The 52,116-nt window shown below is 70.9% G+C and carries 74 protein-coding genes and 1 pseudogene (1 of these 75 only partly in view); 20 read left to right on the top strand and 55 right to left on the bottom strand.

Annotated features, from left to right (window positions below; all coding sequences use genetic code 11):
- Window positions 1-340, top strand: partial view of a DUF2784 domain-containing protein gene (locus tag ACYVIP_RS09095; protein WP_460394094.1) — the 3' portion only. It extends 47 nt beyond the left edge of the window; 340 of the gene's 387 nt are visible here — the last part of the coding sequence; its start codon lies off the left edge, out of view; the stop codon is at window positions 338-340.
- Window positions 341-350: 10 nt separating this feature from the next.
- Complete coding sequence (locus tag ACYVIP_RS09090) at window positions 351-1,001, top strand: TrmH family RNA methyltransferase (RefSeq protein ID WP_460394092.1); 651 nt, start codon at window positions 351-353, stop codon at window positions 999-1,001.
- Between the two features lie 21 nt (window positions 1,002-1,022).
- On the opposite strand, the gene ACYVIP_RS09085 is transcribed toward ACYVIP_RS09090, so the two are convergent.
- Window positions 1,023-3,221: a molybdopterin-dependent oxidoreductase gene (locus ACYVIP_RS09085; protein WP_460394090.1), complete on the bottom strand. Its 2,199-nt coding sequence runs from the start codon at window positions 3,219-3,221 to the stop codon at window positions 1,023-1,025.
- Window positions 3,222-3,300: 79 nt separating this feature from the next.
- On the opposite strand from ACYVIP_RS09085, the gene ACYVIP_RS09080 reads away from it, so the two are divergent.
- The gene (locus tag ACYVIP_RS09080) at window positions 3,301-4,467 is read left to right on the top strand and encodes a glycoside hydrolase family 76 protein (protein ID WP_460394088.1); all 1,167 of its coding nucleotides are present in this window, start codon (window positions 3,301-3,303) and stop codon (window positions 4,465-4,467) included.
- Here the strand turns inward: ACYVIP_RS09080 and ACYVIP_RS09075 are convergent.
- From ACYVIP_RS09075 to ACYVIP_RS09060, 4 genes are all read right to left on the bottom strand, one after another.
- Window positions 4,444-5,199 (bottom strand): SDR family oxidoreductase, encoded by a 756-nt coding sequence (locus ACYVIP_RS09075; protein WP_460394086.1) that lies wholly within the window; start codon window positions 5,197-5,199, stop codon window positions 4,444-4,446. The two genes, ACYVIP_RS09080 and ACYVIP_RS09075, sit on opposite strands and share 24 nt — an antisense overlap.
- Before the next feature lie 40 nt (window positions 5,200-5,239).
- A complete protein-coding gene (locus tag ACYVIP_RS09070; RefSeq protein ID WP_460394084.1) occupies window positions 5,240-5,647 on the bottom strand; it encodes a VOC family protein in 408 nt (135 codons plus the stop codon).
- A 108-nt stretch (window positions 5,648-5,755) separates the two neighbouring features.
- Window positions 5,756-6,433 (bottom strand): DedA family protein, encoded by a 678-nt coding sequence (locus ACYVIP_RS09065; protein ID WP_460394082.1) that lies wholly within the window; start codon window positions 6,431-6,433, stop codon window positions 5,756-5,758.
- Between the two features lie 97 nt (window positions 6,434-6,530).
- Complete coding sequence (locus ACYVIP_RS09060) at window positions 6,531-7,511, bottom strand: alpha/beta hydrolase (RefSeq protein ID WP_460394080.1); 981 nt, start codon at window positions 7,509-7,511, stop codon at window positions 6,531-6,533.
- A 119-nt stretch (window positions 7,512-7,630) separates the two neighbouring features.
- Here ACYVIP_RS09060 and ACYVIP_RS09055 point away from each other — a divergent pair, with 119 nt between their 5' ends.
- Window positions 7,631-9,025, top strand: a complete 1,395-nt coding sequence (locus ACYVIP_RS09055; protein WP_460394078.1) for an FAD-binding oxidoreductase — start codon at window positions 7,631-7,633, stop codon at window positions 9,023-9,025.
- A gap of 16 nt (window positions 9,026-9,041) precedes the next feature.
- Here ACYVIP_RS09055 and ACYVIP_RS09050 read toward each other — a convergent pair whose 3' ends face one another.
- The 3 genes from ACYVIP_RS09050 to nagA form a co-directional block, all read right to left on the bottom strand.
- The gene (locus ACYVIP_RS09050; protein ID WP_460394536.1) at window positions 9,042-9,728 is read right to left on the bottom strand and encodes a DedA family protein; all 687 of its coding nucleotides are present in this window, start codon (window positions 9,726-9,728) and stop codon (window positions 9,042-9,044) included.
- 62 nt (window positions 9,729-9,790) lie between these two features.
- Complete coding sequence (locus ACYVIP_RS09045; protein ID WP_460394076.1) at window positions 9,791-10,117, bottom strand: hypothetical protein; 327 nt, start codon at window positions 10,115-10,117, stop codon at window positions 9,791-9,793.
- Between the two features lie 10 nt (window positions 10,118-10,127).
- Window positions 10,128-11,264, bottom strand: coding sequence for an N-acetylglucosamine-6-phosphate deacetylase (gene nagA, locus ACYVIP_RS09040; RefSeq protein WP_460394074.1), 1,137 nt, complete (start codon window positions 11,262-11,264; stop codon window positions 10,128-10,130).
- Window positions 11,265-11,461: 197 nt separating this feature from the next.
- On the opposite strand from nagA, the gene ACYVIP_RS09035 reads away from it, so the two are divergent.
- Window positions 11,462-11,671, top strand: a complete 210-nt coding sequence (locus ACYVIP_RS09035) for a hypothetical protein (RefSeq protein ID WP_460394072.1) — start codon at window positions 11,462-11,464, stop codon at window positions 11,669-11,671.
- Window positions 11,672-11,675: 4 nt separating this feature from the next.
- On the opposite strand, the gene ACYVIP_RS09030 is transcribed toward ACYVIP_RS09035, so the two are convergent.
- On the bottom strand, window positions 11,676-12,290 hold the full coding sequence (locus ACYVIP_RS09030) for a SigE family RNA polymerase sigma factor (RefSeq protein ID WP_460394070.1): 615 nt from the start codon (window positions 12,288-12,290) through the stop codon (window positions 11,676-11,678).
- A 54-nt stretch (window positions 12,291-12,344) separates the two neighbouring features.
- Here ACYVIP_RS09030 and ACYVIP_RS09025 point away from each other — a divergent pair, with 54 nt between their 5' ends.
- Complete coding sequence (locus ACYVIP_RS09025; protein WP_460394068.1) at window positions 12,345-12,629, top strand: YciI family protein; 285 nt, start codon at window positions 12,345-12,347, stop codon at window positions 12,627-12,629.
- Here the strand turns inward: ACYVIP_RS09025 and ACYVIP_RS09020 are convergent.
- On the bottom strand, window positions 12,612-13,076 hold the full coding sequence (locus ACYVIP_RS09020) for a pyridoxamine 5'-phosphate oxidase family protein (protein WP_460394066.1): 465 nt from the start codon (window positions 13,074-13,076) through the stop codon (window positions 12,612-12,614). The two genes, ACYVIP_RS09025 and ACYVIP_RS09020, sit on opposite strands and share 18 nt — an antisense overlap.
- A gap of 10 nt (window positions 13,077-13,086) precedes the next feature.
- On the bottom strand, window positions 13,087-13,992 hold the full coding sequence (locus ACYVIP_RS09015; protein ID WP_460394064.1) for a short-chain dehydrogenase/reductase: 906 nt from the start codon (window positions 13,990-13,992) through the stop codon (window positions 13,087-13,089).
- 115 nt (window positions 13,993-14,107) lie between these two features.
- Between ACYVIP_RS09015 and ACYVIP_RS09010 the strand changes: the two genes are divergently transcribed.
- The 3 genes from ACYVIP_RS09010 (at window position 14,108) to ACYVIP_RS09000 (ending at window position 17,303) form a co-directional block, all read left to right on the top strand.
- Window positions 14,108-15,745, top strand: a complete 1,638-nt coding sequence (locus ACYVIP_RS09010) for an alkaline phosphatase D family protein (RefSeq protein WP_460394062.1) — start codon at window positions 14,108-14,110, stop codon at window positions 15,743-15,745.
- 66 nt (window positions 15,746-15,811) lie between these two features.
- On the top strand, window positions 15,812-16,846 hold the full coding sequence (fbaA, locus tag ACYVIP_RS09005; protein WP_460394060.1) for a class II fructose-bisphosphate aldolase: 1,035 nt from the start codon (window positions 15,812-15,814) through the stop codon (window positions 16,844-16,846).
- A 49-nt stretch (window positions 16,847-16,895) separates the two neighbouring features.
- Entirely contained in the window at window positions 16,896-17,303 is a 408-nt protein-coding gene (locus ACYVIP_RS09000; RefSeq protein WP_460394058.1) for a DUF3151 domain-containing protein, read from the top strand.
- A 49-nt stretch (window positions 17,304-17,352) separates the two neighbouring features.
- On the opposite strand, the gene ACYVIP_RS08995 is transcribed toward ACYVIP_RS09000, so the two are convergent.
- Entirely contained in the window at window positions 17,353-17,997 is a 645-nt protein-coding gene (locus ACYVIP_RS08995) for a GmrSD restriction endonuclease domain-containing protein (protein ID WP_460394056.1), read from the bottom strand.
- A 118-nt stretch (window positions 17,998-18,115) separates the two neighbouring features.
- Entirely contained in the window at window positions 18,116-18,790 is a 675-nt protein-coding gene (locus ACYVIP_RS08990; protein ID WP_460394054.1) for a hypothetical protein, read from the bottom strand.
- A gap of 78 nt (window positions 18,791-18,868) precedes the next feature.
- Here ACYVIP_RS08990 and ACYVIP_RS08985 point away from each other — a divergent pair, with 78 nt between their 5' ends.
- Entirely contained in the window at window positions 18,869-20,158 is a 1,290-nt protein-coding gene (locus ACYVIP_RS08985) for an adenylosuccinate synthase (protein WP_460394052.1), read from the top strand.
- Entirely contained in the window at window positions 20,158-20,820 is a 663-nt protein-coding gene (locus tag ACYVIP_RS08980; protein ID WP_460394050.1) for a class I SAM-dependent methyltransferase, read from the top strand. The genes ACYVIP_RS08985 and ACYVIP_RS08980 overlap by 1 nt, the downstream gene beginning before the upstream one ends.
- 48 nt (window positions 20,821-20,868) lie before the next feature.
- Here ACYVIP_RS08980 and ACYVIP_RS08975 read toward each other — a convergent pair.
- Window positions 20,869-21,447 (bottom strand): annotated as a pseudogene (locus tag ACYVIP_RS08975) (glycerophosphodiester phosphodiesterase family protein); the annotation flags it as partial.
- Window positions 21,448-21,677: 230 nt separating this feature from the next.
- Here ACYVIP_RS08975 and ACYVIP_RS08970 point away from each other — a divergent pair.
- Window positions 21,678-22,652, top strand: coding sequence for an exo-alpha-sialidase (locus ACYVIP_RS08970; RefSeq protein ID WP_460394048.1), 975 nt, complete (start codon window positions 21,678-21,680; stop codon window positions 22,650-22,652).
- Here ACYVIP_RS08970 and ACYVIP_RS08965 read toward each other — a convergent pair.
- From ACYVIP_RS08965 to ACYVIP_RS08955, 3 genes are read right to left on the bottom strand one after another with little or no spacing between them, the layout of a single operon-like run.
- Window positions 22,643-23,497 (bottom strand): helix-turn-helix domain-containing protein, encoded by an 855-nt coding sequence (locus ACYVIP_RS08965; protein ID WP_460394046.1) that lies wholly within the window; start codon window positions 23,495-23,497, stop codon window positions 22,643-22,645. The two genes, ACYVIP_RS08970 and ACYVIP_RS08965, sit on opposite strands and share 10 nt — an antisense overlap.
- A complete protein-coding gene (locus ACYVIP_RS08960) occupies window positions 23,494-24,036 on the bottom strand; it encodes a DUF6879 family protein (RefSeq protein WP_460394044.1) in 543 nt (180 codons plus the stop codon). Before ACYVIP_RS08960 ends, ACYVIP_RS08965 begins: the two co-directional genes overlap by 4 nt.
- Complete coding sequence (locus tag ACYVIP_RS08955; RefSeq protein ID WP_460394042.1) at window positions 24,036-24,233, bottom strand: ubiquitin family protein; 198 nt, start codon at window positions 24,231-24,233, stop codon at window positions 24,036-24,038. Before ACYVIP_RS08955 ends, ACYVIP_RS08960 begins: the two co-directional genes overlap by 1 nt.
- A gap of 270 nt (window positions 24,234-24,503) precedes the next feature.
- On the opposite strand from ACYVIP_RS08955, the gene ACYVIP_RS08950 reads away from it, so the two are divergent.
- The 3 genes from ACYVIP_RS08950 (at window position 24,504) to ACYVIP_RS08940 (ending at window position 26,040) form a co-directional block, all read left to right on the top strand.
- Entirely contained in the window at window positions 24,504-24,656 is a 153-nt protein-coding gene (locus ACYVIP_RS08950; protein ID WP_460394040.1) for a hypothetical protein, read from the top strand.
- Window positions 24,657-24,892: 236 nt separating this feature from the next.
- Window positions 24,893-25,192 carry a hypothetical protein gene (locus ACYVIP_RS08945; protein ID WP_460394038.1) on the top strand — a complete coding sequence of 100 codons (300 nt, stop codon included), beginning with the start codon at window positions 24,893-24,895 and terminating at the stop codon, window positions 25,190-25,192.
- Between the two features lie 206 nt (window positions 25,193-25,398).
- Window positions 25,399-26,040 (top strand): hypothetical protein, encoded by a 642-nt coding sequence (locus tag ACYVIP_RS08940; protein WP_460394036.1) that lies wholly within the window; start codon window positions 25,399-25,401, stop codon window positions 26,038-26,040.
- Between the two features lie 293 nt (window positions 26,041-26,333).
- Here ACYVIP_RS08940 and ACYVIP_RS08935 read toward each other — a convergent pair whose 3' ends face one another.
- The 19 genes from ACYVIP_RS08935 to ACYVIP_RS08845 all read right to left on the bottom strand — a co-directional run bounded on the left by ACYVIP_RS08935 (window position 26,334) and on the right by ACYVIP_RS08845 (window position 39,390).
- A complete protein-coding gene (locus ACYVIP_RS08935) occupies window positions 26,334-26,645 on the bottom strand; it encodes a hypothetical protein (protein WP_460394034.1) in 312 nt (103 codons plus the stop codon).
- A gap of 8 nt (window positions 26,646-26,653) precedes the next feature.
- Window positions 26,654-27,616, bottom strand: a complete 963-nt coding sequence (locus ACYVIP_RS08930; protein ID WP_460394032.1) for a glycoside hydrolase family 25 protein — start codon at window positions 27,614-27,616, stop codon at window positions 26,654-26,656.
- A gap of 2 nt (window positions 27,617-27,618) precedes the next feature.
- Window positions 27,619-27,972, bottom strand: coding sequence for a hypothetical protein (locus ACYVIP_RS08925; RefSeq protein ID WP_460394030.1), 354 nt, complete (start codon window positions 27,970-27,972; stop codon window positions 27,619-27,621).
- Window positions 27,973-27,989: 17 nt separating this feature from the next.
- Window positions 27,990-28,727 (bottom strand): hypothetical protein, encoded by a 738-nt coding sequence (locus ACYVIP_RS08920; RefSeq protein WP_460394028.1) that lies wholly within the window; start codon window positions 28,725-28,727, stop codon window positions 27,990-27,992.
- 17 nt (window positions 28,728-28,744) lie between these two features.
- Window positions 28,745-29,875 (bottom strand): hypothetical protein, encoded by a 1,131-nt coding sequence (locus ACYVIP_RS08915; RefSeq protein ID WP_460394026.1) that lies wholly within the window; start codon window positions 29,873-29,875, stop codon window positions 28,745-28,747.
- Window positions 29,872-31,152, bottom strand: coding sequence for a hypothetical protein (locus ACYVIP_RS08910; protein ID WP_460394024.1), 1,281 nt, complete (start codon window positions 31,150-31,152; stop codon window positions 29,872-29,874). Before ACYVIP_RS08910 ends, ACYVIP_RS08915 begins: the two co-directional genes overlap by 4 nt.
- 12 nt (window positions 31,153-31,164) lie before the next feature.
- Complete coding sequence (locus ACYVIP_RS08905; RefSeq protein WP_460394022.1) at window positions 31,165-32,034, bottom strand: hypothetical protein; 870 nt, start codon at window positions 32,032-32,034, stop codon at window positions 31,165-31,167.
- Window positions 32,034-34,112, bottom strand: coding sequence for a phage tail protein (locus tag ACYVIP_RS08900; protein ID WP_460394020.1), 2,079 nt, complete (start codon window positions 34,110-34,112; stop codon window positions 32,034-32,036). Before ACYVIP_RS08900 ends, ACYVIP_RS08905 begins: the two co-directional genes overlap by 1 nt.
- A gap of 149 nt (window positions 34,113-34,261) precedes the next feature.
- Entirely contained in the window at window positions 34,262-34,765 is a 504-nt protein-coding gene (locus tag ACYVIP_RS08895; protein WP_460394018.1) for a hypothetical protein, read from the bottom strand.
- The gene (locus tag ACYVIP_RS08890; protein WP_460394016.1) at window positions 34,765-35,217 is read right to left on the bottom strand and encodes a phage tail tube protein; all 453 of its coding nucleotides are present in this window, start codon (window positions 35,215-35,217) and stop codon (window positions 34,765-34,767) included. The genes ACYVIP_RS08895 and ACYVIP_RS08890 overlap by 1 nt, the downstream gene beginning before the upstream one ends.
- A gap of 29 nt (window positions 35,218-35,246) precedes the next feature.
- Window positions 35,247-35,672, bottom strand: a complete 426-nt coding sequence (locus tag ACYVIP_RS08885; RefSeq protein ID WP_460394014.1) for a minor capsid protein — start codon at window positions 35,670-35,672, stop codon at window positions 35,247-35,249.
- The gene (locus ACYVIP_RS08880; RefSeq protein WP_460394012.1) at window positions 35,672-36,019 is read right to left on the bottom strand and encodes a hypothetical protein; all 348 of its coding nucleotides are present in this window, start codon (window positions 36,017-36,019) and stop codon (window positions 35,672-35,674) included. Before ACYVIP_RS08880 ends, ACYVIP_RS08885 begins: the two co-directional genes overlap by 1 nt.
- Window positions 36,020-36,036: 17 nt before the next feature.
- The gene (locus ACYVIP_RS08875) at window positions 36,037-36,348 is read right to left on the bottom strand and encodes a hypothetical protein (protein WP_460394010.1); all 312 of its coding nucleotides are present in this window, start codon (window positions 36,346-36,348) and stop codon (window positions 36,037-36,039) included.
- A 14-nt stretch (window positions 36,349-36,362) separates the two neighbouring features.
- Window positions 36,363-36,782, bottom strand: a complete 420-nt coding sequence (locus tag ACYVIP_RS08870) for a hypothetical protein (protein WP_460394008.1) — start codon at window positions 36,780-36,782, stop codon at window positions 36,363-36,365.
- A gap of 2 nt (window positions 36,783-36,784) precedes the next feature.
- The gene (locus tag ACYVIP_RS08865) at window positions 36,785-37,138 is read right to left on the bottom strand and encodes a hypothetical protein (protein WP_460394006.1); all 354 of its coding nucleotides are present in this window, start codon (window positions 37,136-37,138) and stop codon (window positions 36,785-36,787) included.
- 4 nt (window positions 37,139-37,142) lie between these two features.
- On the bottom strand, window positions 37,143-37,382 hold the full coding sequence (locus tag ACYVIP_RS08860; protein ID WP_460394004.1) for a hypothetical protein: 240 nt from the start codon (window positions 37,380-37,382) through the stop codon (window positions 37,143-37,145).
- Window positions 37,383-37,451: 69 nt separating this feature from the next.
- Window positions 37,452-37,742: a hypothetical protein gene (locus tag ACYVIP_RS08855; RefSeq protein WP_460394002.1), complete on the bottom strand. Its 291-nt coding sequence runs from the start codon at window positions 37,740-37,742 to the stop codon at window positions 37,452-37,454.
- A 43-nt stretch (window positions 37,743-37,785) separates the two neighbouring features.
- A complete protein-coding gene (locus ACYVIP_RS08850; protein ID WP_460394000.1) occupies window positions 37,786-38,700 on the bottom strand; it encodes a P22 phage major capsid protein family protein in 915 nt (304 codons plus the stop codon).
- Between the two features lie 12 nt (window positions 38,701-38,712).
- On the bottom strand, window positions 38,713-39,390 hold the full coding sequence (locus ACYVIP_RS08845) for a hypothetical protein (protein WP_460393998.1): 678 nt from the start codon (window positions 39,388-39,390) through the stop codon (window positions 38,713-38,715).
- A gap of 110 nt (window positions 39,391-39,500) precedes the next feature.
- Here ACYVIP_RS08845 and ACYVIP_RS08840 point away from each other — a divergent pair, with 110 nt between their 5' ends.
- Window positions 39,501-39,932 (top strand): hypothetical protein, encoded by a 432-nt coding sequence (locus ACYVIP_RS08840; protein WP_460393996.1) that lies wholly within the window; start codon window positions 39,501-39,503, stop codon window positions 39,930-39,932.
- A gap of 2 nt (window positions 39,933-39,934) precedes the next feature.
- Window positions 39,935-40,282, top strand: coding sequence for a hypothetical protein (locus ACYVIP_RS08835; RefSeq protein WP_460393994.1), 348 nt, complete (start codon window positions 39,935-39,937; stop codon window positions 40,280-40,282).
- Here the strand turns inward: ACYVIP_RS08835 and ACYVIP_RS08830 are convergent.
- The 6 genes from ACYVIP_RS08830 to ACYVIP_RS08805 are packed head-to-tail and all read right to left on the bottom strand — an operon-like array spanning window position 40,268 to window position 46,173.
- The gene (locus tag ACYVIP_RS08830) at window positions 40,268-40,525 is read right to left on the bottom strand and encodes a hypothetical protein (protein ID WP_460393992.1); all 258 of its coding nucleotides are present in this window, start codon (window positions 40,523-40,525) and stop codon (window positions 40,268-40,270) included. The two genes, ACYVIP_RS08835 and ACYVIP_RS08830, sit on opposite strands and share 15 nt — an antisense overlap.
- Window positions 40,513-42,456: a phage minor capsid protein gene (locus ACYVIP_RS08825; RefSeq protein ID WP_460393990.1), complete on the bottom strand. Its 1,944-nt coding sequence runs from the start codon at window positions 42,454-42,456 to the stop codon at window positions 40,513-40,515. Before ACYVIP_RS08825 ends, ACYVIP_RS08830 begins: the two co-directional genes overlap by 13 nt.
- Window positions 42,457-42,462: 6 nt before the next feature.
- Window positions 42,463-44,040, bottom strand: a complete 1,578-nt coding sequence (locus tag ACYVIP_RS08820; RefSeq protein WP_460393989.1) for a phage portal protein — start codon at window positions 44,038-44,040, stop codon at window positions 42,463-42,465.
- Between the two features lie 57 nt (window positions 44,041-44,097).
- Complete coding sequence (locus ACYVIP_RS08815) at window positions 44,098-44,385, bottom strand: hypothetical protein (protein ID WP_460393987.1); 288 nt, start codon at window positions 44,383-44,385, stop codon at window positions 44,098-44,100.
- Window positions 44,382-45,671: a PBSX family phage terminase large subunit gene (locus tag ACYVIP_RS08810; protein ID WP_460393985.1), complete on the bottom strand. Its 1,290-nt coding sequence runs from the start codon at window positions 45,669-45,671 to the stop codon at window positions 44,382-44,384. The genes ACYVIP_RS08815 and ACYVIP_RS08810 overlap by 4 nt, the downstream gene beginning before the upstream one ends.
- The gene (locus tag ACYVIP_RS08805; RefSeq protein ID WP_460393983.1) at window positions 45,652-46,173 is read right to left on the bottom strand and encodes a helix-turn-helix domain-containing protein; all 522 of its coding nucleotides are present in this window, start codon (window positions 46,171-46,173) and stop codon (window positions 45,652-45,654) included. The genes ACYVIP_RS08810 and ACYVIP_RS08805 overlap by 20 nt, the downstream gene beginning before the upstream one ends.
- Before the next feature lie 106 nt (window positions 46,174-46,279).
- Here ACYVIP_RS08805 and ACYVIP_RS08800 point away from each other — a divergent pair, with 106 nt between their 5' ends.
- Window positions 46,280-46,453, top strand: coding sequence for a hypothetical protein (locus ACYVIP_RS08800; protein WP_460393981.1), 174 nt, complete (start codon window positions 46,280-46,282; stop codon window positions 46,451-46,453).
- A gap of 73 nt (window positions 46,454-46,526) precedes the next feature.
- Window positions 46,527-46,787 (top strand): hypothetical protein, encoded by a 261-nt coding sequence (locus ACYVIP_RS08795; RefSeq protein WP_460393979.1) that lies wholly within the window; start codon window positions 46,527-46,529, stop codon window positions 46,785-46,787.
- Window positions 46,788-47,029: 242 nt separating this feature from the next.
- Here ACYVIP_RS08795 and ACYVIP_RS08790 read toward each other — a convergent pair whose 3' ends face one another.
- From ACYVIP_RS08790 to ACYVIP_RS08775, 4 genes are read right to left on the bottom strand one after another with little or no spacing between them, the layout of a single operon-like run.
- Window positions 47,030-47,227, bottom strand: a complete 198-nt coding sequence (locus tag ACYVIP_RS08790) for a hypothetical protein (RefSeq protein WP_460393977.1) — start codon at window positions 47,225-47,227, stop codon at window positions 47,030-47,032.
- On the bottom strand, window positions 47,227-47,874 hold the full coding sequence (locus ACYVIP_RS08785) for a hypothetical protein (protein ID WP_460393975.1): 648 nt from the start codon (window positions 47,872-47,874) through the stop codon (window positions 47,227-47,229). Before ACYVIP_RS08785 ends, ACYVIP_RS08790 begins: the two co-directional genes overlap by 1 nt.
- On the bottom strand, window positions 47,871-48,077 hold the full coding sequence (locus ACYVIP_RS08780) for a hypothetical protein (protein ID WP_460393973.1): 207 nt from the start codon (window positions 48,075-48,077) through the stop codon (window positions 47,871-47,873). The genes ACYVIP_RS08785 and ACYVIP_RS08780 overlap by 4 nt, the downstream gene beginning before the upstream one ends.
- A complete protein-coding gene (locus tag ACYVIP_RS08775; RefSeq protein WP_460393971.1) occupies window positions 48,074-48,325 on the bottom strand; it encodes a hypothetical protein in 252 nt (83 codons plus the stop codon). The genes ACYVIP_RS08780 and ACYVIP_RS08775 overlap by 4 nt, the downstream gene beginning before the upstream one ends.
- Before the next feature lie 62 nt (window positions 48,326-48,387).
- Here ACYVIP_RS08775 and ACYVIP_RS08770 point away from each other — a divergent pair, with 62 nt between their 5' ends.
- Entirely contained in the window at window positions 48,388-48,714 is a 327-nt protein-coding gene (locus tag ACYVIP_RS08770; RefSeq protein WP_460393969.1) for a hypothetical protein, read from the top strand.
- Here the strand turns inward: ACYVIP_RS08770 and ACYVIP_RS08765 are convergent.
- From ACYVIP_RS08765 to ACYVIP_RS08725, 9 genes are all read right to left on the bottom strand, one after another.
- Complete coding sequence (locus ACYVIP_RS08765) at window positions 48,696-48,917, bottom strand: hypothetical protein (RefSeq protein WP_460393967.1); 222 nt, start codon at window positions 48,915-48,917, stop codon at window positions 48,696-48,698. The genes ACYVIP_RS08770 and ACYVIP_RS08765 overlap by 19 nt on opposite strands.
- Entirely contained in the window at window positions 48,910-49,275 is a 366-nt protein-coding gene (locus ACYVIP_RS08760) for a VVA0879 family protein (RefSeq protein ID WP_460393965.1), read from the bottom strand. The genes ACYVIP_RS08765 and ACYVIP_RS08760 overlap by 8 nt, the downstream gene beginning before the upstream one ends.
- The gene (locus ACYVIP_RS08755) at window positions 49,268-49,423 is read right to left on the bottom strand and encodes a hypothetical protein (protein WP_460393963.1); all 156 of its coding nucleotides are present in this window, start codon (window positions 49,421-49,423) and stop codon (window positions 49,268-49,270) included. Before ACYVIP_RS08755 ends, ACYVIP_RS08760 begins: the two co-directional genes overlap by 8 nt.
- Complete coding sequence (locus ACYVIP_RS08750) at window positions 49,420-49,674, bottom strand: hypothetical protein (protein WP_460393961.1); 255 nt, start codon at window positions 49,672-49,674, stop codon at window positions 49,420-49,422. The genes ACYVIP_RS08755 and ACYVIP_RS08750 overlap by 4 nt, the downstream gene beginning before the upstream one ends.
- Entirely contained in the window at window positions 49,671-50,366 is a 696-nt protein-coding gene (locus ACYVIP_RS08745) for a hypothetical protein (protein ID WP_460393959.1), read from the bottom strand. Before ACYVIP_RS08745 ends, ACYVIP_RS08750 begins: the two co-directional genes overlap by 4 nt.
- Window positions 50,363-50,803 carry a hypothetical protein gene (locus ACYVIP_RS08740; RefSeq protein ID WP_460393957.1) on the bottom strand — a complete coding sequence of 147 codons (441 nt, stop codon included), beginning with the start codon at window positions 50,801-50,803 and terminating at the stop codon, window positions 50,363-50,365. The genes ACYVIP_RS08745 and ACYVIP_RS08740 overlap by 4 nt, the downstream gene beginning before the upstream one ends.
- Window positions 50,800-51,213, bottom strand: a complete 414-nt coding sequence (locus tag ACYVIP_RS08735) for a hypothetical protein (RefSeq protein WP_460393955.1) — start codon at window positions 51,211-51,213, stop codon at window positions 50,800-50,802. Before ACYVIP_RS08735 ends, ACYVIP_RS08740 begins: the two co-directional genes overlap by 4 nt.
- 72 nt (window positions 51,214-51,285) lie before the next feature.
- Window positions 51,286-51,744 carry a single-stranded DNA-binding protein gene (locus ACYVIP_RS08730; RefSeq protein WP_460393953.1) on the bottom strand — a complete coding sequence of 153 codons (459 nt, stop codon included), beginning with the start codon at window positions 51,742-51,744 and terminating at the stop codon, window positions 51,286-51,288.
- On the bottom strand, window positions 51,745-52,116 hold a 372-nt coding region (locus tag ACYVIP_RS08725; RefSeq protein WP_460393951.1), incomplete at its 5' end, for a hypothetical protein.

The following is a 52,116-nucleotide window of genomic DNA, read 5'->3' as shown; positions in this document are numbered from 1 at the left end:
GTTGCTCTACATCGGCCTCGGCGGCTTCCTCGCGTGGCGCTGGCCGAAGAGCATCTTCGTGCACGTGTTCTTCGCGCTGTGGGGCGTCGCGGTCAACCTGTTGCCGATCGCCTGCCCGTGGACGGCGATCGAGGACTACTTCCGGGCACAGCAGGGCCTTGGGCCGCTGCCCGGCGGGTTCAACGAGTACTACATCTACGGCGACCTGATCCCACGGCCGTTGCTGCCGGTGGTCGCGGTCGGCGCGGTCGTGTTGCTGGTCGTGTCCTACGTCGGGGTGTACGTGCGGTGGCGCCGGCGCGTGGCGGGCGCGGAGACGGTGGAGCCGGTGGCTTCGTGACGGTGGTCCGGTGACCGAGGAGGCCGGGCCGACCGAATGGGAGTTCGGGGAGCCGGTCGGGGTCGGCCCGTGGCCTGGGCAGTGGCCGACCGACGAACGCTACGACCCCGCCCTGCTCGAAGCCGGCGACCGGCGCAACGTGGTGGACGCCTACCGGTACTGGCGGCGGGCCGCCGTGGTGGCCGACCTCGACCTGCGCCGGCACGACTTCCACGTGGCGATCGAGAACTTCGGCCACGACCACAACATCGGCACCGTGGTGCGCACGGCGAACGCGTTCGCCGCGCGGGCGGTGCACATCGTCGGCCGCCGCCGCTGGAACCGGCGTGGGGCCATGGTCACCGACCGCTACCAGCACATCGAGCACCACCCCGACGTCGACGCGCTGCTGGCCTTCGCCACCGCCGAGTCGCTGGCCGTGGTCGCCGTGGACAACACCCCCGGCGCCACCCCGATCGAGACCACCGAACTGCCCCGCCGCTGCGTGCTGCTGTTCGGTCAGGAAGGCCCCGGCCTGACCCCGCCCGCGCACAAGTCCGCCGACCTGGTCGTGTCCATCGCCCAGTTCGGCTCCACCCGCTCCATCAACGCGGGCGTCGCGGCCGGCATCGTCATGCACACCTGGATCCGCCAACACGCCGACCCCACCACCGCCTGGTAACCCGCGAGTCCAACGCTCCCGTCAGCCGGCCGCCGGTGCGGCCGCGGCCGGAGTCGGGGCCGCTCCCACCGGGGCCAGCGCCTCGATCTCCACCGGGATCCCGTTCAGCACCGCCGTTCCGGACAGCGCGTCGAGGTCGGTGTCGTCGGTCAGCAGGTTCGAGTTCACCCCGGCATGTGCCCTGGCGACCGCGCCCCGAACACCGTCGACATCGTGCCCCCAACCGTGCGGAATGCTCACCACCCCCGGCCGGATCGCGTCGGTCACCTCCACCGGCACCCGCAGGCTGCCCGCCCGCGACCGCACCACCGCCAGCGCGCCGTCCCGCAGCCCGAGCCGCTCGGCGTCGGTCGGGTGCACCTGCGCGGTGCACCGGTTGCTGCCCCGGACCAGCGGCTCGACGTTGTGCATCCACGAGTTGTTCGACCCGAGCTGACGGCGCCCGACCAGCACCAACTGCCCATTGGGCACCACGTCCAGCGACGCGCGCAACCGAGGCACGTCCACCACGATCGCCGCCGGCGCCAGCTCCACCCGCCCGCTCGCGGTGGACAGCACGTCCGGCAGCCGGGGCGTGAGCGGCCCGAGATCCACCCCGTGCGGCGCGGCCTCCAGGTCGGCCAGCGTCAGGTCGTACGGTCCGGCGCGCAGCAGTTGGTCGATCAGCCGCGCCGGCCCGGTGCGACCGGCGACCGGCGCCACCCCGGCCCGCTTGGCGGCCTCGGCGGCCACGAAGTCGTCCAGCGCGTCCAGGTCCGCGTTCGGGCCCATGCCGGTCACGATCCCGGTCAGCCGCAACAGGGTCTGCCACTCCTGGGGCAGCTCGGTCGGCATCGGGGCCGGGGTCCAGTTCGCCACGTTGCGCACCGCCAGCTGGTAGAGCACCACGTCGTAGTGCGGGCGCTCCAGCGGCGTCGGCCCTGGCAGGATCACGTCGGCGTGCCGGCTGGTCTCGTTCAGGTACACGTCCAGCGACACCATGAAGTCCAACTGTGCCAACGCCTCGGCCAGCCGGCCGGCGTTCGGGGTGCTCAGGCACGGGTTGCCGGCCACGGTCACCAGCGCGCGGACCTGACCCGGCCCGGGGGTGAGGATCTCGTCGGCGAGCGTGGCCACCGGCAGCTCGCCGAGCACCTCCGGCAGGTCGCGGACCCGGCTGCGCCAGCGCCCGGAGGTCCACGGCCGCCTCGGCCCCCGCCGGGCGTTGGCCTGACCGGCCGCCGACAGCGGGAACATCGCCCCGCCCACCCGGTCGAGGTTGCCGGTCAACACGTTCAGCACGTCGACCAGCCAGCTCGCCAGCGTGCCGAACGACTGGGTGGTGGTGCCCAGCCTGCCGTACACCGCCGCCCGCTCGGCGCCGGCCAGCTCGCGGGCCAGCCGGGTGATCACCTCGGCGTCCAGGCCGGTGGCCGGCGCGACCGCGGCCGGGGTGAACGGCTCGGCCAGCGCGCGCACCTGCTCGACCCCGACGACGTGCGCCGCCAGGTCGCCAAGCGCGACCAGATCCTCCGCGAACAACACGTTGACCATGGCGAACAGCAGCAGCGCGTCGGTGCCCGGGCGGATCGCGTGGTGCTCGTCGGCCTGCTCGGCGGTCCGGGACCGCTTCGGGTCGACGACCACCAGCCGGCCGCCGCGCTCGCGGATCCCGCGTAACCGGCCGCGGGCGTCCGGCGCGGTCATCAGGCTGCCGTTGGACACCAACGGGTTCGCGCCAAGCAACAGCAGGTACGTCGTCCGGTCGATGTCGGGCACCGGGATGGTCATCGGGTGGCCGAACATGTAGCCGGCCGAGAAGTGTTTCGGCAGCTGGTCGACGGTGCTCGCGGAGTAGAAGTTCTTCGTGCCGACCGCCTTGTAGAACGCGGGACCGTACAGCGCGGTCGACGAGTTGTGCACCGACGGGTTGCCGGCGTAGATCGCGACCGCGTCCCGGCCGTGCTCGGCCAGCAGTGGCGGCAGCCGTCGGTCGATCTCGGCGAACGCCTCGTCCCAGGACACCTCGACGAACTCACCGTCCCGCTTGACCAGCGGTGCGCGCAGCCGGTCCTGGTCGTGGTGCAGCGCGCCAAGCGACACGCCCTTCGGACACACGAAGCCCCGGGAGAACACGTCACCGGCGTCGCCGCGGACCCGGGAGACCCGGTCGGCGTCGATGGTCACCTCGAGGCCGCACGTGGCCTCACACAACGGACAGGTCACGGCTACGGTACGCATATACCAACTGTTACACAGGACGGTCACTTCACCCGCTCGGCGGACACATCGGTACCGATAAAGCCGTGACTATGGAGAAGTGAGCCAACGAGCCGACTACGCGGAGGACGCCACCTCGGCGTCCCCGTCGCTGTGGGCCGCCCGCGCCGCGGTCGCCGAGCGGGCCGTGCTCACCCGTCATCTGCGCCGCGTCCTGGCGCTGCCCGGCACCCGGCTTGGCGTCAGCGGCTGGCCGGCGAGCGCGCGGCAGAAGGTGCACACCCACTGGAACTACTGGTGGCAGGCGCACCTGCTGGACTGTGTGGTCGACGCCCAGTACCGCCAGCCCAACCCCGGCCGGGCGGCGACCATCCACCGGCTGGTGCGGGGCATCCGGCTGCGTAACTTCGGTGCCTGGACCAACTCCTACTACGACGACGTCGCCTGGCTCGGGCTCGCGTTGCTGCGCGCGCACGAGTGCGAGGGTGTGCCCGTCCGCGGTCCGCTGACCAGGATCACCGCCCAGCTGCGCGCCGGCTGGACCGACCACGCCGGCGGCGGGATCTGGTGGCGGCGCGACGACACCTTCAAGAACGTGCCGGCCAACGGCCCGGCGGCGATCCTGTTCGCCAGGTGGGCCGAGGTGGGCGGGGAGCGGACCGACCGGCAGCGGGCGCGGTCGCTGACCGCGTGGATGGACGAGCTGTTGGTGGACCCGGCGACCGGCCTGCTGTGGGACGGGCTCTACGTCGAGGCGGACGGCTCGGTCCGGGATGTCGTGCAGACCGTCTACACCTACTGCCAGGGCGTGTTCCTCGGCGCCTGTGTCGAGCTGGCCGACGGGGACACCTCCGGGGTGTGGGTGGCCCGCGCGGAGCGCACGATCCGCGCGGTGGCCGCACACCTGGTCGACGACGACGTGCTGCGTGGCCGGGGCGGTGGCGACGGTGGGCTGTTCGCCGGGATCCTCACCCGGTACCTGGCGCTGGCCGCGGTCCGGTTGCGGGAGCTGGACTCGCCGGCGGGCGCGGTGGCCGAGCGGATCGTGCTGGCCTCGGCGCAGGCCGCGTGGCGCAACCGCGCGCTGGCCAGGGGCGGTCCGCTGTTCGGCCCGGAGTGGTCCCAGCCCGCGCAGGAGCCGCGTTCGCCCCGGCACCGACGCACCGAGCGGGACCTGTCGGTGCAGCTGTCGGGCTGGATGGTGGTCGAGGCGGCGGCGATGCTGGAGCGGGTGGCCGAAGGGTCAGAATCCGCCGCTGATCGGTAGCACGGCGCCGGTGACGAACGAGGCCGCCGGCGAGAGCAGCCACACGATGCCCTCGGCGATCTCCGCCGGCTGACCGGCCCGGCCCATCGGGATCACCGAGGCCAGGCGTCCAGGGCGGTCGGGCATGCCGGCCGCCGCGTGCAGGTCGGTGTGCACCAGGCCGGGGGCGACGGCGTTCACCCGGATCTCCTCGGCCGCCACCTCCTTGGCCAGGCCGAGGGTCAGCGTCTCGACCGCCGCCTTGCTCGCCGCGTACGGCACCCACTCGCCGGGAGAACCGCGATGGGCCGCGGTCGACGACACGTTGACGATCGCCCCGCCGCGCCCGGCGTACCTGGTCGACAGCCGGCGGACCGCCTCGCGGGCGCACAGGAACACCCCGGTCACGTTCACGTCCAGCACCCGGCGCACCACCTCGGCGTCGTGCTCGTCGAGCCGGCCGGGGGTGTTGCCGGTGATCCCGGCGTTGTTGACCAGGCCGGTCAGCCGGCCACGCGCCGCGGCGGCGTCGAACAGCCGGACCACGTCGCCGGCGTCGGACACGTCCCCGCCGACCGCGACCGCCTGGCCGCCCGCCGCCTCGATGTCGGCCACCACGCCGTGCGCCGCCGAGGAGTCCGAGGCGTAGTTGACCACCACGTCGTAGCCGCGTGCCGCGGCCAGCCGGCACACCGCCGCACCGATCCCGCGACCGCCCCCGGTCACCACGAGCACCCCAGCACCATCGTTCACTCGGGCATCGTCGCACCCGGCCGGCGGGGCCGGTCAGCCGCTAGACCTCGCGGGCCCAGAGCACGAGCTGGATGCCGTCCGGGTCACGCAGGGCGATGACCTCGGTGCCCGGCGCCGACTGCTCCTCGGAGATCGGGGAGAACGTCACGCCGTGCTCGGTGAGCCGGTCGGTCCACTCGCGCAGGCAGGTGTTGTTGGGCACGCTGAAGGACAGGTGGTCCAGCCCCGGCCGCCGCTCGTCGAACAGCGAGCGGTCCGCGTCGGGGTGTTGCACCAGGGTCAGCGTGATGCCGAAACCCGGCCCTCGTAAGTACACCTTGCGCCGACCGTTGATGTCGTCGTCGCGACCGATGGTCTCGAACCCCAGCACCCGCTCGTACCACGGTTCGCTGCGATCGACGTCGGTCACGGTGAGGGCGACATGGTGTACGCCGGTCAACGTGGGCATCAGAGTCCTTCCGGGCCCGTTCGGGCGGGGCCGACTCCGCCATACTGCCGCAGAAGAGTGACTATTCGGCGGCCGTTATTGGATCTTTTGCAGGCCGAGACCCGACGCTCAGTCACCGATGTTCGCGCTGACCGGTTCGGTCTCCACCGGCCGGTGCATCTCCTGCCGGTAGCGCAGCACGCCCCAGAGCGTGCCGACCAGGAAGAACGCGATGCTGCCCCACAGCGCGACCGCGGTCAGCCAGGGGTGGCCCTCGATGATGCCCGCGGCGTAGTAGCCGACCAGTACCAGCGTCGGCACCCACGCGAGGCCGCCGATGGAGGTGGCCAGCACGAACCGCCGGCGGTCCATGTTCGCCGCGCCCGCGATGAGCGGCGCGAGGGTGCGGATCCACGGGATCCAGCGGGCGAGCACGATCGCCCAGAACCCCCTGCGGTCCAGGAACTCCTGGGCCCTGGTCAGGTTCTGCTGGTTGAGCACCCGGCCGCCGCGCCGCGCGACCAGCGCGTTGCCGGTCTTGTGTCCGATGTAGTAGCCGACCAGGTTGCCCACGACCGCGGTGAGGGTGGCGGCGATCGACAGCAGCCACGCGCTCAGCTCGTTGTCGTGCTGGGCGAGCACCACGCCCGCGGCGAACAGCAGGGAGTCACCTGGCAGGAACAGCCCGACGATGAACGCGCACTCGGTGAACACGAACCCGAGCACGATGACCCACACCATGACCGGTCCAGCCGACGCGAGCACGCCCGATGAGAGGGCGCTCGTCGCGGCGAAATCGATGGACACGCCGTGTAGGTTACGTTGCCCGATCGGCTGTTATCCCGATAACCGGACCTATTCACGGGTTGGCCGGGTGTTTGTTGTGCCGGAGATCACCCGCGGGTCACCCGGCAGTCGCCAACGCCGCGGGGCTGATCAGCCCGCTGCCCCTGGCGTAGGCGCCCACATATCGGATGGCCGCGCGACCCTCCGGGAGTACCGGATAGAACGCCGGAAAGACATGGACCTGTCCCGGCCAGATCTGTAGCTCACACGTCCCGCCATCGGCCAGGATGCCCTCGGCCAGCCGCTCGGAGTCGCCGAGCAGGCACTCGGTGTCGCCGACCTGGATCAGTACCGGCGGCCACCGCCGCTTCGGCGCGCGCAGCACGTCGAGTCGCCGGTGGCTGGTCGGGTGCTCGCCGGCGTAGGTGCGCCCGCACTCCCGCGCCCGTGCCGGCGGCACGAACGGGTCCCGCCGGATGGCGTCCCGCTCGTCGACCTGCGCGCAGGTCAGGTCGAGGAACGGGGAGAACAGCACGGCGGCGGCCGGCATCGGCAGCCGCCGGCGGGACAGGTCGGCGAGCAGGCAGGCGACCAGGTGCCCGCCGGCTGAGTCGCCCATCACGACGATCTCGGCGGGGTCGTACCCGGCGCCGAGCAGCCAGCGGTAGGCGGCCAGCACGTCGTCGGCCGCGGCCGGGAACGGGTGCTCGGGCGCGCGCCGGTAGTCGGCGAGGAAGGCCGGGCGACCGGTGGCCGCCGACAGCGCGGCGACGAAGTGCCGGTGGGTGCGCCGCGAGCCGAACGCGAAGCCGCCACCGTGCAGGTACAGGATGATGCCCGCGCTCCGGTCGGCGCCCCGGCCGGAGATCCACTGGCCGCCGGGGTCGCCGTCGGCCACGTCGGTGATCCGGGTGCCGCGGGGCAGCGGGGTCAGCCCGACGGTGTCGAAGGCCTCGCGGACCATACGCAGCGCCGGGTTGCTGGTGATCCGCAGTAGGTCGCCGAGTGGGCGCAGGCTGGTCATCAGCAGCTGGGCCAGCGCGCGGCTCTGCACGCTTGGCGTGACCGGCACCGGGCCAGCGACGTGCGGTCGCGTCATCGCGAACACCTCCCGGCCGACTCACCATCGACGTTAAAGGATTACCGGTCCTGCTGGAGGCACGGTAAGTCCACACCAACGTCTCGGTTCGGCAACTGAAGTGTCGTACGGTTGGGACTGTGCGCACCGACAACGCCTTGTTGGGGACCCTGACCGACGTGCTCGGCACCGACGGGGTGCTGGTCGATCCGGACGTGACCGGCAGCTACCGCCGCGACATGATGCCGTTGGCGCCCCACGGATCGCCGCTGGCCGTCGTGCTGCCGAGCGACGCGGCCCAGGTGGCGGCCGTGGTCCGGGCGTGCGCCGAGGCGAAGGTGCCGATCGTGCCGCGCGGCGCGGGCAGCGGGCTGTCCGGCGCGGCCAACGCCATCGACGGCTGCGTCGTGCTGGTCACCACCAGGATGAACGCGATCGTCGAGGTCGACCCGGACAACCGGCTCGCCGTGGTCGAGCCGGGCGTGGTGAACCTCGACCTGCGTGGCGCGGTGGAGAAGCACGGGCTGTTCTATCCGCCGGACCCGTCCAGCTACGACTGGTGCACCATCGGCGGCAACCTGTCCACCAACGCCGGCGGGCTGTGCTGTGTGAAGTACGGCGTCACCACCGACTCGGTGCTCGGCCTGGAGGTCGTGCTCGCCGACGGTGAGCTGCTGCGCACCGGCCGGCGCACGGTCAAGGGCGTCGCCGGCTACGACCTGACCAAGCTGTTCATCGGCAGCGAGGGCACGCTCGGCGTGATCACCAGGGCGACGCTCGCGCTCCGGCCGCTACCGCAGGCGCCGGGCACGCTGGTCGCCGCGTTCTCCTCGGTGGCGGCCGCGGGTGCGGCGGTCAGCCGGGTGGTGCGCGAGGGCATCGTGCCGTCGCTGATGGAGATCATGGACGCGACCTCGATCGAGGCCGTCGAGGCGCATCTGAAGACCGAGCTCGGCGCCGGCAAGGGATGCGCGGCGCTGCTGCTGTGCCAGTCCGACGCCGGCGGCGAGCAGGCCAGGCGCGAGCTGAGCGCGATCGAGCAGGTCTGCCAGGACACCGGTGCCGACCTGGTGCACTCGACCTTCGACCTGGCGGAGGGCCAGCTGCTGCTGGCCGCGCGGCGCGCGGTGCTGATGGCGCTGGAGGAGTACGGCACCTGGATGACCGACGACGTGTGCGTGCCGCGCACGAAGATCGCCGACCTGATCGCCGGGTGTGAGCGGATCAGCGCCGAGGTCGGGCTGCGGGTCGCGGTGGTCGGGCATGCCGGCGACGGCAACATGCACCCGACGATCATCTACGACCCGACCTCGGCGTCCGAGTTCGAGCGGGCGACCAGGGCGTTCAACGACATCCTCGCGGTCGGCCTGTCGCTTGGCGGCACGGTGACCGGCGAGCACGGCATCGGCAAGATCAAGCGCGAGTGGCTGGCCAAGGAGATCGGCCCGATCGGCCTGCGCACGCACCGCGCCATCAAGGCCGCGCTCGACCCGGAGCACCTGTTCAACCCCGGGTCGATGTTCGACCTCGCCTGACCGGTCGCCTGACGGGTCAGAGAAGGCGGTTGATCTCGGTGGTCGTCTCGGCCGCGGTCTCGACCGCGGCCTGGGTGAGCCGCTTCTTCTCCCGCCGCGCCTTGACGACCTCGAAGACGATCGGTGCGATCGACAACACCACGATCAGGACCAGCATCAGGTCGATGTTGTCGCGGATGAACGGGACCTGGCCGAGCAGCGCGCCGAGCAAGGTCACCCCGGTCGCCCAGAGCACGCCGCCGATGGCCGAGTAGACGAAGTACTTCTTCGGGTCCATCCGGCCGACGCCGGCGATGGCGGTGATGAAGGTGCGCACGATCGGCACGAAGCGGGCCAGGATGATCGCCCGCGCGCCGTACCTCTCGAAGAACTCGTGGGTCTTGTCCACGTACTCCCGCTTGAACAGCTTGGAGTTCTCCTTGCGGAACATCGCGGGCCCCGCCTTCACCCCGATCCAGTAGCCGCAGACGTTGCCGACGAACGCGCACACCGTGAGCAGCACACACACCAGCCACAGTTCGGCGTCGATCACGCCGGTGGCCGCGAACATGCCCGCGGTGAACAGCAGCGAGTCGCCGGGCAGGAAGAAGCCGATCAGCAGCCCGCACTCGGCGAAGATGATCAGGCACAGGCCGGGCAGCAGGAACGGGCCGAGCCCCCGCAGGATGGTTTCGGGATCCAACCACGAGGGCAGGACGGACATCACGTTGGCGGTGGCGGCGGCAATCGTCACACCGCACAAGGTAACCGAACCGCTAGATACCGCTATAGAAGGGTTACCAGCCCGACGACCGCGCCCGCGGCCAGGCCGAGGAGCAGCGCGAGCAGCAGAATCCAGCCGACGGCGATGCCGGTGTCGCCGTCGATCCGGCTGGTGTCCTCGGTTGCCGACGGGTCGCGCACGGTGGGTTCTGGGATCGGGGGCGGCAGCGCCACCCCGGAGCCGGACAGCAGTCCGTAGCCGCTGAGTAGCTGGCCGTTGCCCTGGCTGGCCTCGGTGAACGGTCCGGCGCTCAGTCCGGTCGGCAGCGACGTGCGCGCCGCGTGCGCGCGCAGCGCCTCGGCGACCAGCCGTTCCTGGTCCTCGGTCACCTGTCCGACGTTATACCCACTCGCCCCGCGCCAGGACGGCACGCGGGTGCAGGGTGTCGTCGAGCAACACCAGGTCGGCGGCCATGCCGGGGGCGATCCGCCCGGTCACCTGGCCGAGACCGAGCAGTTCGGCCGGCCGGGTGGCGGTGGCCGTGACCGCGTCCAGCACGCCGAGCCCGCAGCTGTGCACGGCGTTGCGGAAGGCGGCGTCCATGGTGAGCGTGCTGCCGGCCAGCGAGCCGTCGGTGGTGAGCGTCGGCACCCCGTCGGTGACCTGGACCTCGAGTCCGCCGATGTCGTAGGTGCCGTCGCCGGCGCCCGCCGCCGCGATGGCGTCGGTGATCAGCACGGTCCGGCCACGCCCGGCGTGTCGCGCGGCCAGCCGCAGCACGGTCGGGTGCAGGTGGACCAGGTCGCAGATGAGCTCGACGGTGACCCGCTCGTCGTCCAGCAGGGTGCCGATGGGCCCCGGCTCGCGGTGGTGCAGCGGCCGCATGCCGTTGAACAGGTGGGTGGCCATGCTCGCGCCGGCGTCCACCGCCGGCACGACGTCCTCGGCGAGCGCGTCGGTGTGCCCGATCGCGGCGATCACCCCCGCGTCGACCAGGCGTTTCACCGCGGACACCGCGCCGTCGAGCTCGGGGGCGATGGTGACCACGCGGATGGCGCCCCGGCCGGCGGCCAGCAGCGTGTCGACCGACGCGGCGTCCGGGGGCCGCAGCACGGTCGGTTCGTGCGCGCCGCAGCGGACCGAGGACAGGAACGGGCCCTCGAGGTGGACCCCGGCGAGTAGCCCGTCGGTGACCAGCTCACGCAGCGTGGCGATCTGTTCGACCAGTTCCGGGATCGGCCGGGAGACCAGGCTGGCGAGCATGGTGGTGGTCCCGTGGCGGCGGTGGGTGGCCGCGGCGTGCCGGACGTCGGCGGGGTCGGTGCTGGTGAACGCGGCGCCGCCACCGCCGTGGCAGTGCAGGTCGACGAAGCCGGGGACGACCAGTTGGCCGGTGGCGTCGGTCACCCGCGCGGCGGCCGGTGGCTCGCCGGTGCCGACGGCGCTGATCGCGCCGCCGTCCACGAGCACCCAACCGGGATCGAGCACGCCGTCCGGCGTCGCCACCCTGCCCCCGGTGATGAGCTGCGCAGCCATCGCCACACCCCTTGAACCGCCGCCGACTGTCATTGGTCTATACCATAGCGGTTGCGCACCGCATGGGGATGATTCACAAGATATCAATCCAACTAGGTGGCCGCTAACATCCGCCTCGGTGTCCGGGATGCCGGTTCCTGGTTGGCGCTATGGTGGGACGCGGGTTCCCAGCGCGGCAGATCGGGGTGGGTGAACCGATGGCCGAGAGCATTCGGACGGCGTGCCAGGGCTGCCGGCAGGTCACGCAGTACCGCGACCCGTCGGGCAGCATCCGGCCGATGGTCCTCGCCGGCAGCGGCACGATCTGGGTGGACCGGGCGCCGGGCGGCATGGTCGAGGTGCCCTGTCCGCTCTGTGGTGAGAGCGAGGACGCCGGTTGGCTGACCGGCTTCCTGCCGCCGGTCTGACCCACTAGTGCGGCTGGCCCATGATCTTCTGCAGGGCGTCGAGCGCGCGGCTGGCCGTCGACTTCACGGTGCCCTTGGAGATCCCGGCCGCCTCGGCGATCTCCGCCTCGGACAGGTCGCCGTAGTAGCGCAGCACCAGCACCTCCCGCTGCCGGGGCGGCAGCTGGGACAGCGCCCGCACCACCGACTGGTGCTCGGCGGTCAGCATCGCCAGGCTCTCCGCCGACCGGGCGTTGACCTGGTGGGGTGGGGTGTACTCGCGGGCGGTCTTGCGGCGGCGTAACACGCTGCGGGAGCCGTTGACCACCGCGGTCCGCAGGTAGCCCAGCGCCGCGGCCGCGTCGCGCAGGTTGCCCCAGTTGCGGTAGAGGCCGGTGAACGCCTCCTGCACCACGTCCTCGGCGGTGGCCGGCTCGTCGACCAGCAGCACCGCCAGCCGCACCAGCCGCATCCGGTGGGTGCGGTAGAGGTCCTCGAGGGTCAGCGGCGCCGGTTCCCTGCCGGGGACGGCGAAACTGCCCGTGTCGATGGCGCGCAGGTGCCCGAGCGTGCGTTCGACACTGCGTTCGGCACTGCGCTCGGCACTGCTCCCGATACCACCCTGACCGTCCCCTGCCACGCGTGAACCGTACCGGTGATCGGATTTGACCGACAGCGCCAGTAGCCTGCGCACATGGTCTGGTTCACCGTCGAAACCACGTACACGCAGGACCGGGAGACGCTCACGGCCGCGCGGCCCAAGCACCGGGAGTTCCTGCAGACGCTCGTCGACCAAGGGCTGGTGGCCGCTGCCGGGCCGTGGGCCGACGACTCCGGCGGGTTCGCCATCTACCAGGTCGCCGACCGGGCCGAGCTCGACCGGCTGCTCGCCGAGGACCCCTACACCGCCGCCGGTGTGGCGGCCGGGCGCACGATCAACGAGTGGAAGGTCGTGCTCGGGTCAGTAGGTGCCGCCTAGCTTGCGGTGGTCCCAGCTGACCACCTTCGTCGGCGTGCACAGCAACCCGACCCGCTTGGCCGCCTGCACCCGGACGAACTGGGTGGCCGCCGTGGCGATCTCCTGGTTCTGGTTGTAGCGGCTGGTCAGCTCGATGCCGATGCGCGCCACCTGCTCGAGGTCGTCGATCAGCTCGACGTCGCACTCCATCGACACGCCGCGCAGCTGGTCGTAGCGCTCGCCGTCCTCGATCAGCACCGTCGCGGTCGGCTGCCGCAGCAGGTTCTTGGCCTTCTGGGAGCTGGCATAGGTCCAGGTGGCCAGGCCGCTGCCGCGGGGGACATACCACAGCGGCACCAGGTGTGGCCGTCCGTTCTGGCCGACGGTCGCGATGTTGGCGACCGTGCCCTCGCCGACGAACGCCTCGACCTCGGCCGCTGTCATCCTGATCTGCGTGCGCCGGGACATGGCTGGCAGGTTACCGGGTGGTCGCGCTCCTGGCGGCGGCCCGCGCGCCCGGGCCGACCATGCTGGCCTCCGCCGCGCCGCGGTCCTCGATGTCCTTGATCGCCGCCCGGTCGGCCGCCGGCACGAACCGGCGCGCGGCCAGCTCGATGACCCTGGGCACCAGCGCGCGGAACAGCTTCAGCACGCCGACCCAGCCGGGCACGTGCACCGCCCGTGACCGGGTGCGGATCCCGGCACTGATCAGGTCGACGGCCAGCGACAGCGGGTACTTCCGGCTGGCGAAGCCCCGGTCGGCCGCGCGCACCGGGCCGAACACCGGGTGGGCCTCCACGCTGTCGACCATGTCGGTCGAGATCCAGCTCGGGTGCACCACGCCGACGTCGACGCCGAGATGGCGCACCTCGGCGCGCAGCGCGTTCGCGAACGCCTCCACGCCGGCCTTGGCCGCCGAGTACGCCGCGTTGCCCGGGATATGCGCGATGGCCGCGGCCGAGGAGACCAGCATCGCGTAGCCCTTGCTGGCGATCAGGTGGGGCAGCGTGACCCGGACCGTGCGCCACACGCCGAGCAGGTCGACGTCGATCACCCGCTCGAAGGCCGCCGGGTCGATGGAGCGGGTGAACCCGGTGGCCGCGATGCCCGCGTTGGCCAGCACGACGTCGATCCGGCCGTAGCGCTCGACCACGCCGGCGACCGCCCGCTCCAGGTCGGCCCAGCTGGTGACGTCGGCCTCCCAGTGCCCGGCGTCTGGCCCGCACTCGGCGGCGACGCCGGCCAGCTCGTCGGCCTCGAGACCGACGAGGGCGACCCGCGCGCCGCGCCCGGCGAGGTCCCTGGCCACGCCCGCGCCGATCCCCCTGGCCGCGCCGGTGATCAACACGACCTGTCCCCGCACGTCTCGCTGCTGGCCGAACATCCGCTCGCCTCCTCGAAGAGCACCCGTCGAGGCGAACTTACCATGAGTAACCTACTTCGAGTAGGTGGCAAATGGCTGTATGGCGAAGGGTCTTCGTCAACCAGGATGCGGAGACATGGTTGATCCCCTGCTCGACCGTCGATCCCTGCTCAAGGCCTCCGGTGTGGCCACCGTCGGTACCGTCATGGGTGGCTCACTGGCCGCCGCCACGCCCTCGGCCGCGGCGGCCGACCCGGTCTTCGGCCACGGCGTCGCCTCGGGTGACCCGCTGCCGGACGCGGTCCTGCTCTGGACCAGGGTCACCCCCACCCCCGAGGCCACCCCCGGCTCCGGCGTCGGCCCGACCGTGGCCGTCGGCTGGGAGATCGCCACCGACCCGGCGTTCGCCTCGGTCGTCGGCGCCGGCACGGTCAGCACCAGGCCGGAGCGCGACCACACCGTGAAGGTGGACGCCACCGGCCTCGCCCCGGCGACCACCTACCACTACCGCTTCCACCTCGGCGGCACCGTCTCGGCGGCCGGGGTCACCCGCACCGCCCCGGCGCCGACGGCCGCGGTGTCCCGGCTGCGCTTCGGCGTGGTCTCCTGCTCGAACTGGCAGCACGGCCACTTCGCCGCCTACCGCTACCTGGCGCAGCGTGGCGACCTCGACGCCGTGCTGCACCTCGGCGACTACCTCTACGAGTACGGCGCGGCCGCCGACGGCGTGCGCCAGCACGAGCCGGCCAACGAGATGGTCTCGCTGGCCGACTACCGCCGCCGCCACGCCCAGTACAAGACCGACGAGCACCTGCGCGCGCTGCACGCCGCCTGTCCCTTCATCGCGACCTGGGATGATCATGAGGTGGCCAATGACGCCTGGTCGGGCGGCGCGGAGAACCACCAGCCGGCGACCGAGGGCGACTACGCGGCCCGCCGCGCCCGCGCGCACCAGGCCTACTTCGAGTGGATGCCGGTGCGCGCCGATGGCGACCGGCTCTACCGGCGGCTGCGCTTCGGGCTGCTCGCCGAGATCAGCATGCTCGACCTGCGCAGCTACCGGTCCCAGCAGGTGCCCGCGTTCGACGGCGGCGTCGACGACCCGAACCGCACGCTGGCCGGCGCCGAGCAACTGGCCTGGCTGCGGCAGGGGCTGGTCGACAGCGGCGCGCAGTGGAAGCTCGTCGGCAACTCGGTGATGATCGCGCCGCTGCTGGTGCCGCCGCTGCCCGCCGACCTGCTCGGCCCGCTGCTCGAACTGCTCGGGCTGCCCCGGGAGGGTGGGGTGATCAACCCCGACCAGTGGGACGGCTACGCGGCCGACCGGCGCGGGCTGCTGGCCACCATCGCGGACAACGACGTGCGGGACACCGTGTTCCTCACCGGTGACATCCACTCGTCCTGGGCGTCGGACGTGCCGCGCGACGCCGGGCTCTACCCGTTGTCGCCGTCGGTGGCCACCGAGTTCGTGTGCACGTCGGTGTCCTCGGACAACATCGACGACATCGCGGGCGTGCCGCCCAGGACGATCGGTCCTGTCGTCGAGGGCGCGCTGACCACGCTGAACCGGCACATCAAGTGGGTCGAGGTGGACTCGCACGGCGCCTCGGTGCTGGAGGTGACCCCGGCGGGCGCGCAGATGGACTGGTACTTCGTGGCCAACCGGGCGGATCCGGCCAGCGCGGTGTCCTACGCCAGGTCCTACCGGGTGCGCGCGGGCACCCAGCGGGTGGCGCGGGTGTGGTCGCCGATCGGTGGGGAATCGGCTCGCTGACTCGTTTCAGAAGCGGGTCGTAGGATTGCGCCGTCGCCCCTGTCCAGCCCCGAGGAGGACGTACCGATGCCCATCGCCACACCCGAGGTCTACGCCGAGATGCTGGACCGGGCGAAGGCGAACGAGTTCGCGTTTCCCGCCATCAATGTGACCTCGTCCGAGACGCTCAACGCCGCGCTGCGCGGCTTCGCCGAGGCGGAGAGCGACGGAATCGTCCAGGTCTCCACCGGCGGGTCCGAGTTCGCCTCCGGCACCAAGGTCAAGGACATGGTCACCGGCTCGGTCGCGCTCGCCGAGTTCGCGCACGTGGTCGCCGCCAAGTACCCGGTGAACATCGCCCTGCACACCGACCACTGCCCCAAGGACAAGCTCGACGGCTTCGTCCGGCCGCTGATCGCGCTGTCCCAGGAACGGGTGGCCGCCGGCAAGGAGCCGCTGTTCCAGTCGCACATGTGGGACGGCTCCGCGATCGACCTGGACGAGAACCTGACCATCGCGGCCGAGCTGCTCGACGCGGCGGCCAAGGCCAGGATCATCCTCGAGGTCGAGATCGGGGTCGTCGGCGGCGAGGAGGACGGCGTCGCCCACGAGATCAACGAGAAGCTGTACACCGCCGAGGGCGACTTCACCAGGACCGTCGACGTGCTCGGCTCCGGGGACAAGGGCCGCTACCTGCTGGCCGCGACCTTCGGCAACGTGCACGGCGTGTACAAGCCGGGCAACGTGAAGCTGCGCCCCGACGTGCTCAAGCGCGGCCAGGACGTGGTGAGCGAGAAGCTGGGGCTCAAGCCGGGCTCCAAGCCCTTCGAGCTGGTCTTCCACGGCGGGTCCGGCTCGCTGCTGGAGGAGATCCACGAGGCGCTGTCCTACGGCGTGGTGAAGATGAACATCGACACCGACACCCAGTACGCCTTCACCCGCCCGGTCGCCGGGCACATGTACGCCAACTACGACGGCGTGCTGAAGATCGACGGCGAGGTCGGCAACAAGAAGGCCTACGACCCGCGCAGCTACCTCAAGGCGGCCGAGCAGAGCATGGCCGCGCGCATCACCCAGGCCTGTGAGCACCTGAAGTCCACCGGCCGCATGCTGGCCGGCTGAGTGCCGCGCCTGCCCGGCGCCGTTGGTGGCGTCGGGCAGGATGGTGGGCATGACGCTGCAGGAGAACTTGTTCGGCGGTCCGCCCGCGACCCAGCTACCGGACCGCCCCGAGCCACAGGCCGCCATGGAGACGGGCACCGACCCGGCGAAGGTCGTCACCCAGTGGCCGGACTTCAGCGAGGGCTGGGCCGCGCTGGCCGAGCTGGCGCTGTCGGAGAACAACCCGGTCGCCGCCTATGCCTACGCCCGCACCGGCTACCACCGCGGCCTCGACCAGCTCCGCCGCGCCGGCTGGAAGGGCCACGGCCCGATTCCCTGGGCCCACCGCCCCAACCAGGGCTTCCTCCGCGCCCTCGGCGCCCTCGCCGACGCCGCCGAGGCCATCGGCGAGGCCGAGGAGCACGCCCGCTGCACCCAGTTCCTCACCGACTCGGCCCCCGACGCCCCGAACCGCTGACCCCGCGAGTCCAACGTTCCCGACTCGCGAGTCCAACATTCGCGACCGCTCAGCAGGTCGCGAGCATGTCCGACAGCGCGCCCTGTTCCGCGGAGTTCACGGTCAGGTCGTACACGTGCTTCACGTGCGTGTACGACCGGGCGTACTCGCAGTGGTGCGACGCGAGCGGTGGCTGCCAGGTGTCCGGGGTCTGGTCGCCCTTGGACTGGTTGACGTTGTCGGTCACCGCCCACAGCTGCGGCGAGGACAGGTCGTTGGCGAACGCCTCGCGCTCGGCGGTGGTCCAGTCGGCCGCGCCGCTGCGCCACGCCGCCGCCAACGGCACCATGTGGTCGATGTCCACGTCCGACGGCGCGGTCCAGGTGTCCCCGTCGTAGGGGCTGGTCCAACTGCCCGACGTCGGTTGGCAGTCCGTGCCGACCTCGACGTTCTCCCCGTCGCGTGCCAGCACCGTCTCGCGGGTGTTGCAGCTGCCCTCGACCGTGGACCAGTGCGGGAACAGGTCCCGGTCGTAGCCGTCCATCGAGCCGTCCGGCGCCACGGTCAGCTCGGCCAGTTCGGCACGCGCGGTCGCCGCGTCCGGAATGCCCGGCGGGATCGCGTTGGCGATCCCACCCCCGAAGCCGACCGCGGCACCCGCGGCCAGCAGTAATGACGCACCGAAGACCCGAACTTTCCCCGACTTCGTGAGCATGACGCCTCCGTGTTGGGACGAGATCAGCCGCATCGACTGTGCGGCACGGAGGTGGCCGCGCGAAACGAGTCCAAGGTAGGTAAGAGGAAGTCCCGACCTTCGGCGTGGGCCGAACGGGTTACCGGCAAATCCGCAGGTCGTCGGTGTGCCGGTACCAGGTCCAGCGGGTCACCGGCCGGGGGTGGGCGACCCCGTCGCGCACCGGGACCACCTCGGCGCCACCGAACTGCGCCGCCCGCCCGGTCAGCGTGGCGCGGCGCTGGCCAAGCAGCGACCTGCGCACCACGGTGACCGACAACCCCGGCCCGCCATCGAGGTCCGGCGCCACCTCGACCGCCCTGGCCGCCCCGCGCAGCGCCACCTCGTCGTCGCAGTAGACGGTGCCGTTGACCGGGCCGTTGGCGGGGGCGAGCACGCCCAACCCCAGCAGCACCCCGCCGAGGTCGTCCCGGATCAGCGGGACCGGCAGGACCGACCCGGTGAGCGCGCCGCCGACCCGGTCCGCGCGCAGCGCCCACCGCCGGGTGACCGGGGAGGACGCGACCACCGGCACGTACCCGACGACCAGGTCCAACCTGGCCAGGCGCAGCAGGCGCAGCACCACGGCCGCGAGGTCGGCGTCGCCGCCGTGGACCACGACCCGGTCGCCAGGATGTCCTTTGATCAGCGGATCCACGTCCGATTTGCCCGGTGTGGCGGGGATCTCCCGAACGTCGGATCCGCTGGCCGACGTGAGTTTCGGCCAGTCATCGCTGGTGGACGCGGCGCCACAACCCAGTATCAGTGCGCCCATCCGCCGCCTCCTGGTCTACGCTCAATCACCGGCGTTTCGCCCTCAGAAACGTGTCCTGCGGAACCCCGGGAGAATCACATGCCGGCCATCGTGCTCATCGGCGCCCAGTGGGGCGACGAAGGGAAGGGTAAGGCCACCGATCTGCTCGGCGAGCAGGTGCAGTGGGTGGTGCGCTACCAGGGCGGCAACAACGCCGGCCACACCGTGGTCCTGCCGGACGGCCAGGACTTCGCGCTGCACCTGATCCCCTCGGGCATCCTCACCCCGGGCGTCACCAACGTCATCGGCAACGGCGTGGTCGTCGACCCCGCGGTGCTGCTCGACGAGCTCGCCGGGCTGGAGCGGCGCGGCGTGGACACCGACCGGTTGTTGATCTCCGCCGACGCGCATCTGATCATGCCGTACCACGTGGCCATCGACAAAGTCACCGAGCGCTACCTCGGCAAGGCCAAGATCGGCACCACCGGCCGCGGCATCGGCCCGGCCTACCAGGACAAGGTCTCCCGCGTCGGCGTGCGCGCCCAGGACCTGCTGGACGAGAAGATCCTGCGGCAGAAGGTCGAGGCCGCGCTGGACCTGAAGAACCAGATGCTGGTCAAGGTCTACAACCGCAAGGCACTGGACCCCGAGCAGGTCGTCGACTCGGTCCTGGAGGCAGGCGAGCGGTTCGGCCACCGCATCGCCGACACCCGGCTGCTGCTCAACCAGGCGCTCGAGCGCGGGGAGACCGTGCTGCTGGAAGGCTCGCAGGGCACGCTGCTCGACGTGGACCACGGCACCTACCCGTTCGTCACCTCGTCCAACCCGACCTCGGGCGGCGCGTGTGCCGGTTCTGGCATCGGGCCGACCAGGATCACCACGGTGATCGGCATCCTCAAGGCCTACACCACCCGGGTGGGCTCCGGCCCGTTCCCGTCCGAGCTGAACGACGACATGGGTGAGCGGCTGCGCAAGACCGGCGGCGAGTTCGGCGTCACCACCGGGCGGTCCCGGCGCACCGGCTGGTTCGACGCGGTGATCGCCCGCTATGCCGCGCGGGTCAACGGGATCACCGACTACTTCCTCACCAAGCTCGACGTGCTCTCCGGGCTGGAGAAGGTCCCGGTGTGCGTCGGCTACCAGGTCAACGGCGAGACCGTCCACGAGATGCCGATGACCCAGACCGACGTGCACCACGCGGTCCCGGTCTACGAGGAGCTCCCCGGCTGGTGGGAGGACATCTCGCAGTGCCGCGACTTCGACGAGCTGCCGGCGGCTGCGAAGTCCTATGTGGAGCGTCTGGAGGAGCTGTCCGGCGCGCGGATCTCCGCGGTCGGCGTCGGTCCCGGCCGGGAGCAGACCATCGTGCGGCACTCCATGACCGGCTGATGACCTGGCCGGACATCAGGCACACCTACGACGTCGTGGCCGCGGACTACGCGGACACGTTCGCCGATGAGCTGTCCGGCAAACCGTTCGACCGTGACCTGCTGGACGCGTTCGCCGACGCGGTCGCCCAGCCGGCGTCCGGGCGGGTACTCGGCCCGATCCTTGATGTCGGCTGCGGCCCGGCCGGGCACGTCACCCGCTACCTGGCCGACCGGCTGGACCAGACCGTCGTGCGGGTCGAGGGCATCGACCTGTCGCCGGTGGCGGTCGGCGAGGCCCGGCGGCGCAACCCCGACCTGCTCTTCTGGGTCGGCGACCTGCGCGAACTGCCGGCCAACGACCAGGCACTGGCCGGGATCGTCGCGTTCTACTCGGTGGTCCACCTGCCGCGCGCCGAATGGCCGGCGGCGTTCGCGGAGCTTCGCCGGGCGCTGGTACCCGGTGGGCTCCTGCTCGTCGCCGTCCACGGCGGCGCCGGGGAGACCGGCGTGAACGGCTGGTTCGGCCACGACGTGTCGATCCGCACCACCCTGGTCGACCTGCACGAGCTGACCGCCATGGTCACCGCCGCCGGCCTCACCGTCCTGGAACGCCACCAACGCCCGCCCTACCCCGGCGAGTACCCGTCCCCCCGCCTGTACCTGCTCGCCGAAAAGCAGTGAAGGGTCCCTTCGCTGCGTCCACCGCAGCGAAGGGACCCTTCACTGCGGTCAGGCGGCGGGTTTGTCGTCGCGGGCGGCGACCGCGATGTCGGGGTTGTCGGTGAACAGGCCGTCGATGCCGGCGGCCCGGAACGCGGCGATCTCGGCGAGGATGTCGCCGTACTCGGCCGGCACGGTCGACGAGCGGAAGTCGGCCGGCAGGAACTGGTTCTCCGCGCGGAAGGTGTACGGGTGCACCGTCAGCCCGGCTCGGTGCGCGTCGCGGACTAGCGCGGTCGGCGCCAGCAGGAACCCGGCCGCGTCCCTCGGGATGACCTGGTTCTTCTCCGGGCCGAGACCGTCGGCGTAGTCCGCGACCCAGCGCAGGCCGGCCGGGGTGAGCAGGTCGGCGTAGGTGCGCGGGTCACCGGCGGCGACGAAGTCGTACGGCGCGCCGGTGGCCGAGGTCAGCTGCACGACCGGCACCTTCAGCCTCGGCGCCAGCCAGCGCAGGTTGGCCACCTCGAAGGACTGCACGAACACCTTGGCCCCGCGCCGGTTGAGCCCGTTGCGGTTGAGCGCCTCGACGACCTTGGGCTCCAGCGCCCTGCCCTGCTCGCTGAAGAAGGTGGGGTGCTTGGTCTCGACCAGGAACCACTAGGCACATACATGGGCCATTCCTGGTGTCACCTGCACAGGAAGGGTCACAACCCATGTCGCAGGTCCGAAGTCTGACACGCTCGAGACGCAGACGCACTCTTTTCCTCGGCGGCATCGTCGCCGCTCTCGCGGCAGTCGCCGCACTCGTTTACACGCCTTCGCCGCGGCCGCCGGCCGGGGTCGAGCTCACCGCGGCGGCGGCCGCCACCGATGCACCGGTGCCGGGCGCCTACGCGCCGTTCGGCCTTGAGCAGTCTCCGCACGCCGGTTTCCCGACCGCGGTTCGTCTGGCGGATGGCACGGTCCGCATGATGTGGCGGCAGGGCGCCGGCCACGTGAGCGGCGACGGCCGGATCTATACCTCGGTCGGCAACCCGGCAACCGGCGAGTGGTCGACACCGGAACTCGTCCGGGTCGACGGCGGCCCGGACATTCGTGACCCGCACCTCGGGCCGTCTGGCCTGTCGGAGGCCGGCGGCGATGTGTGGCTGACCTACTTCGTCACCAACCCCGCGACCGGCATCCCGACCGGCGCCCGCGCGGCCCGGTCCACCGACGGCGGCCAGACGTTCGGCCCGTCGGTGCGGATCGATCCGAACCTGCCGTACGCGGCGATCTCGGCGCCGATCGTGCAGGTGGGCACGAAGCTCTGGACCGCGTTCTACGGCCGCAAAGCCGGCGAGGCGGTCGACACCGCGTGGGTGGCCTGGTCGGCCGACGGCGGGACGACGTGGACCTCGAACCGGCTCGCGAACGCCATCGGCGGCGGCCTGCCCTACCAGGAACCATGGCTCGTGGCGAACGGCAACAAGATCGTGGTCCTGTTCCGCGCCGGCAACTGGAGCGGCATCGGGATGCGCTCCTCACCGGACGCAGGCGCGACCTGGGGACCGGTGACCCGCGTCCTGGACAACGCCACCGGCAACAGCGCCTCCGTGTGGGCCAGCAACGGCACCATCTACACCGTCTATCGGCACACGGTCACCAGAGACGCCATGCTGGCCACCTCCACCGACGGCGGCCAGACCTGGACCTCACAGCGGACGATCATGCCGCGGCCGGCCGGCTCGGCGGCGGCCTCGGTCGGCATGACCTACGCGCATCCAGTCGAACTCGGCACTGGCTACATCTGGTGCCCGATCGGGATGGAGCGCGCACCGACCGACAGCCGCCTTTACCTCGGCTACCTGTAGGGCGTGCCGCGGCGCTGCTCGAGCGTCCGCAGCAGCAGCGCTCGAGCAGCGTCACCCTCAACCGCCACTGTCCACAACTCGTCCATGATCCGGTGATAAAGCGCGACGTCCTCGGGTTCCTCCTCGGTGATCTCGCTGTCGGTCGTCTCGACGATCACCGAGGAGTCATCGAACACCCAGAACCCGTTGTTGGAGATCACCGGCAGTTGGGTGTCCAACGGGATGATGCCGAATCGGATCGTGTTCATGGAGCACACGGCGAGCAGCCGGTCGAGCTGTGCGGCCATGACGTCGGCCGGACACGGCGGGTACCGCAGCGTCGACTCGAGCACGATCATCTCGATGGTCCGCTCGCGGTCGTAGATGATGGCCTGGCGCTCCATGCGGACCCGCACAGCCTGGTCGACGTCGGACTCGACGCCGTGCATTCGCGCGTGGATGGCCAGGACGTGCCGTGCGTAGTCGGGCGTCTGCACGAGGCCGGGCAGTACGGCGAGCTCGAACACTCGGATGCGGCGCGCGGCCGTTTCAACGCGTTTGGCCTCCCGCTGCCGGCGTGAGTGTCCGGTACGGAGCTGGCGGCGCCAGCTGGCCGCCTCGATCCGTAGCTCGCGTAGGTCGTTGATCAGCTCAGAAGCCACCGACTCCGACGCGCCCGCGGCCTCGCACCACGTGATGACGTCGGAGTCGGTGGCTGTCTGCTTGCCTGTCTCGAGCCGTGACACCTTGGACTGTTGCCAGCCGATGTGGCGGGCGAACTCCTTGCCGGTCAGGTAGCCGGCTCGCATCCGAAGCCGTCGCAGGCGCTCGCCGAAGTCAGCGCGGCGGCCGTCGTTATCGCTCACGTACCCCTCTCGGCCAGCGGGCCTGCCCGGTAGTCCTGGAACGGGATTGCATGCTGCCACGCCTCGTCTCGCCACGTGCGATGGCACGCCAGCTCGGCGGCGTCGTCGGCGAGCACGGCACCAGTCATGCCGGACTCGCCGAACTCCATCCGCGCGACGAGCCGGTCATCGAAGATGCAGAAGTCGTAGGCCGGCAGTTCGAGCCGGCGCGCGTCGGCCTCGGCCATGACTCGGATGTTCTCGCCGGCGGCGGCGTTGGCCGTCGCGATCTCCGTCGCCCACCGTTGGTAGGTGGTCGGTGGCGTCTGGTGGACGCGCACGCGCTCGAACCGCTTGCCGTGGTCGACGGCAGCTCGCACCGTGGCGAGCCAGTCGGCGAGGTAGGCGAGATCGGTCGGTTCGCCGGTCTCCCTCCACAGCTGGAACGGCTCGGCTTCCTCCGGCTCGTAGTAGGCCGGCTGGGCCTCCCACCGGAACACGGAGCGCGTGAACGTGGCGTAGAGCTCATCGAACTGGCCGACGGTGACGTGCTCCGCCATCAGTCGAAGAACTTGATCAGGGATGCAGGAATCTCAACCACGGTCTCATGGTCGGGCAGCCCGCGGCGCCGGACCTCGGCGAGGGCCTCCTCGTCGGTGACTCGCGCGCCTTGGACGAGGTAGGTACCGCGGTCGGTCTTGAACGCTGATGGGCAGTGGCCGCCGGTCGAGGTGGTTCCAAGGAACTCGATCTTCATCGCTTCTCTCCTCCGTGTCGAGCGGGTACTCGTCCGCATCGTCGCTGCATTCGTGGCGCATTACAACCGACCACGTGGGCGATACGTAGGGCAACAGGGGGTATGTGGGTTAGCCCGATCGGAGGAGATTGCGCGCGGATTGCGAGATTGCGTTGTTTATGCGCGAGCTGCGTTACATGCTGTCCGAGTGACAGCCCCCGGATGGTGCACGTCGATGGTCGTGCGCGAGCCGCTGATCGAGCGGCGATGGATCGCCGGGGACCAGCACGAATGAGGGCAATCTTCTGGCTCGCAGTCGTCTCGATCCTCATCGGGATCGCGTTGGTCCTCACCGGCTACAGGCCAGGCACCGGCTATGGCCCACACGTGGTGTGCACCACCGGCGCCGGCGCGCAGATGAAGTGCAAGGAGAGCGACCGATGACCCAACTACATGACCTGCCGTGCGGACGCGTGCCCGTGCTCGGGCCGGTCGAGTCCCTGTCCCCCAACCGGACTCCCGGCCCTTCCCAGGTTCCGAACGGACGCAACGAATCCCCCGGCCCCTTGCGTCCGTTCGGGACCATCACGGTGCCCTGTGATTCGTGCGAAGGCGGAAGCAGGCCGCCGGCCAACGACGAGGCGTGTCCGGTATGTGCTGGCCGTGACGAGGTGGACTTGGTGTGGCGCGTCTCGGGCTATGACGACCAGGTCCACGCGTTCGTGGTGTCCGCAGCGGACGTCACCATGGTGTCAGCGGCGCGGCCCTGCTACCACAGCGTGCCCACGGACAAGGTGACGGATGACGTCGGCGACGCCCGCAGGTGCCCGGCATGCCTCATCACGGTTGCCGTGGCCACGCAGGAACAGGTCGACGCGAGTGTGACGGCGACGCTGGAGGGCTCGCCGGAGGGGCTTCGGACCCTTCCTGTCTGGCGAGACAGGTTCGGGTCCGCTAGCTCGGCGCGGCCGCGCGACTGAACCGGGACGCACTAGAATGTCCCCACCTTCCAGGCTCTCTCGGTGACACGGTGAGCCTCCGACGAGGGTAGACGCCCCCGGCCCTGATCAGGTCGGGGGTTTTCTTCTGCCAAAGCTAGGACGTTTAAACGTTGCGCTCCAGGTAGGGCGTATGACAAGATCGCTCTTGTCACCGAGAGAGTCCCTACAAACTGGAAGGCAAACCCATGACCAGCACCATCCGCATGACCCGCGAGGCATGGCTCGAGGCCGCCATCGAGGCCCTCCGTCCCCGGTTCGCCGAGGTCGGCATGGACCTGCCCGAGCGCATGCACGTCAGCGTCGGTTTCGGCTACGGCGCGAGCCGCGAGAACGGCATCATCCTGGGCCAGTGCTGGGCTCGCTCAACTAGCGAGGACGGCGCAAACCACCTGTTCATCAGCCCCCAGATCGGCGAGACCTCCGTCGTGCTCGGCGTGCTCATGCACGAGCTGATCCACGCGGCCGACGACTGCCAGTCTGGCCACAAGGGCGCGTTCGCCGAAGCCGCGACCCGCCTCGGTCTCGAGGGCAAGATGACCGAGGCCCTTCCGAGCGTGGCTCTGCAGGCCGAGCTCATCTGCCTTGCCGAGACGATCGGCGAGTACCCGCACGGCGTGCTGAACCCGGTCGCACAGCGGGTGCCGGTCGACCCGACCGGCGCGCCGGCCCCGACCCCGGGCCGCGTGCACTCCGGCCCGACCAAGCAGTCGACACGCATGCTGAAGGTCGTGTGCGCGCAGGATGGTTACACGGTCCGGACCACGGCGAAGTGGCTGGAGATCGGCTACCCGGCTTGCCCCTGCGGCGCCGTGATGCAGGACGGCTGACGCGAACACGACGAGAGGCCCCGCACCCGCGAACCGGGTGCGGGGCCTCTCGCGTTGTTCAGTAGTCAGGCAGCGCCGGCTGACTGGATACCACCTGGACGGGGTATGGCGTGGTCCTGCGGACATCGGCGGTACTGGTGCCTATGATCCCCACCGTTTACACGGAGCCAGGTCCGCTGACCGCAGACGATCGGCAGGTCCCGGTCAGGGTGCCCCCCGACATCGCAGACGAGCTCACGCTCGCCACGGTGTGGCTGTCCATCCAGCTCGGCCACCGGCTACCGGTCGGCGACCTACGCCGCGCGCTGCTCCTCGGCGGCCTCGCCCACCTCGGCGGCGTGCTGGCGACGCTGCGGGAGCGCGTAGACGGGCACACGGATGGAGCCCAGCAGGACCACCGCGAGCCAGGACGGTAGCCGCGGTTCTACCCACCGAACCGCGGCGTACACCGCAGCGAGCACGACCGGGACCACGAGCACGTCGACCAGGCCGGCGGCCGCGTCGGTGACGGCCGGCGGCAGGCCGAGCGACACCAGCCACGCGACGAGCGCGGCCCACAGCGCGGGCACGACGGTGCGCACCCACGCGACGAGACGATCGGACATAGGTTGGTTCAGCCTTCCTGGTTGTCGGGTCCCGTGACGTCGATGTCGACGCGCACGGTTCCCTCATCGAGGGCCTTGCGGGTGCCGGACTCGGCGGCCACGGTCACCGCGGCGAGGTCGAGCTCGTCGCCGGAACCGAGCTGGCGGACGGCCTCGGCGAGCCCTTCGACCTTCCCCACCACGCCAGCGAGCTGCGCGACGAGCGCCTGGTGCCGGCGGTCCTCCCAAGCGAGCACGGTGCGGACGTTGGCCTTGTGGGTCGTCTTCCCGCCGGGCGGTGTCCAACCCATGTCGAGCACGGTGTTTAGGAACGCGTCGGCGATCTCGCGGGCGGTGGGCATGTCGTCGTCCTCCTCGAGGAGCGCGGCGAACTCGTCGCGAGTGCCGCGGTAGGCGTTGGCGTCGATCGGTGACCGGCCGGCGACGGCGGCCGAGCTGGTGAACTGCAGCAGTGCCACCGGTAGGCCGCCGTAGCCCTGCCAGTAGTGGGATGGGACGTCGCCCCACTCGTCCGGGATGGAGCCGGCGACGTTGTCGGGGTAGCGGCTCGACCACAGCGGCGGCAGGCCGGCCAGCGACGGGGAACCGATCTGCTGCCAGTACCAGCGCGGCAGGTAAAGCAGCGGCACCCGGTAGCCGGCCGCGCGGAGCCGGGCCACGAGGTCCCGCGTAAGCGCGACGGTGCCGCTGTTGGCCTCGACGTCGGGAATCACCGGCACGTCGAGCGGCACCACGCGGCGGACGTGCGCGACCTGCGCGGCCGCCGACACGTTTCCGCGTTGGTAGTGGTACGCCGCGACGAGCAGCCCAGCTCGCCGCGCGGACGCCAAGTTCCCGGCGAACCGCGAGTCGGTGAAGCCGTTGCCCTCGGTGGCCTTGAGGATCACGAACGCGACGCCCTCGCGTGCGGCTCGTGCAAGGTCGAAAGCGCCTTGGTGGTGCGAGATGTCCAGGCCGAACGTGACGGCCATACTCAGCCTCCAATCAGGGTGAAGACCCACGCGAGCACCGAGCCGAGCACGCACACGGCTACCGCCCACAGGAGCTGTGTCCGCAGCCGCCGGTCGGTGGCCCGCTCCTGGTCACGCGCCGCCCGTTCCTGGTCCCGCTCCCGCTGCACCGACGCGATGTCCTTCTCTGCCTCGGTGACCCGGTGCTCGAGCACCGCGATACGCGGCCCCTGCTCGGCCGCGTGCGTGCGTAGCTCGGCTCCCAACGTGGTGAGGTCGGTACGAACTGCGGCGAGTTCGTCGTGCACGGTGGCGCGCAGCGTGTCGACGGCTTGGCCGACGTAGCGGAGCGCGACCTCAGTCGGCGCATCGGTCATTGCCGGATGTCCTCCAATCAGGTTTGCCGCAGGTAGCAGCCTTGCGGTGCGCACCACACCGCGCCGGTGCCGTTGGTTTGTGCGGTGAGGGTGAGGGGCGCCCAGTCGGTGCCGATGTGGCCGGCCATGCTGAACGGCCCTCGCTGTTCGGTGATGCCGCCGGTCTCTACCCAGCTGCCGACGAGCTGTCCGCTCACGCGAAGGCGGTACGTGATCGCCCCGGATCCGCTGGCGTGGCCCCAAGTCCCGTCAATCTGGATCCACGGGTGACTGACCGACGCGCGGCCTTCCCACAAGGTGGTTTCGCCGAGGATCTCGGCCGAGTCGATCGCCCACCGGCCCGTGTCGCCAGCAACGGGAACGCTCGGCGCGAACATCGGATAGAGCGGAACAGGGAGCCACGGGCGAGCCAGACCGGTGCCCGACTCAGCGTCGTCGGACACGATGATGCGGCCCGCATTGTCGGTGAGCGCCCAGAACTGGAGCCCACCAGCGGCGGTGTACGTGTAGAGAACGTAGGCACCGCCCTCGCGACGTACCCGAATGATCTGCTTGCCCTGGCCATCTGGTCCGATGTAGACGATCGTGTCCCCGTTGTCGTCGATCATCTGCAGGAACGCGTCATTGAGCAGTGTCAGGCCACCCTTTTCGATGGTTGCGCTCGTGAGCCCGAGTGACTTCCACAGCTGTTGGTACTGCCGTTCAAGGCGCTTGATCCGGTCGAGCAGGTTGGAAGGGGTGTTGACTTGCCCCACGTGTTCGGCTCCTTTTCCTACGCGACGCCATCGAGGAGCGGGGCCAGCGTGAGCGTGACCCGCTCGGCCGACGCGCCCGGCGAGAACGACATGTCGATGACGCGCACCGGTCCGTCGAACCCGGTGCGGTGGAAGGGGTCGGGCGGCACGGTGAGCCGGCCGTCGTCGCCGCGGTTCACCTCGGCGGCGGTGGGCGGGATGTCGCCGCGTACTACGAGCTTGGGCAGCACGACCGGCATGCGGCCTGTCTGCTGGTCGGCCTCGGCGTGGCCGGCGAGCGTGGCCGCGCCCTCCGCCGAGCCGTAGTTGTGCTCGGTCTCGAGCAGCGGGAACCCCTGGTTGTACTTGTCGACGTCCTCGTGCACCGCGATCGGCACGCCGAGGTCGACGCCTTCACCGACCGCGAACGCACGCGTCGTCATTCCGGTGCCGTCGCTCGGCCAGTTGTAGGACGTGACATTGCCGCCGAGTTCCCACACGTGGGAGCTGCCCTGCTGGCCGAGCCATGGTGTGCCGAGCCGGAGCACCCGGCGCGGTGCCGGCCCGTCCGGGTTGGGCGCGACGTCGAACACGATGTCGGGTCCGTCGAGCACGTTGCACAGCTGGCGGAGAACCTCGCCGGTCTCGGCGAGGTCGTGGCCCTGGTAGGTGCGGTCCCGCAGGGTGAACGACTCGGTGTCGTCGAACTCGACGAGGATGTTGCCGCCGGCGTGGGATTGCGCCAGGGCGACGAGCCGCCGGGCTATCTCGTTCTGGTCGACGTTGTCGTACGCGGCGGACAGGCCGGCAACGGTGGTGAGGTCCGGATCTGCCGGGATCAGCGGGATGACCTTGCGGTGGTCGAAGTACGTCCAGAACTCGCCGGCGCCGAGGGTGACAGCCTGGGTGGCCGAGTCGTAGCTGCGGGTCCAGATGATGCCGCCCCACTGTGGACGGTCGTCCCGGTAGGCGTAGATCACCCGCCGGCACGGCATGGTCAGGTCGTACGCGTCCAGGTGCGCCGTGCGAGCGCCGAGCTTCCATGAGCAGTCAAACCGGCCGGCGCCGTTCAAGGGCTTGTTGAACCGCACGCCGGTCGGCTTGATCTCCTCGAGGATCGTGTTGGTCCGCAGGTCGGCAAGAAGGTACGTGTAAACGGGTGGCGTCATGCGGGGACCACGTCGACTTCGAAGTAGTAGTCCGCCTGGGTGTTGAGCGGCCCCCAGCCGAGAGTGCCTTGCAGACCGGACTTGAACAGGAACCGCACCGTGTGGCCTCCCGTGTAAACGGTCCTGGCACGGCGGTACGGCAGGTTCAGGAAACCGGTCGCCGTCGGGAAGTTGGTCCCGGTCAGCTCGAGGAAGGACGCCGAGACCACATGGTTTTCCGTCGGTGCCGAGATTTCTGGTTGCACCGTGCTGTCGACGGTGATCGAGCCAGCGTGCGAGATGTACCCGATGTTCGACGTCACTGCGGTGAGCCGCATCCCCGCTCGACCTGCGATCCGGTATGGGAAACCAGGGTCCGGGATCACCAGCGACGCGAGGGTGTACGTGGTGTTCTGCGCCGCGGCGAACGCCGCGTTGGCGCCCGAGCCGGTCGCCGCCGGGGTGTCGTAGCTGACCTGTCGCGTGCCACGCCACACCGCACCGTCGAAGACATCGAGCGCATCGTTGTCAGTGCGGTAGGACGTGGTTCCGTTGGCGGGGTTGGTGATCGCCGCTGTCCGGTCGGCCAGAGATGAACAGACCGCGACGCCCTGCACGCGCCACGCGGTGTCGTCGCGGACCTCGACCCAGTTCCGGTCATGCCGGTAGATCGGCATGCCGTTGTAGGGGTTGACGATCGCGTCCCGCCACGTCTGGTTGGGGACAGGCAGCACGCCACCGACGGCCACGGTGATGCCGGGGTCCTCGGCCTGGATGTCGGACTGCTCGATGGTGATCGCGCCGGCCGCGACGTTGATGCGGGCCTTGAGGATGTAGTCCGGCGACAGGCCGCCGGCGGTCGGGTCCGGGTCGACCGGAACCACGGCCGGCGTGCCGACCACGTGCCGCACAACGAAATCCGAGTCTGCGTCACCGTGGTAGGTGTCGGACTGCTGGAACACGACCAGATCGATACGGGGGTTGGCCGGGTCGGCCGGCGCGGTGCCCAGCACGTCGATGGTCTTGATCGCGTCCAGACAGATGATGTAAACGCCCCCGCCGCCTGGACGGATCGACTGCAACGCGCCGCGGAACGGCGCGACGTGTACCTCGCCGTTCGGGGTCGGTGTGGTCGCGGTGACGTCGCCCGGCGTGGTGGCTGCGGGGAACATGCCGCCGTGCGACGTGACCGCACCAGACGGGACGATGAGCCCGCCGATGGTGAGCCGCGCGTCGAGCTCGTCGACCTGGCCCACGCCAGCGACGGCCCCCACGGCCCACGAGTGCCGCTCAGCCACGAGATTCCCTCCTCATAGGTCGGTGTGGTTGTAGAGGCACGCGAGCTGTCCTGTGCCGTCCTGGGACTCGAAACGCACCTGTGTGGTCGTGCCGGGCGGCAGGGTGAACCACTCGCGCCTCTGCAACTGGTTGTTGCGCGACACCCCGCTCGGCGTGAGCAGCACCGACCGATCCGCGGTGTTCAGGTCGAGCGTCTGCCCTGCCGGTAGCTGGTAGTCGTCCTCGAACCACAGCCGCTGGCCGGTGTCGCTGCGGGTGATCCGCGGCCCGAGACACGGCCCGGTGAGCCGCCACAGCGGTTGCACGTGCGCCCCGCCCTGGTTGGTGAGCGCGAGCTCGCCGCCGGCCTGGCCGGACCCGAACACGAGCGGGAACACGAGCGGGAACACCAGGCCGCCACCGCCGGGGGTCGGTGGCGTGGTCGACGGCGACAGCTGCGGCAACCTGAGTTTGCGCGGGTTGGTGGCCCGCCACCGGATCGCGCCCTCGGTCAGGCCGAGCGCGTAGCGCCGGTCCGTCGGGACGATCAGCCCGATACACCGCGCCCACACCTGCGACTTGACCCCGTCGAGTTGGACTACGAGCTCCTCCTCGACGGGGTTCTCGTCAGGCGTGGTGAAGCGCTGCAGCTCGGCCACCGCGGCACGGAACTCGGCCAGCGGGCGCACGATCCGGTAGGCCATGGTGATCGTGCGCCGGCCGACGAGCAACTGCCCAGGGTGGGCGCCGTGGTGGTTGTCGATGTCGACGTCACCGTCTCGCATGTCTGGCCGGTCGTTCCACCCCTCGAGCTGCACCATGCGGTAGGACGTGCCGGAGCCGAGCAGCAGGCCGCGCCACTCGATCTGTCGGTCACCGGTGATCAAATCGCCAGCAGTCATCAGCCACCACCCCGCGATAGCCAGTCCCACGCCTCGGCCTGCTCGGCCGGGTCGGCGTCTTGCGGTGCGTGGTAGTGCTCGATGTGCAGGGGAGCGCGGCCGCCGCCAGCGGCACCGGCGCCGGCCATGCCGCCAGCGGCACCGAACATGTCGGGCGCACCAGCACCGGCGAGCGCCGGCGATGGCACCGCGGCGTCAGCGAGCGCGGCCGCGGCACCGGTGACCGGGTCCACCATGGACTTGAGACCCTGCACCAGGCCCTCGCCGGACCAGACGCCGATCTGTCGGAACACCTTGCTAGGACTGGAGATTCCGAGGACGCTCAGCACGGAGTCGACAGCGTCACCGATGAGGCCCGTGAACCAGTCGATCACCGCGCTGGCCATCGACGCGAGGCCGTCGAGCAGCCCGCGGATGATGTTGACGCCGGCGTCCCAGAGCAGCCGGCCGAGGTCGCCGAGCGCGCCGAGGATCTTGCCCGGTAGCGAGGCCACCCAGGACACCAGCTCGCCGAGCTTGCGGATGGCGGCGTCCCGGACGCTGCCGAACCACGCGGCGATCTTGCCCGGCAGCGACGCGAGCCAGCCGAAGAAGTCGAGGATGTCGCTGATCCGGTCGCCGACCCAGTCCGCCGCGTTGGAGATGTGCTCGACGATGTTCCGGTCGATCCAGCCCCAGACTTCGCCGGCCTTCGTGACGAGCCAGTCCCACGCGGCGCCGATGGCCGCGGTGATCTGGTCCCAGTGGGTGACGATCAGCACGGCGAGCGCGATCGTCGCGGCGATGATCAGCACCCACGGGTTCAGCGCCGTGACAGCGTTGAGGATGCGCACGGCGGTCGTGACCGCGCCGAGCGCCTGCACGCCGGCGTAGAGCGCGATCGCCAGCGGACCGAGCCACGTCACGTTGGCAGAGATGAACGTAGCCAGGCCGAGCAGCAGGGGGCCGAGCACCTGCAGCCCGGAGACGAGCGTGCCGCCGACGATCTGCGCGAACTGAGCGAAGCCGGGTGCGAGCGCGACAATCACCGGCGCGAGCTGCTCGAGCGCGACGAGCAGAACATCGGTGACGACGTCCGAGACGGCGCTCAGCGCGCCGGCCAGGGCAGCGAGCGCCTGTTGCCCCTCGACGCTCTCGAGGAAGTCGGCGACCTTGCCGGTGATCTCCTCGAGCGTCTGCAGGAAGCTAGCGCCCTCGGTGTCGAACGCCGAGAACACGGCGCCGACGATCCGGCCGAGGTTCTGGAAGACGTCGATCAGGTCACCGATGGTCGAGAGACCGGTCGAGATCCACTCGTGCAGCTGGCCGGTGTCGCGTGCGTTGCGCACGAACTCGGCTGCCCCCTCAGCGGCGTCAGTCAGCCCACCGGTGAGGCCGGGCAGGAACTCCATGCCGACCGCCGCGGTGTCCAGCAGGATCGACGCCAGCGGCCGCAGCGTGCCGGCGAGCTCACCGGCGACGTCGCGGGTGCCGCCGAGGATGTCGTCGACCGTGGCGACCTGGCGGGCCTCGCCGAGGAACGCGCCGGCGGAGCGTGCGCCGGCGTTGAACTGGCCGGCGATGTCGCCGAGCCCGCGCTCGAGTACCGGGATGTACTTCCCGCCGAGGTCGCTCACGATGTCGGCCGTGTCGGCGAACAGCCGCTCTTGGACGCTGTCCTGCATGGCGTCCCACTCGTCGCGCATGTCGCGCACCGCGACGGCCGTCTCGCGTGCGGCCGGGGACAGCTCCTCGAGCGCGGCCGGGTCGGTGCTCGACAGCGCGTCGGAGAAGCCCTCCATGCCGAGCTTGAGCGCGGCGATCATGGCGACCGCGCCGGCACCGGCCGCCGGGATGAGCCCGACCGCGCCGGCCATCTGCCCGAAGATCGACGCCGATCCGGACAGCGCCGATATCGCTACCGGGATGTTCGACAACGAGTTTGCGGTCGACAGGAACCGGCTGGCCGCGCGGCTCGAGAACTCGTCGATGTCGGCCCGGAACTGGCGGAGATCGTCGCGTGCCCGCTGGTTGCCCCGTGTCCAATTCTTGTCGTCGAGCTCGAGATACCCGACGAGCTCACCGATGGTCAGCGACACTGCAGGCCCCCTCTTCTACAGCGCATCGAGCGCGGCGTCGATCGCCTCGTCGCGCAGTTCCACGGGTGCATGGGCGACGACGTGCCGCCACACCGACTGAGGGGAAAGGCCGCGCAGCAGCCAGAGGAACTCTCTCCGGCCGAGCTGGCTCAGCTCTTGCGCCGTGATCCGGTACTCGCGCCGGAAGTCCGCGACGATGTACGCCCAGTGCCGCCGGATGCGGGAGTCCGCGAAGATGCCCGACGCGCGGCGCGGTTCCCCGGTGCTTTTCCCTCGGCGTCGGCCTCGGCCTTCAGCTGCTCGGCCTTGGCGACGAGCTCGGCGGCCTCAGCGAAGGTCGTCGACTTGCCGGACCCGTTGGCCATGCCCCACGCGACCAGGACGCGCAGCTGCTTTCCGGTGAGCTTGTTCGCCTTCCACGCCTCGAGCGTGCCCTCGCCGAACAGCATCCCGAGCAGCTGCTCGAAGTCCTCGGGCCGCTTGGACTCGGCCAGCTCTCGGCTGATGTCCTCAAAGGACAGAGGCACGTCGGTCGGCACCACCACGTCGACGCCGAGAATCCGCTTGGTCTCCGGCGGATTCTCGGCGGCGCGGTGCTGCTCCCAGAACGCGAGGAAGTCGTCATCCTCGCGTGGCTCCACCTTGGCGGCCATCAGACCGCCTCGGTGGTCGACGCGCCGGACCGGGTCACGGTGCACGACCAGCTGATCACGGCGTTGTTGTCGCCGGACTGCTCGCCAACACTGAACAGGGCCGTAGGCCACACCTTCCAGGCTGTGCCCGCCGGACGACGGAATCGGATCCCGCCGAGTGCGTCGTAGCCCTTCAACGCGGCGAGATCCATGCAGCGGGTTTGGCCGGGGTCCTCGGCGTCGGTGATGTGGTCGGCCATGAGGAAGCCCTCGATCTCGATGCTGCCGCCGCGCTGTGTCGGAATGCCCTCCCACTCGCCGTCCGAGTCCATGTCCGTGGTGTCGGTGGTCTCCTCGTTCTCGGCCGGGTTGATCGTGATGTCCGTGCGGCCGGCGATGGCAAGCCAGGTGATGCCGTCCGCGGCCTGCACCTGGATGACCATGTCCCGCATGAGCTGCTTGCGCTGGGTCATCGTCCTTCTCTCCTTGGTTGGTGTGTGGTTCAGCCGCCGCGGTTGGCGGTGACGCGCTCGAGCTCGGCCCGGACGTTCACGGAGTACTCGCCATGGCCGAGCTCGTCGGCGCCCATGTCGATCGGTCCGCCCTGCAGCCCGACGCACAGGACCAGCCACGTGCCGCCGGGTAGGTCGCGGCTGCCGAGGCCGTGCAAGGCGTCGTAGACGGCCTGTGCGCGGCTCTCGGCGTCGCGTGCGTCGGTGTTGGTTCCGCGGATCCGCACCTGCACGTTGACCGTGTCGTAGGGCAGGCCAGCGTCGGACTCACCGGCGCCGTACCGGGACACGGCCAGCGCCGCGGCCGGTTCGGGCGGTAGCCGCTTGAGGAAGATGTCGCCGGTCGTGCCGGCGTCGTCGTAGGTGCCGAGGCCGAGCTCGGCGAGCAGGCGCGCAAACTCCTCGGTGACGGTCATCAGAGCGCCCGCCTGATCTCGGACTGCACGATCTGGCCCACTGTGTCGCTCTCGCGTTCGAGCGGGTCCTCGAGGTACTTCGCCTTGCGGCCCTCGTCGTGCTGGTAGTCGAGCTCCTCGTGTTGGCGCACCGCGTACGGGGTGTCGTAGGCGACGGCTGCGGTGAGGCTCTCGGCGTCGACGCTGGCGACCCCGGAGCGTTCGAGGGTGGCCTCCTCGAGGGGAACCTCCCTGCGGGACTCGCCGAGCACGTGCTCGGCCGCCTTGCGCAGTCCGCGCACCGCGCCCGCGCGCATCCGCGTGTCGGCCTCGTGGCCGTACCAGCGAAGCCGTGCCCGCTGTGGCATGCCGGCCCCCTCTCCGGTCAGGTGAGCGCGAGCTCGAGGTGATCAGGAGTCGGCAGGCCGGACGCGTCGCGTTGCTTCGCGGTGATGACGAATGCCTCACGGCCGCGCACGTTTACACGGCTCTTGGGTGGGGCCGTGGTGTCGAGCAGGCAATACACAGTGGACTCGGACACGACCTGTTGGCCTGCCTCGTTGCGGACCAGGCGCCGCGCGTCGTCGACGAAGCACCGCACGGGCACGGGTGGCCCGTAGCGGGGTCCGGTCGCGGACTGGCCGAGGTATGGCTCGACGGTGACCGTGTGCCGCCGCATCCATCCGGGGAACTTCACGCCACACCCCCGGATCAGTAGGTGCTGATGACCACACCGGGCAGCAGGCCGGCGAGCCGCAGATGGGTAGCCGCGTGCGGGCCGAGCGTGCGTCCACTCGGGAGCGTGACGCCGGCGGCCGCGCGGCCGCGCGTGAGGGACACCGAGCCGATGCTCGCCGAGGTGTACTGGCCGGCGTCGCCGAGCTCGTCGCCGGTCTCGTCCCACCAGACCACCTGTGCGCACACGGCGTCCCGTAGGGCTGCCTCGATCCTGCGATCGGTGGGCAGCTCGGTGACCGGGTCGGTGGCGTAGACGGCGGTGAGCAGAGCGTCGTCGACGAACTCCGATGCGCGCGTGCGGACGCGCTGGGACTCTGGCTCGGCCGGGACGACGAAGCTCGATCCCTCGGTGTAGGCGACGAGCTGCTCGTGCGTGGCGTAGATCCGTGCCACGGCTACTTGTCCTGCTCGACCTGGAGCACGGCCACCTGCAGGCCGGTCGGGTCGTCGTAGTCCCACCACACCCGACTATCGGACTGGGTGTAAACGGCCGGGAACGGTCCGATCAGGACACCGTCGGTGCTGGCCGGGATGGGGTGCTGCCGTCCGCCGTTCGTGACGGGCACTCCGGCCGGGCCGTTGGGGATCAGCACCGTGACCGTTTTCGGGGCAGGGTCGGCGTTGTCGACGCGCAGGAAGGTCAAGCCGTCGTTCGGCGCCATGTGGCCGTCAGCGATGGCCGGCGTGGGTGTCGGGGTGCGGGTGATCTGGCTGTTGATGGTCTCGGCCGCGATCGCGGTGCGGGCCATGGCGTCACTCCTTGCTCTTGCGGGTCCGATGCTCGGCCGGCGACGGGGGAGCATCGTTCTGCTGCTCGGCCGGCTCGGTGCCGGCCGACTGCTCCGGCGCAGGCCGCGTGACGTCGTCGGCGAGGCGCCAGCCCTGCTCGCCCTCGAGGGCCAGCAGGCCAAGCCGGGTGTCCTCGTAGTCGCCGGCGAGTGGCTGCACCCGCTCGACGACCCTGCCGCCCTGCACGCGCTCGTAGGTGGGCACTTTCGGGCCTCCTCGTGGGAAGGTGCCGGCCGCCGTCTCCCGTCGGCGGCCGGCACCGGTTCGGTGACGTCAGCCCTTGGCCGTACGCGTTGGCCGCTTCGGCTTGGCCGGCTCGGCGGTCGGCTCCGTGGGCTGCTCGGCCGGCGCCGGTGAGGCGGCGTCGGCGGGCTCGGACGGGTCAGCCGTGACCGGCTGGTCGTCCTGCGGGGGGTCGGCCGGCGGGTCGGCCGGGTCCTCCGGCTCGGCGGGCTCCTCCGGCTCGGCGACGAGGTCCCAGTTGTCGAGGTGGTCCAGGCGCACGGACCGTTCGTCGCGTGTGACCTCGTCGCCGGTGTTGCTGTTGCGGTAGACGTACGGCACGGGTGCCGACTCCTCTCCGTTGATGTCCGGTGTGGACGGCGGATCAGGGAACGTCGGCGCCCTTGATCAGCACGGCGCGGTTGGCGTCGAGCGTCTTGGTGCCGTACAGGCAGTCGATCGACACGACGTCCTGCTTCTGGTCGATGTCGTAGTCGAACACCACGCGCAGACCGAAGCCCTTGTAGTTCGAGATCGCAGCGTTCTGCGCCCCACGGGGGAGCGCCAGCGGCCGGAAAGCGAGGGCGAACGCGGTGCGGTGGAACGCGACACCGACCTCGGTCGTGCTGTTGCCGGTGGTCTGCGCCGGCTTCGCGATGTTCTGCGTCATGTACGGGTCGAACCCGAACACGCGCCGGCCGAGGTTGGCCTCCTGCAGGCCCTCGGTGTCGCCGCGGGCATCGGCCCGGTTGAACAGGTCGTCACCCATCCACGCGGCCTTGGTCAGCGGCCCGACCGCGACGCGACGATCGGTCATCGGCACCTTGGCCTGGTCGAGCACGGCGCCGGCGTCGATCGTCGTGCGCGGGTTGTCCCACGCGTACTGGATGTCGCCGGCGACGACACCGACCTCGGCCGTGATGTCGTTGCGCAGCGTCAGCACATCGCGGTCGATCTTCTGCGAGATCGCCTCCATTGCCGGGTTGAGCAGCTGCTCGTTGAAGTCCTCGATCTTGAGCGTGAGGTCTTCGGAGGTGACGGCGAACGAGACGTCGGCGAAGTGGTTCAGCGTGACCGGGATGCCGGTCTCGGTGGCGTTCTGGATGGTGATGCCGTTCGCGCGCACGTACTCCTCGGCGGTGAACACGGCCGGCTTGCGCACGGTGATGGTGTCACCGACGCGGGCCGCGAACTCCGGCTCGTAGTCGCGGTGCACGAGGTTGGCCATGACGGTCGTCTCGTACAGGTTGGCGAGAGCTGCCCTCGCGATGATCTCGGGGGTCAGCAGCGTGTTTGCCATGCTGGTTGTCTCCTACGGGTTGCCGGTCCGCGCCTTCTTGCGGGCTTTCCGGAATTCGTCTACGGATTGGGGTTCGGTCGTGTCCCCGGTCCCGCCGGAGAAGTCGCCACCCGATTGCCGCGCCGGTGCCTGTCCGGTCTTGAGCTTCGGGTTGTCCTGAACCGCTTTCTTGATCGCGTCGCCGAGTTTGGTCGGGAAGTCGTCGGCGGACGGGTCGAGCTTGTCCAATGCGGACATGAACGCACGGGAGTCGGCGAGCGCGTCCGGGTCTGCGTCGTGCTTGCCGGCGCCGCGGTAGACGGCGAGCTCGACGAGCGCGGACCGCTTGGACGAGCGCTCGTTCGTGAGCTCCTCGGCGAGCTTGGCCGGGTCCGGCGGCTCGTCCTGTTTGAGGCCGAGCGCCTTCGCGATGGCCTCGAGCGTCTGCTGATGCGTCTGCTCGGCGGTCGTCGCCTTGGTGCGGTTGCCGGCGGCCTCGGTGCGCAGGGACTTGATCTGCTTCTGCGCCCAGTCCGGCAGCGATGCGACGTCCTGGGGCTCGTCGCCCTTGTCCGTGTCCGCGCCGGACTGGCCGGTCTGCTGGCCGTCCTGCTGGCCGGTGCCCTGGGTAGAGCCTGTCTGCCCGGTGGTGCCGTCGCCGGTCTGGCCGGTCTCGGCGCCTGTGCCGGTGCCGGTTGTGGTGTCTCCCATGCTGTGCCCTCCTGGGGCTGTGTAAACGGATCGACGCCTGGTCGATCTTGACCAACAAACATCGTCGCGCGTGTTGACACCGTGCGGGTCCAGCCTGTACGGTTGTCAACATGCGCGACAAGGAAAATCGAGAGGCGGCCATCATGCTGATCACCGACGAGGATCTGTTCGGTCCGGTTGCCCACCAGGTCGACATCTTCGAGGCCATCGCCGAGGCTGAGGCCGAGGCGAAGCTCCCAACCACCAACCCCACCAAGGAGGTCCCCATGGCCGCCAACTTCGAGGCCGGCGACGCGGTGCGCTACCACGGCACCGTGGCCATTGCGCACGGTGTCGGGCACGTCGAGCGGGTCTACCGCAACGGGCGCCTCGACGTCCGTGTGATGGCGCCCTACATCCCTGCGCCGCGCCGGCCGTGGGGGCACCTGCTGCTCAGCGTGCGACCGTCGTCGGTGACTCGGCACGACGCGCCGGACTACGGCGACGAGCTCGGCGTGATCGACCTGTTCGGCTCCGGTCAGCTCGCGCTCGAGGTGGCCTGACCGTGCGCGAGTACGTAGGCGCGGCCACGGTCGCCGGCTGGTTCGGGGTCAGCCGGTCGACCGTGGCCAAGTGGCGCGAACGCTACGACTGCCCGGCGCCGAGCGTGACCATCGACGGTGTGCCGGGCTGGCCACAGAGCAGCGAGGCGGCCTGGCGCCGCTGGCACGCGCGCAGACCTGGCCAGGGCGCCGGCGGCGGCCGCCCCCGGTCCGTCAGCGGTGCGCCGGTCGACGTGGCGCCCCCGGCCGACGAGGAGTTCGCCGAGGACGTCCGCCAGGCCGTGAGCGCGCGCCAGCGAGCAACTGCGACGGCTCGTCGACAGCGCCAGACCGGATCAGGCGCCGGGTAGTCCGCGCTCGCGCGCGTAGGCGGCCTGGCCGGTCTGGTACCCCACGCGCCACACGCGGGCGAGGATGCGCGCGGCCGCCCTGTCCCGCTCGGCGGCCGCGCGTCCTGCTGCGGTACGGGGTTGCCGCCACGCGGGCACGTGCTCGGGCGCAAGCGGGTTCGGCGACGGCGGTGCGAGGCTGCGTCCGGCGGCGTAGCCGGCATCGCGCGCGGCGCGCACCTGCTCGGCCGTCACTGCAGCCACGACTCACCACCTGTCCTGAACCGACGTTCGGCAGACCCGCTCAGCAGCGTAGCGGCGAACACGTCGAACGTCATGCGGCCGTTGGCATCCCACCATTCCTTGAGCTCGTCGGAGGCCCAACGGCGTGCAAACGCCTCGTTCTGCCGCCACAGGTCCCGCGGGTCCATGCCGCGGCGCTGCCCCTCGGCGTTGAGTAGATACCCGTTGGTGGCGGCCTCGGCGGTGTCGTGTGCGTGTTGCAGCGCCTCGCGGTAGGCGGCGCGGGCGAGCTCGTCGAAACCGCGGCCCTTGTGGCCGTCATCGCGGAGTTTCGCGATCGCCTCGTCACGGCGCACCCGCTCGGGGTCGAGGTCGAACACCTCGGCGTAGGCGTCCTGTTCGGACATGCCGGAGGCAACGAGCTCGTCGTACTGCGCCCACTTTTCGGCGTCCTGCTCGTCGACGATCTCGAGTTCCTCGGCGTCGGCCTGGCCCTCGTCGACGTCGGGCTCGGCGGCCCGCCGGTCGAGCTCGGCGAGGATCGCGTCGAGCAGCTCCTCGTCGTCGGCGTGGTCGGCGATGCCCTGCTCGAGCTGCTCGTCGGTCCATGTCGTGATGTCCGGCATGGGCTCGGGCTGGTCGAGTAGGTCGAGCTGGTCCGGGTCCGGGTCGGCCGGCGGCTGCTGCGCCGGTGGCGCGGTGTCGTCCGGCCGGTCCGGGCGCGGCGAGCGCACGGCGTCGCTGCCGTCGAGCGTGGGCTGCACGTCCGGCCCGATGTCGCCGGCTGCGTCGTCGCGGCCGCGGGGCGGGATGTTCCCGGCGCCGATCTGCTCGCGGTACCGCAACCGCTTGAGCGTGGGGTGCTCGTCGAGGTGCTCGCGGAGCTCGGCCTGCGCCGCACGGACCCGACGGCCGGCGGCCTTGCGTGCGGCCTCGTCGAGCGCGCCGGCCTCGGCGACCTTGGCCGCGCGGATCTTCCGCTCGAGCGCGCGCTGCCGCTGCCGGGCCTTGTCGCCCTCGGGGTCGGCGGTCGGCTTCTCCGCCGGTCGGCTGACGCCAGGCAGGTACGCGCTGACGCTGTGCCGACAGTTCGGGTGGAACAGTCCGGCCAGCTGCGCGGCCGCGAGAGTCGCGGCAACGTGCACCGTGACGGGCTCGTCGGTCAGCTGGTGCGGCACGGTGATGTCTCCGGTGTCCGCGCCGAGCGTGAGGATTTCGCCTTCCCACGGGCGACACAGCGGGCATTCCTGCGGCGCGTTGGACACCATGATCAGGTCGACGTCGGCGGCCGCCAGGCGGTCAGTCTGGCCCTGCACGGCGGCCCGTTGGGTCACCGTGCGCACGGCCATCTCGACGTACGAGGAGAGCTGCCAGCGGCGACCGGCCCTGTCGGTGAACCCAGCGATGCCGCGGGACATGAACCGCGCCCACGCGGCCTGTGATGCCTCGCGGCGGGTCTGCGTGCCGGAGAGGGTGCGGGACACGGTCGCCGTGATGACGCTGCGGTAGGCGTCGAGGACGTCGCGCAGGATGTTCCGGGACTTCTCGCCGATGTCGCGGGTCACCGCGGCCGCAACCGCCTCGATGGCGGCGAAGCCGGGCACCTCCTCGGCGGCCGCGCGGGCGGCCTCGGCGAGACCGGACAGCGGGAACCACTGCGCCGGCAGCTCCTCGAGCGCCGAGCGCCAGCCGGCCCGGAACGCCTCGGCGGCCGCGTCGCGCACGGCGCCCTCACCAGCCGCCTGCAGGCCGGCAATGACGGCCTGCGCCGAGCGCCGTAGCGAGCGGACCGCGGCGAGCTTCTTCTCGGCCCACACCGGCGCCGGCATGTCGCGGTCGAGGTCGCCGGCCAGGTGCCGCGCGATGATCCGCACGAGCGCGGTCTCGGCCTCACGGTAGATGGCGGCGACGGTGGCGGTGATCTCGTCAAGCTCGTCGGGATCTACCGCCACCGCTCATCACCCCTCGTCGACCTCGGGCGGCTGCTCGGGCTCGCCGGTGCCGTCCGGTCGACCGGTGGCCGCGATGTTGCGTGTAAACGCCTGCGGGTCCGCGGTGTCCGCGCCCTGCTCGGCCCGGATCCGCCCAACCTCGAGGTCGACCTCCGTCGAGTCCCAGTCGGGGTGGAGCATCGCGACCCGCGTGCGGGTGGATGCGGCCTCGGCCGCGGCGAGCAGCTGCAGCGTGCGGGCGGTCCGTTCCGGGTCGTCGGCGACGCCGTCCGGCCACTCGATCGTGGGCCGCTCCGGTTCGATCCCGGACCGTTGAAACACCGTGGCGTAGACCTGCAGCTGTGTCTCGAGGTGCTGCCGCAGGCCCGGCCGCCAGTAGCCGATCTTCCGCGCGCGGGTGGTGTAGGACTTCCGCTCGCGCGCGTGGACCTCGGTCGCGGTCGCGGCCACGTCGCCGTGTTCGCCGAAGGTCTGCACGGAGTAGCCGGCGCCGCGCACGGCGTTCGCGAACAGGCCGCCGGTGGTGCGCTCGTGCTCCTCTACGCGGATCTTGAACTGCACCGGGGTCAGCATCGACGCCGTGCTGCCAGGCTGCGGGAGCATGTTCAGGCCGGCGTAAATCTCCTGCTCGGGATCCCACGTCGCGCCCTTGCCTGGCCCCTGCGACTGCAGGTACGCGTCCGGCACGACGAGCCGGCCTTTCGCCAGCCGGAGGTCACGCATCCACGACGTCCATGCCTCGTCGAGCTGGTCCATCACCGGTTCCACGCCGGAGAAGTCCGACCGGCCGAGCGGGGTGCCGCGGATGACGCGGTGCGGCCGCATGTTCGGGATGTAGACCGCGGTCGGGCGGCGGGCGCCGGTGGCCAGTCCGCCGGACTCGTCGAGCTGGTCGGCCCACGCGCGGGTGGCCGGGTGGTCGGTGAGCGCCATCGGTCGGCCGAGCCGGTCGGCGGTGCCCTTGTAGAGGCCGTGCAGGATCCAGCCGGACTCGTGGCGCTCGAGGTGCCGCCAGACGTCGTTGTCGTCGGGGTCGGACACGATGCGCCAGAACGTGACCGCTGTGAGGTAGCCGGCCCGCCACTCCGGCACGGCCGTGTCGGGCAGCAGTGCGTCGGTGAGCGGGTGGTCGGCTACCTCGGTGTCCCACGTGGTGCGCAGGTACACGCCGCCGTAGGCCGCGGCGAGCTCGGCGGCCTCGAGGAGACGCGAGTGCAGGCCGCCGTCCTCGAGCAGCTCGTCGAGCTGCTGCTGCGTCGTCTTGTTCTCGACACGGATTGTGGGCAGCTCGCCGAACAGGAGGTCGGCCGAGGTGGACGCGATGTCGCCGGCGAGCGGGATGTGCAGCTTGTTGTTGCGGAGCTCGCCGCGCGGGGTCGGCGTGCCCCAGAACATCCGGGCGACGCGGCCCACCAGGCCGCCGGCGTACTGCGACGGCCGGTCGTAGCCCTTCGGGTCGAGGCCGCCGAGCGCGCCGGTGGCGCCGTAGACCTGGGTGAGCTGGTCGGTGTCGCCGGAGTACCAGGCGCCCCACGTGTCGTAGAGCTTGCGCGGCCGCCGGCAGTGCGCAGGCGGCCACTCCATGTCTGAGACGGGAAGCGGCATCAGCGGGTCACCTCAACATCCCCTCGGGTAGGCGGTTTACACGCGCTCCGGCCAGTGCCACGTGCCGCCGGTGCGGCCGGCCGGGCCGGGCTCGAGCTGGTCCTCGAGGTGCTCGGCGAGCACGCCGCGGGCGAAGTGCTGCCCGGTTGGGTTGAGCACGCACAGGTCGACGTGCCCGACGAACGAGCCGTCGGGGCTGTCCTGGTACTCGTTCACCGCGGTCACGATCGCGGCGCGGCATTCCTTGCCGTACACGCCATCGGCGCTGCCGTGGCTCGTGTAGTGGACGATCCGGCTCACGCTCGGCCGCTGCGGGGTGGTCATGCTGCCTCCAGAAGATGTGGCCGCCAAAGGGCCTCGGTGGTGTGGACGACGTACCGGCCGCCGTCGAGTGAGTGGTCGTCGGCCTTGATCGGGGCGTCTTCGCCCTTCTGCGCCTGGTCGGGATCCCAGCTGTAGCCGGGGATCTCGTCCGTGAGGCCCTTGCACCGGCGGTGCACCTTGAGCCGGTCAGTGGCCAGCAGCGAGCCGAACTGGCGGATGCCGTCGACCACGCTGTTGTCCGCCAGCGTCGGCGTCAGGCCGTCGCGGTAGAGCTGCTGCACGAAGCTCGCGGCGGACGGGTCGACGATGGTCCACTCGGGACGGATGCCGCGCACGTTCGGTGCGTGCGGGATCTCGAGGTCGCCGAGCCAGCCGCGGAGACGCTCGCTGTACTCGTGGTCGGTGAGGGAGCGGCGGTGGTGCTTGGAGTCGTAGCGCCACTCGTGGGTGAGGTACAGCCGGCGGTCGGTGCCGAGGCCGAGCATCAGGGCGGCGAACGGGTTCGTTGTGCCGTAGTCGATGCCGAGGCCGAGCCACCGCGTGATGGGTGGGAGCACGTCGACGATGTGCCGGTCTGCGTCCCACATGTCGTAGACGGCGCCCTCGGCGAGGCACCACTCGCCGAGGATGAACCGCCGGTGCCACAGTCCGACGTATTGCCGCTTGAGACGCTCGACGTAGGACTGCTCGAGCGACGGGTTGTCGCCGAGCACGAAGTGCCAGTGACGCATGCCGACGTCGGCGGCCCGGAGGATGAAGTCCTTACGTAGCCAGTGCGCCGGCCCGTCCGGGTTCGTCGTCGCGAACAGCTTTGCGCCGGGGACACGGAGCCTCGAGAGGAGCATCATCCAGAAGCCACGCGGGAGGAGCGTTGCCTCGTCGACGTAGGCGAGGCTGATCGTCATGCCGCGGATCTTGTCCTCGGCCCGCTTGTCGTTCGCCCCGACCAGGTGCACCGTGCGGCCGAGGATGGTCGCCGTGTTGGCGCCGGCCGTGTGGTGGACCTGGGAGGCGAGCTCGCCGAACAGCTCGGCCGACTGCAGCGGGTCGAGCAGGTTCCGCTCGATCGTGTCCTTGGTCTTGCCCATGACCACGATCAGGCCGCGGGTCGGGGCGACGCTGACCGCGCCGAGGAACGCCAGCAGGGACGCGATCGTCTTGCCGGAGGACACGGCGCCGGACCAGAGCGCGATCTGCTCGGTTCGCTGCGACTCGACAACAGAGCGGATCTGCTTGCGGCTCAGGATCTTGGTGACCCGCTCGAGGTCAATCCTCGGGGCCGTCATCGGGCGTGTCCTGCATCTGGTCGTAGGCGCCCTGGAGCGCCCCGAACAGCGTGCCGATCATGCTCTTTGCGCCCTCGGCGCCGCTGTCGGTGTCGTGGTCGTCGATGCGCAGGCTCGAGGTGATGGCCGTTGAAACGCTCTGCATGATGTCGCGCTGGTCGCGGAACAGTGGTTGCGTGACGTCGCGGCTGGCGTAGGTGTTGTCCTTGCCGCCGAAGCTGTGGATCGTGGTCGGCGCGAACAGCTGGCAGCGGAGCCGCTCGGCGTCGTCGAGCAGCGCGTGCATGAGGTCGGCGCGGCGGGCCTTGGCGTCGGCGACACGGGCCTCGGTGGCGGCCTTGGCGGCCTCACGGTTGAAGCTGAGGCCGAGCTCGGCGGCGATCTTCGAGACGGTGCTGCCGGACCGGCCGAGCTCTTTCGCGATCTGGTTGCGGTTGCGGCCGGCCGCGTGCAGGGAGCGGACGCGGCGGCGGTCCTCGTCGGTGATCGGGCGGGCGGCCACGTGGCACCCCCTCACTTCAGAAACCTACCCCCATGGGGGTTGACTCACTACCCCCATGGGGGTAGTGTTGTTCTTGTCACCGAGAGAACCCACCAAGGAGGACACCGTGATCCACACCCGAATCCAGCTCGACCCCGGCGCCGAGATCAGCCTGCGGGCCGGCAGCAACGGCACCGTTGAGGTCGTGATCCAGGACCCGGGTAGCGAGTGCTCGAGCGTGATCGAGATGTCGCCGGAACAGCTGGCCGCGATCCGCCAGGGCGACGTCATCACCTGGTAGCAGCGAAGCGGGACCCCGGCCAGGCGGCCGGGGTCCCGCCCCGTTGGCGCGACACCCCGAAGGAGGCACGGACATGGCGGACATGACCTTGGATGAGCTGATCACCGCGTTGATCGAACTGCGCGACGAGCCGGACTCGATCGAGGCGTGCCGGCGCTGCCCCGACCTGTCGCGGGCCGCGCAGGGCGTGATCGCCCGCACGCGGGTCGAGCGCATGGAACAGGCGCTCGACCTACCGCGCATGACCAAGGTCAAGCTAGCGGCGGCACTGGGCGTGCTCCCCAACAAGGTCTATCGGCGGCGAGCACAGCACCGACCGAAGCCCCAGGCGTAGGCACGAAGGGCTGGACGCCGGGCACGTGGAACCCGGAGAGCTGTCCAGCCGCGGGGGCTCGCCCACGTCAGCCAAGGGGTAGCGCGAGAGACGTACGACGGCCCGGGTCGGGTTGGCTACCGCCCGGTCACCGCCTCGCCGGCCCGCCCGTCACCACGTCCAGGTGGCGCGGTCCCGGTCACCGACTCGCCTGCGGGCAGAGCTCCGCCCGCCGTAAGCGTTGCACGTACGCCTACCCATGGTCAACTTGCCTCGCGCGACTGGTCGCGACCGGCGGTCGCGCGGCCCTCGAGGTAGTCGAGGATCTCGCCGAGGTCGTAGCCGTCGGCGGTGCGCGTGATGTGCTGCCGGTGGACCCACGAGCGGAGCGTCGCCGAGGCGATCTCGTGGCCGGACTGGCGTAGGGCGAGCAGGGCCAGGCTGGCGGGTACGCGGCGCATCAGCTTGTCCCCTTTCGGTGGAGTCGGACCAGGTCAAGGCCGGTGTACGGCTGGCCGCAGCGTTTACACCGTGCGCCGTCGTGGCGGGCGCCGTCCGGGTCGCGCAGTCGCGCGGGGAACACGGCGCCGTCGCAGCCGGGCACGACGCACGTGCCGACCGGCTCGGGTGGGCCGTCGCCGGCGAGGGCGCGGGCCTGGGCGTGCAGCTGGCGCACGTCCTCGGCGACCTCGGACGCCCACCGCTGCGTGGCGCACCAGTCGAGCCGGCCGAGCAGGTAGCCGACCTCACCGGACACCGTGACGCGGCGCGGGCCGCTGTCGCTGCAGTGGGCGCGCACGAACATCGCGAGGCCGTGCAGGGTGCCGAGCAGCGACCACAGCGGGGCGTCCTCGTCGTCCAGGCCGCCGATGTCCTCGGCGGTGGATCGGAGGTCGAGCATGACGAGCACGTCGTCGCGCGCGGGCGGCCGTGAGCCGTAGCCGGGGGAGCGGCGGCCGGTGGTGCCGCGCGTGGGGGCGAGCAGGGTCGTGGTGGCGAGCCAGTGGGCGTAGAGCTCGAGCTCGCGGAGGCGCCGGCGGGTGCTCTCGGTGCAGGCGCCGCAGCTGTAGCGGTGGGTTTCGTTGCGGTGGCAGACGTGGCAGATCATCGGCGGAACCAGGGCCAGGCGGACCAGCGGCGGCGTGCCGGCGGTGCGGGGTAGGCGAGCCGGCGTGTGGCGGTCTCGACGACCACCAGGTGCGCGGCGTCGCCGGCCGGGTCGACCGCGGCCGCGTACGGCGGGAGCTGCTCGGCGTCGCACTCGGCGAGTACGGCGTCGATCTGGTCGAGGGTGGGTTGCACGTCGATCACTGGGTCTCGTCTTCCGGGAGTGAGGCAACGGCGTCGAACCGCTGGAAGTGGGCAGGGCCGCGGAGCTCGCGGCCGGTGAGCGGGTTGCGGCACGGCTGGCCGCCGGGCTTGGTGCCGTCGGGCATGAGCGGGATGTCGACGCGACCGAGGGCACCGCACCGCGGGCAGGTGGCCGCCTGGGCCTGGAAGCGCGCCATGTCGAACTCGTGCTCGGCGATCTCCTCCGCGGTGCGGCGCCCGGTGGTCATGGTGTCTCGGTCCGACTCGTGTAAACGACCTGGATCGAACGCATGTTCGTTACCATGGCGCCGTGATCGAAACCCCGCACACGCGATGGGTTGGCGACGAGATGCACGGACACTCGCCCGACCTCACCCCTGTGTGGGTCCGACTCGACGTCACGTTCCCGCGCGGTCCCGACGCACCCCGGCGCACCGTGCCGGACGGCCTCGACCTGCACGGCAACGTTCGCGGGCTGCTGTCCGGCTGGCTCCGCCGTAAGGAAGGCGACTGGCTCGGCGTGGTCAACTTCGCCGTGCCGTACGCGGACGGTCGACGCAACGGGCCGTTCCTGCGCGATCAGCTCGTGCCTGCCGAGGCGCTCACGCCGAGACGCGATCACGAGCCGCTGCCCTGACGCGCGCGACGGAGGCCGCGACCGGTCGCCGCTCCTCCGTCGATTTCGGCGACGAGTCGCCAGTCGCCGGGGATCTCGCCGGCGTCGTCGCCGTGGTCGTCGCGGAGGTCGAGCTCGTAGATCGCGGCCTCGCCCTCGTCGAGCACCACGCGGATGACGAACGGGTCGTCGGGGTTGGCGTAGATGGCTGCGTGCTCAGCCACGGCGGGTCTCCTGGGGCTGCTCGGAGTGGGTGGCCAGGGGGAAGCCTGGGACGCGCTTCCCGTCGGGCATCTCGATGTGCCAGGGGCCGGGGAACAGGCCGTAGGCGGCCCAATCGCACCCGCGCTTGGCGATGGCCTTGCCGGCGTCGGTGGTCGGTGGTCCGCTGAGAGCGCCGAGGCTGCGGCCGATGCACTCTTGGCCGAGTCGGCCGGTGTCGGCGCCTGCGTCGCGGAAGTCCTGGGCTACGGCGACGTCGGCGCAGTTGGGGCAGCGGAATGCCCACGTCTCGGGGTCGTCGCCGAAGGCGGCTCGGGCCTCGGCGACGAGCTCGGCCTGCGTGAGCGTGCGGCTAGGCATCGGTGAGCTCCTGGGGTTCTGGGCCGAACTGCGCGGTGGTCTCGCGGTCGGCGATGGCGGCGGCCTGGTCGCGGGTGTGGCCGGCCTCGATGGCGTCCTCGCGGATGCGGTGCCAGTGGGTGTGCCACTGCTCGGCGTCGGTGGTCACGTGCGGTCCTCGAGGGAAGCGACGAGGCGGGCGAGCTCGCCGAGTCGGTCGGCGGCGGGGCCGAGCTGGTCGAGGTAGGACGCGGGGAGTCGCTCGAGGGTGGTGCGGGCGGTGTCGAGGTCGTCGGCCAGGACGGCGCCGAGGGCCTGCCGAGCGGCCATCGAGTGACCAAAGCCGGTCAGGTGGCGGCCGATGGCGCGGAGGGTCTCGCCGAGGTCTGGGGCGGGCGGCGGGGTGGCTGTGGTGCTCATGTGGGCTCCGGGGGCGCGTCGGGGTGGTTGGTGGCTGAGATGGGGCGTGTTGGTGGATCGCGGGTCTGTACGCGCGGTCGTGAGTCACCTCGGGTGGCAACCACATCTGGTCTGGTCGCTTTAGGTGGCTGGTGATCTTGGTTGGTAGTGCGACATCTGGGTGTCACTTCATTCGCTGGATTTGTCACCTCATTCGCGGTTTCGGGTGACACAGGTGTCACCTCATTCGCGTTGCGGGTGCTGGAGTTGTCCACCGTTTCGGCCGGGTTGTCCACAGTGGTCGACTGGTTATCCACAGAGGACGTGACGGTTTGAGGTGACGTCTGGGCGTCACCTGATTTCGGTGCCGGGCGGAGGTTCGGCGTCAGTAGCTCGAACCGCTCGAGCAGGTCGGTAGGGCACGTGAGGCGGTACTCGGTCGTACGGCCCTTGCCGCCACGGCCGCCACCACGTGACACGGGCGCGATGAGCTGCCACTCGCGTAGGTCGTTGAGCGCGCGAATGACCGTGCGCGTCGTCTTGCGGGTGACGCTGGCGAGGATCTCGTTGCCGGGGCGCACGCGGGTGCCGTCCGCATCTGCGAACACGGCCAGGATGAGCGAAAGCCGCTGGTGTAGGTCCGGCATCGCGATGCGCAGGATGAGCCGCTCCCACTCGAACTTGCCCATCGGGATCGGCTCGGCGTCCGTCACTCCGTGCCTCCCTCCGCATGCGGGCCGGCGAGCCGACCGAGCTCGGCGAGGGCCTCGGCCTCGGCGCGGTGGAGCCAGTCGAGCCAGTAGCGGACGGCTTCGCGCTGGTGCTGGCGGACGTCCGCGGCCGCGGCGGCGGCGTGCGCCTGGGCCAGGAGGCCGGCGAGCTCGAGCAGACGCACGCTCGCCTCGGCGGCGGCCTGGTGCACGAGCCGGGACCTGGACTGCACCGCGGCCTGCAGCAGCTCGCGCAGGTCGACGTCAGCGCGCACGATGGCGCCGGCCTTGGTGGTCACCAGGTGGTGACGGCGCAACGTCGCGTCGACCTCGGCCGACGTCCACCCGTGCGTGTCGAGCAGGTCGGGCAGGGTGCGGCCAGCCGAGATCGCGCCGAGGATCTCGGCTTCAAACGCGGACGTCGCAGGCAGATCAGTCACTCGCTGGCCTCGACGTCGAACAGGGGCAGCTCGGTGTCCTGGGCCGGGCGGGCGGCCATCGTGCCCTGTACGCGCACGCCGCACTCGCAGACCACACACCGGCCGAGCTGGCGGCGGTCGTGGTCGGCGTGGCGACCGGTGCCGGAGAGGACGTTGGCCATGTCCTGCAGCTGCTCGGAGATCGACAGCCCGGACGCCGGGGCGTCGTTGATGGACGGGTGTTCGCGGTACCAGGCGCGGGCGGTCTGCATGGCTTGCGCGTGCGCGGCCGGATCGCGCCGGTAGGTCGCCGAGATCGGCTGGCGCAACGCGAACGGCAGACGGAGCCAGTCGGCGCGGCACGCGAACTGGTTGTCGGGCACCAGGCGGCCGCAGCCGGCCGGGCAGGCGTGCGTCGGCGTGGTAGGCATCTCGTTGTCTCCCAACGGGGCTTGAAACGTGCGCCCGCGCTGGCGGGAGTCACAGCGCGGGCGCACGCGGTCTCAGAACGGCGGTTCGTCGGTGGACTGGCCGGCCGGTGGGGCGGTCGCCCACGGGTCGTCAGCCGGGGCGCCGCCCGTGCCTCCACTGCCGCCACGGGTCACCTTGTTGACGCTCGGGGTGGCGTACTTGAGCGACGGGCCGATCTCCTCGACCTTCAGCTCGACAACGGTCCGCTTCTCGCCCTCGCGGGTCTCGAACGAGCGCTGTACGAGCTGCCCGGACGCGATCACGCGGGCGCCGCGGGTGAGGGACTCGGCGACGTTCTCGGCGGCCTGGCGCCAAATCTGGCACCGCAGGAACAGCGCCTCGCCGTCCTTCCACTCGCTCGACTGCTTGTCGAACGTGCGCGGGGTCGACGCGACGGTGAAGTTGGCAACGGCGACGCCGGATTGCGTGAACCTCAGCTCTGGATCGGCAGTCAGGTTCCCGATCACCGTGATGACGGTCTCGCCGGACACTCAGGACTCCTTGCTGTCTGGGGCGGACTGGCGCTGCTCGTCGTCGAGCGCGGCGAGCAGCGCGTCGAGCGCGTGCGCCGGCTGGGGGTCGTCGAGGCAGCGTTCGAGGACGTCGATCACTCCGGCAATCTGCGGCCGGGTGAGCTCCTTCGTGGACGTGATCTCGCGGCCGGCGAGCAGGGACACAGTGCTGTGCTTCTCGGGGCCGATGACGGCGAGCTTGGTCAACTGCGTGTGCAGCTTGGTCAGCTGCCGCTCTGTGGGCGGGTCGGCCGGCTCGGCAGGCGCGGGTGCCTCGGCGCCGGCCTGCTCGGCCGGCGTGGGCTCGGCGGCCGCCGGCGTGCCGCTCGGCTCGTGCTCGTCAACGAGCTC

The organism is Actinophytocola sediminis (assembly GCF_054779715.1).
Note: the sequence above shows the minus strand (reverse complement) of the source record. Positions and strands in the feature narration are given on the sequence as shown.

Bases quoted from the DNA above. Each gene is read 5' to 3' on its own strand.
- ACYVIP_RS08815 (WP_460393987.1), bottom strand. From the start codon at position 44,385: ATGACCACCCCGCAGCGGCCGAGCGTGAGCCGGATCGTCCACTACACG.
- ACYVIP_RS08795 (WP_460393979.1), top strand. From the start codon at position 46,527: ATGGCGGACATGACCTTGGATGAGCTGATCACCGCGTTGATCGAACTG.
- ACYVIP_RS09020 (WP_460394066.1), bottom strand. From the start codon at position 13,076: ATGTCCCGGCGCACGCAGATCAGGATGACAGCGGCCGAGGTCGAGGCG.
- ACYVIP_RS08850 (WP_460394000.1), bottom strand. From the start codon at position 38,700: ATGGCAAACACGCTGCTGACCCCCGAGATCATCGCGAGGGCAGCTCTC.
- fbaA (WP_460394060.1), top strand. From the start codon at position 15,812: ATGCCCATCGCCACACCCGAGGTCTACGCCGAGATGCTGGACCGGGCG.
- ACYVIP_RS08905 (WP_460394022.1), bottom strand. From the start codon at position 32,034: ATGACTGCTGGCGATTTGATCACCGGTGACCGACAGATCGAGTGGCGC.
- ACYVIP_RS08915 (WP_460394026.1), bottom strand. From the start codon at position 29,875: ATGACGCCACCCGTTTACACGTACCTTCTTGCCGACCTGCGGACCAAC.
- nagA (WP_460394074.1), bottom strand. From the start codon at position 11,264: ATGGCTGCGCAGCTCATCACCGGGGGCAGGGTGGCGACGCCGGACGGC.
- ACYVIP_RS09015 (WP_460394064.1), bottom strand. From the start codon at position 13,992: ATGTTCGGCCAGCAGCGAGACGTGCGGGGACAGGTCGTGTTGATCACC.
- ACYVIP_RS08840 (WP_460393996.1), top strand. From the start codon at position 39,501: ATGCGCGACAAGGAAAATCGAGAGGCGGCCATCATGCTGATCACCGAC.
- ACYVIP_RS08790 (WP_460393977.1), bottom strand. From the start codon at position 47,227: ATGCGCCGCGTACCCGCCAGCCTGGCCCTGCTCGCCCTACGCCAGTCC.
- ACYVIP_RS08995 (WP_460394056.1), bottom strand. From the start codon at position 17,997: ATGCTCACGAAGTCGGGGAAAGTTCGGGTCTTCGGTGCGTCATTACTG.
- ACYVIP_RS08930 (WP_460394032.1), bottom strand. From the start codon at position 27,616: ATGGCCGTCACGTTCGGCCTGGACATCTCGCACCACCAAGGCGCTTTC.
- ACYVIP_RS08940 (WP_460394036.1), top strand. From the start codon at position 25,399: ATGACCAGCACCATCCGCATGACCCGCGAGGCATGGCTCGAGGCCGCC.
- ACYVIP_RS09085 (WP_460394090.1), bottom strand. From the start codon at position 3,221: ATGCGTACCGTAGCCGTGACCTGTCCGTTGTGTGAGGCCACGTGCGGC.
- ACYVIP_RS08985 (WP_460394052.1), top strand. From the start codon at position 18,869: ATGCCGGCCATCGTGCTCATCGGCGCCCAGTGGGGCGACGAAGGGAAG.
- ACYVIP_RS08980 (WP_460394050.1), top strand. From the start codon at position 20,158: ATGACCTGGCCGGACATCAGGCACACCTACGACGTCGTGGCCGCGGAC.
- ACYVIP_RS08750 (WP_460393961.1), bottom strand. From the start codon at position 49,674: ATGAGCACCACAGCCACCCCGCCGCCCGCCCCAGACCTCGGCGAGACC.
- ACYVIP_RS08845 (WP_460393998.1), bottom strand. From the start codon at position 39,390: ATGGGAGACACCACAACCGGCACCGGCACAGGCGCCGAGACCGGCCAG.
- ACYVIP_RS08865 (WP_460394006.1), bottom strand. From the start codon at position 37,138: ATGGCCCGCACCGCGATCGCGGCCGAGACCATCAACAGCCAGATCACC.
- ACYVIP_RS08950 (WP_460394040.1), top strand. From the start codon at position 24,504: ATGAGGGCAATCTTCTGGCTCGCAGTCGTCTCGATCCTCATCGGGATC.
- ACYVIP_RS08785 (WP_460393975.1), bottom strand. From the start codon at position 47,874: ATGATCTGCCACGTCTGCCACCGCAACGAAACCCACCGCTACAGCTGC.
- ACYVIP_RS09000 (WP_460394058.1), top strand. From the start codon at position 16,896: ATGACGCTGCAGGAGAACTTGTTCGGCGGTCCGCCCGCGACCCAGCTA.
- ACYVIP_RS08880 (WP_460394012.1), bottom strand. From the start codon at position 36,019: ATGCCACAGCGGGCACGGCTTCGCTGGTACGGCCACGAGGCCGACACG.
- ACYVIP_RS08810 (WP_460393985.1), bottom strand. From the start codon at position 45,671: ATGACGGCCCCGAGGATTGACCTCGAGCGGGTCACCAAGATCCTGAGC.
- ACYVIP_RS08760 (WP_460393965.1), bottom strand. From the start codon at position 49,275: ATGCCTAGCCGCACGCTCACGCAGGCCGAGCTCGTCGCCGAGGCCCGA.
- ACYVIP_RS08960 (WP_460394044.1), bottom strand. From the start codon at position 24,036: ATGGCGGAGCACGTCACCGTCGGCCAGTTCGATGAGCTCTACGCCACG.
- ACYVIP_RS09050 (WP_460394536.1), bottom strand. From the start codon at position 9,728: ATGTCCGTCCTGCCCTCGTGGTTGGATCCCGAAACCATCCTGCGGGGG.
- ACYVIP_RS09035 (WP_460394072.1), top strand. From the start codon at position 11,462: ATGGCCGAGAGCATTCGGACGGCGTGCCAGGGCTGCCGGCAGGTCACG.
- ACYVIP_RS08955 (WP_460394042.1), bottom strand. From the start codon at position 24,233: ATGAAGATCGAGTTCCTTGGAACCACCTCGACCGGCGGCCACTGCCCA.
- ACYVIP_RS09060 (WP_460394080.1), bottom strand. From the start codon at position 7,511: ATGACGCGACCGCACGTCGCTGGCCCGGTGCCGGTCACGCCAAGCGTG.
- ACYVIP_RS08735 (WP_460393955.1), bottom strand. From the start codon at position 51,213: ATGCCTACCACGCCGACGCACGCCTGCCCGGCCGGCTGCGGCCGCCTG.
- ACYVIP_RS09010 (WP_460394062.1), top strand. From the start codon at position 14,108: ATGGTTGATCCCCTGCTCGACCGTCGATCCCTGCTCAAGGCCTCCGGT.
- ACYVIP_RS09070 (WP_460394084.1), bottom strand. From the start codon at position 5,647: ATGCCCACGTTGACCGGCGTACACCATGTCGCCCTCACCGTGACCGAC.
- ACYVIP_RS08990 (WP_460394054.1), bottom strand. From the start codon at position 18,790: ATGGGCGCACTGATACTGGGTTGTGGCGCCGCGTCCACCAGCGATGAC.
- ACYVIP_RS08890 (WP_460394016.1), bottom strand. From the start codon at position 35,217: ATGACCCAGCGCAAGCAGCTCATGCGGGACATGGTCATCCAGGTGCAG.
- ACYVIP_RS09025 (WP_460394068.1), top strand. From the start codon at position 12,345: ATGGTCTGGTTCACCGTCGAAACCACGTACACGCAGGACCGGGAGACG.
- ACYVIP_RS08935 (WP_460394034.1), bottom strand. From the start codon at position 26,645: ATGTCCGATCGTCTCGTCGCGTGGGTGCGCACCGTCGTGCCCGCGCTG.
- ACYVIP_RS08775 (WP_460393971.1), bottom strand. From the start codon at position 48,325: ATGACCACCGGGCGCCGCACCGCGGAGGAGATCGCCGAGCACGAGTTC.
- ACYVIP_RS08820 (WP_460393989.1), bottom strand. From the start codon at position 44,040: ATGGAGTGGCCGCCTGCGCACTGCCGGCGGCCGCGCAAGCTCTACGAC.
- ACYVIP_RS08925 (WP_460394030.1), bottom strand. From the start codon at position 27,972: ATGACCGATGCGCCGACTGAGGTCGCGCTCCGCTACGTCGGCCAAGCC.
- ACYVIP_RS08895 (WP_460394018.1), bottom strand. From the start codon at position 34,765: ATGGCCGCCAAGGTGGAGCCACGCGAGGATGACGACTTCCTCGCGTTC.
- ACYVIP_RS08885 (WP_460394014.1), bottom strand. From the start codon at position 35,672: ATGACCGTCACCGAGGAGTTTGCGCGCCTGCTCGCCGAGCTCGGCCTC.